We start from the raw sequence: 57,671 nt of genomic DNA on the forward strand, positions 1-57,671 counted from the left end.
CGGCGCCGGCAGGTTAGCCAGCAGCTTGCGCGCGTCGTCGGTCTTGCCCTGCTTGGCGAGCAATTGCGCGCGCGTGATCTGCGCCGGCACATATTGCTGGCTCGACGGCGAGATCTTGTTCAGCCAATCGCTCGCGGCCGCTTCGTTCTTCTGTTCGAGCGACAACTGCGCAAGGTAGATATACGCCTGGCCCGGATCGGCGCCCGGCGTTTTTTCGGCTTGCTGGGCGTACTGGGTCAGGTAGGTCTGCGCGTCGGTGAAATTCTTCTGCTGGATCTTGATCAGCGCGAGCGCCATGAGCGGCGTCAGCTCGTTCGCGTTGTTCTTGTGCATGATCTCGAACTGCTTTTGCGCGTCGTCCAGACGGTCGCTCGCGAGATACATCTGCGCGAGCGCGAGACGCGCGTCGTGCGATTTCGGATTCTGCTGCACGTACTTTTCGAGCGATGCGATGCCTTCCTTGCGCTCCTCCGGGCCCATTTGCGACAGCATCAGCGCTGCCGGCAAATAGTCGGGCTTGAGCGTGAGCGCCTGTTCGAGCGACTTGCGCGCGCCCGGCGCGTCGTCCGACACGAGCTGCTGGCGTGCGATGGCTAGTTGCGCTTCGGGCCGGTTCATGTCGTTCTTGAGCAGATCCTGCAGCACATGCAGGCCGCCAATCCGGTTCGGGCCGCGCGAGAGCAGCAATTGCAGCGCCAGAATCGCGCTGCCGCGATTGTCGGCAGGCACCCGTGCGAGTTCGCGCGCGAGGATCGGCGCTGCGTCGTCAGGTTTGCCGGACAGCACGAGCAGCGATGCGTCGAGTTGCGCGGCGCGCTCCGAGTTCGGCGCATACTGCTGCCACAATTGTGCGGCGGCCAAAGCGTCCGACGGGCTCTGCGCGGCCAGCGCGATCTCCGTGGCGCGCTGCGCCATGCGGGGATCGTGCGTGTCGCGCGCGAGCGCGAGGTAGGTCTGATAGGCGGGCGCCGGCTGGTCGCGCTGCAGCGCGACTTCGGCGGCGAGCACCTGGAATACGATCTGGCTTGTTAGCGGCACGCCAGGCAGGGACTTCTGGTCTTCCGCCGATGCCGGGCCGAGCGGGTCCGGCAGGGTGACCGAGGTGTCATCCGAGTCCGGCGAGGGGTCCTGCGCGTGCGCGGGCACGGCAGCCAGCGCCCAGACTGCGAGCGCCGCCGCACCGAGCATCCGGCGAGCGGACACGGCGTGCGGTACGCGGAATGCGCTAGCCGGGCGCTTCAAAAACAGCTTCACGAAGGACAAGTTCATGGAAATCCGTTCAATGTTTCGGACGATTGTAACGCGCTCGCTACAATACGCGCACAACCACTCACGCAAGTTGCAGACCAGTTAGACATGCCAGAGTTGCCAGAAGTTGAGGTTACCCGACGGGGAATCGAACCGTATGTGTCCGGGCGCAAGGTTGAGCGCGTGGATGTGCGTACGCCCGCATTGCGCTGGCCGATTCCGGCCGACCTTGCGAAAACCTTGCGCGGCCACGTCGTGCGCAAGGTCGAGCGGCGCGGCAAGTACCTGTTGTTCGAGATCGACGCGGGCTGGTTCATCGTGCATCTTGGCATGACTGGGACGCTGCGGGTGCTGCGCCACGTGCCGCATCCGCCGGCCGCGGCGAAACACGATCACATCGACTGGATTTTCGACGAGTTCATTTTGCGCTATCGCGATCCGCGGCGCTTCGGCGCGGTGCTGTGGCACCCGCGCGAAGCCGGCGACGTGCTCGAGCATCCCTTGCTCGCCAGCCTCGGCGTCGAACCGTTTTCGCCGGCGTTCTCGGGCGCGCTGATGCACCGGCTCACTCGCGGGCGCAAGGTCTCGGTGAAGCAGGCGCTGCTGGCCGGTGAAATCGTGGTCGGTGTGGGCAATATCTACGCATCGGAGAGCCTGTTTCGCGCCGGCATCCGGCCGACTACCGCGGCGGGGCGCGTCTCGCTCGTGCGCTACGAACTGCTGGCGGACGCCGTGCGCGTGACGCTCGCCGCCGCCATCGAGAAGGGCGGCAGCACGCTGCGCGATTTCGTCGGCAGCAATGGCGAAAGCGGTTACTTCCAGCTCGACTATTTCGTCTATGATCGCGCCGGGCTGCCATGCCGCGTGTGTGGAACGCCGATCAAACAGATCGTGCAGGGGCAGCGTTCAACGTATTTCTGTCCCACCTGTCAGCGCTAAATCGTCAATGCCTTCTCGCTTAACTCCGCGTTCAACCTCGTCCGCCGCGCCTCAGGCGCCTGCTTTTTCGGTCATGTCTGATTTTTCCACACGTCTGATCGCGTGGCAGCGTCAGCATGGCCGGCATGATTTGCCGTGGCAGAACACGCGTGATCCGTATCGCATCTGGTTGTCGGAAATCATGCTGCAGCAGACGCAGGTGTCGACGGTGATTCCGTACTACGCGAAATTTCTCGCGCGTTTTCCGACCGTTGCCGCGCTCGCCGCCGCACCGTCCGACGACGTGATGGCGTTGTGGGCCGGCCTTGGCTATTACACCCGTGCTCGCAATCTGCATCGCTGCGCGCAAGTCGTGGTCGAGCAGCATGGCGGCGCGTTTCCGGCATCGGTCGAGGAACTGGCGGAATTGCCGGGCATCGGCCGGTCGACGGCGGCGGCGATCGCGTCGTTCGCGTTCGGCGCGCGCGCGACGATTCTCGACGGCAACGTGAAGCGCGTGCTCGCGCGCGTGTTCGGCGTCGAAGGTTTCCCGGGCGAAAAGAAGGTCGAAAACGCGATGTGGACGCTGGCGGAGTCACTGCTCCCGTCGAACGCATCGGACGCCGACGTCAGCGCTTACACGCAAGGCTTGATGGATCTCGGCGCAACGCTGTGCGTGCGTGGCAAGCCCGACTGCCTGCGCTGCCCGTTCGCCGCCGACTGCGTCGCCAACGTGACGGGACGTCAGCGCGTACTGCCCACGGCGCGTCCGAAGAAGACCGTGCCGACGCGCCGCACCTGGATGCTGGTGCTACGCGACGGCAATGCGGTGATGCTGGAGAAGCGCCCGCCGTCCGGTATCTGGGGCGGCTTGTGGAGCCTGCCCGAAGCCGCCGACGAAGCCGCGCTCGCCGAGCGTGCGCGCGCCTTCGGTGGCGACGGTGCGGTCTCGCCGCTTGCACCGCTCACGCATGTGTTCACGCATTTCAAGCTGGACATAGAGCCGCGGCTCGCGGAACTGGATCGTGGCGTGGGCGCCTTAGCCGCGCTGGGCGACGCCGACACCGCATGGGTCGCGCTCAGCGATCTCGATTCGTTCGGTGTGCCCGCGCCGGTGCGCAAACTGCTGGACGGTTTGCAGGGCTCGCTGATCTGATCAATCCGGCCGGGGCGCGGCCGCCGTCATCGTCACAGCAGTTGATGCTGCTGCATGTAGTGATGAACCACGTCGATTCGCGCGCCGGCGTCCTGCAATTCCATCAGCTTCTGGCGAGCACGCAGCGCAATCGGCAGCACTTCCGCTAGACGGTTCGACACCCATGACGGATCTTCGAGCCTGAACGGTTCCGCGAACGGCAAGCTTTCCGGATCCCGTTCGCGGATCGTCGCGATGATCCGTTCGAGCACCTCCGAGCATGCGCCGAATTTGGCCAGTTGGTCGTTGCCTTCGAGCGGCATGTCTTCGCCGAGCGGTTCCGCCATGCCGACCAGCAAACCACTCGACTCGACCCGATGTGACAGCAGGCGAAAACGCCGCGTGCCGCGTGCGCGAATCAGCAGCATGCCGAAGGCTTCGACATCGCACTCGTCGATTTCGGCGAGACAGCCGATTGCTTCGGGCACCGAAGGCTCTTCTGCGCGCGCCACCTCCGCGCCACTCTTCAGCAGGCACACGCCGAACGGCGTTTTCTCACGCAGACAGTCGCGGGCCATGTCGAGGTAGCGCGCTTCGAAAATCTTCAGCGGCAGCAGTCCGTCGGGAAACAGCACCGTATGCAGCGGAAACAGCGGCACATCGGCAAGCACAGTAGAAGAAGACATGGCGCAACGCTTCGAGTTGAGGCCGCGCGATGCGGCCGGTTAAGCCACTAACTTCGATGATTCGCCGGCTTCGACCGGCGCATCGCGGTGCCGCACAATGACATTCGCCGACGATGCGAGACGCGCGGCGAGCGTCTCCGCAATGAACACCGAACGGTGCTGGCCACCCGTGCAACCGATCGCGACGGTCAGATAACTGCGGTTGTCGTCGCGGAAATGCGGGAGCCACTTGGCGAGAAATTTTTCGATGTCGTCGATCATTTCATGCACGACCGGCAAGGCATCGAGAAAATCGATCACCGGTTTGTCGAGGCCCGTGAGCGGCCGCAATTCATGATCGTAGTACGGGTTCGGCAAGGTGCGGACATCGAACACGAAATCGGCGTCGAGCGGCACACCGCGCTTGAAACCGAACGACTCGAACATCAGCACGAGCCCCGAATCTTTCTGCTCGATGAAGCGCTTGACCCACGCGCGCAGCACGTTCGCGCGCAGATTGCTGGTGTCGATCTGATGGCCGAATTCGGCCAGCCCCGCCACGAGTTCACGTTCGCGTTCGATCGCTTCGGCGAGCGACGTGAGCAAGCCGACGTCGGCGTCGTGAGAGGTGGAACCGGACAGCGGATGGCGGCGGCGCGTTTCGGAGAAGCGTTGAATCAGCGACTGCGTGCTTGCGTTGAGGAACAGGACACGCACGTCGTGGGCACGCGACAGGTCGCGGATCATCGCGGGCATTTCGTCGAGCGAGGCGCTCGAACGCGCGTCGATCGCGACCGCGAGGCGGTCTTGCCCGTCCTCGGCGAGGTAGGAAGCCAGTTGCGGCAGGAAGCGCGGCGGCAGGTTGTCGACGCAGTAGTAGCCTGCGTCTTCAAGCGCGTTCAGGGCAACTGATTTGCCGGAGCCGGATATACCGGTGATCAGGATTATGCGCATGGAGTCGTCAAAACCGTACAGTTCATCATAGCATCTGGTCCCCGTGCGTGTACCCGCGGCCTGCCGTTGGCTGCGGGCGCGGCATGGTTTTGCGGACTCAGATCAGTTTGCCGGGAAACTGGCTGTCGGGGTCTTGCATCGCCAGACGCTGGCGATCCATGAAGTCGCGTAGCGTGTCGATGCCACGCAGTTGCAGGATCGTATTGCGCACGGCGGCTTCGACCAGCACGGCGAGATTTCGCCCGGCAGCCACCTGAATCGTGACTTTGCTGATCGGCAGGCCGAGCACGTCGACGGTCTGGCTTTCCAGCGGCAGCCGCTGGAATTCGCCATCAGGACGGCGGACCAGCTGCACGATCAGCTTGAGTTTCATTTTCCGGCGTACCGCGGTTTCGCCGAAAATCGTCTTGATATCGAGCAGGCCCAAGCCGCGCACTTCCAGCAGATTTTGCAGCAGCGGCGGACAACGCCCTTCGACGAAGTCGGGACCGAGGCGCACGAAGTCCACCGCGTCGTCGGCCACGAGGCCGTGGCCGCGGCTGATCAGTTCCAGCCCGAGTTCGCTCTTGCCGAGACCCGAGTCGCCGGTGAGCAGCACGCCCATGCCGAGGATGTCGAGAAACACGCCGTGCAGCGTGGCGCGCGGCGCGAGAATGCGCGACATGTAGAGACGCAGGCTGTCGATCACCGCGGCCGCGGACATCGGCGTGGTGAATAGCGGCGTGGACGAGCGCGTGCAGCGCAGGACCAGTTCCGGCGGCGCGGCGACGCCGCCCGCCACCACCAGAAACGGCGGTTCCAACGCGATCAGCTCGGCCATGTGGCGCGAGCGGTCTTCGTCGGTTTGGCGTTTGTAGTAGTCGATTTCGGCGTCGCCGAGCACCTGGATCCGGTTCGGGTGGATCAGGTTCAAGTGACCGACGAGGTCGGCGCTCGACGTGGCATTGGCGACCGATTCCGAAGAAAAGCCGCGCTCCCAGCCTTCATGCCCCGTCAGCCAGCTGAGCTTCAGCATGGCGGCGTTATCGTCGAAAATGCTTTGGGCGTTGATGCTGGACGTATCCATGAGTCAGTGACTCCAGTGTGGGCCGCTTGCCGGACAAAGCAACGGCCGCGCTAGCGCGGGCCGCTTACCTTGTCAGACGGTATCCGCACGCGGGCGGATCACCGGCGTGCGGATAACCGCCGATACATCAAGGTTGCCACTGAGTGAGCAGGCGATGCAATGATTCGCGGTCTTCTTCCGTGTGCAGGCGCTCGCGGGCTTCGCGATCGGACAGCAACTGGGCGATTTCCGAAAGGATTTCGAGGTGCTGTTGAGTGGCCTGTTCGGGCACGAGCAGGAAGATAAGCAGCGAGACCGGCTGACCGTCGGGCGATTCGAAGGGGATGGGTTCGGCAAGACGGACGAACGCGGCGAGCGGCTGCTTCAAGCCTTTGATCCGGCCATGCGGAATCGCCACGCCTTCACCAAGGCCAGTCGATCCGAGGCGCTCGCGCGCGAACAGATTGTCAGTGACCGTGCTACGGGCGATGCCGTTCTGGTTCTCGAAGATCAGGCCCGCTTGCTCGAACACGCGTTTCTTGCTGGTGACCGATAGTCCGACGACGACGTTCTCGAGGGGAAGAAATTTGGCTAAACGATTCATGTTGACAGGCGAAAACGTGGCCTGGGTTCTCCTCGCTGGGGCGTTTGAGTGGCGTTCCATTCGTTTGATGCTCACGGCGACGTGCGTTGGAGTCCGAAAGCGCAGGACTCCGGCCGACCGACTTCCCCTTGAGCTTACCTGACCCCGATGGTAACCGGAACATTATAGAACAGGGTAGCCACGGATGGTGCGGCGCGCCATCAATGCGTATTGAGTTCATTTTGAAGCGCCGGCACCTGGTGCGACGCCGCGCGAGAAGCGGTGTCCGGAAACAAAAAACCGCCCGGTTCCGGGCGGTTTCGCTGGTGAGAGAAAACGAAGATCTAACGAAGAAAACCCTCTAATTTCCCCTATTGCGGCGGCACATCTAGTTGCGGCGCCGGTTGATACTTGATCGCCTCATGCGCATGGCCTTGCAGGCGGTCCTTATGGCGGATGACTTGCCGGTCAAGCTTGTCGATCATCAGATCGATCGCAGCGTACAGGTCGCTGTCACAGCTCTCGACAAAGATGTCCTTGCCCTTGAGATGCAGGTTGATTTCAACCTTTTGACGCTTTTCCTTTTCCTTGTGGTTGTCGACCGAGAGGACCACACTGCCGTCGATTACCTGATCGAAATGTCTTAGCACCCTATCCAGTTTGGTGATCACGTATTCGCGCAACGCAGGCGTTACTTCGAGGTGGTGTCCACTGATCTGCAGATTCATAGTGCTTCTCCAAGCTAATGGCCGCTTGGTCCGCACGATGACGAAGGTCCGGTCGATCTGTCGGCTTGCCTGAGTCGCCCCCCGGTGACTGACTTCTGGCAGGTCGCATCGGCCGGCCTGTCCGCCAACTGCGGAGCGGCCGGTAAATGCCCGCCACGGAAGGCGACGGGCTACAGAGACTTGCGCAGGTTGACTGCCGGGATCTTGAGCGCTTCGCGATACTTCGCAACGGTACGCCGTGCGACCACGAAGCCCTGTTCCGCCAGCAGTTCGGCTATGCGACTGTCTGAAAGAGGAGATTTCGGGTTTTCCGCTCCTATCAGTTGCTTGATGAGCGCGCGGATCGCCGTTGACGACGCCGCGCCGCCCGTGTCAGTCGAAACGTGTGATCCGAAGAAGTACTTAAATTCAAGCGTCCCGAATGGGGTCAGCATGTATTTACCGGTTGTCACACGCGAGACAGTTGACTCGTGTAGGCCCAGCGTATCAGCAATTTCCCGCAAAACCAAGGGGCGCATGGCAATTTCGCCATGCACAAAAAAGCTCTTTTGACGCTCGACAATAGCCTGCGCCACGCGGAGGATGGTCTCGAAACGCTGCTGGATATTTTTGATCAGCCAGCGCGCTTCCTGCAGTTGCTGGCGCAACGAACCACTGCCCGGATCGCCCCGGTTATTGCGCAGAATATTCGCGTACAGATGGTTAATACGCAGCTTCGGCACCACTTCCGGATTCAGCTCGGCCTGCCAGCCCTGTGCCGTTTTGCGCACCATGATGTCCGGCACGACGTAGTCCGCTTCGGCCTTGCCGTAGGCGGCGCCCGGAAACGGCTCGAGCGAGCGGATCAGCACATGCGCATCGCGCAGATCGTCGTCGTTGGCCTTCAGATGCTTGCGCAGACGCGTGAAATCGCGCGCCGCGAGCAGTTCCAGATGGTGGGCGACGATGTCGAGCGCGAGCGTGCGCGTGGGCGATCCATCGAGCCGCAACAATTGCAGCTTGAGACATTCCGACGCGGAGCGCGCGCCGACCCCGGCCGGGTCGAAGCTATGCAGCAGCGCAAGCGCGGCGTTCATTTCGTCGAGGTCGACTTCGAGCTCTTCGGGCAGATCGGCCAGCACTTCTTCGAGCGTGGCGGCCAGGTAGCCGTCGTCGTCGAGCGATTCGATCAGGAAGGTGATCAGCGCCCGGTCGCGCTGGCCCGCCTGGGTGACGCGCAATTGCGCCATCAGGTGGTCGCGCAGCGAGGTGCTCGATTCGTGGATTTGCAGCGGCGGCAGATCGTCGTCGTCGGAGGCGTTGCCGGAGCGGCCGTAGTCGTCGAGATTCCATTGCGACGCGTCGCCGTTACCGTCGCCGGCTAGCCCGTTGTATTCGTCCACGCCCTGCGGCTCGCCGTTCTCGGCGCGCTCGCTGCTGCTGGACGAGGACGACGTATTGCCGCCCATCTGGTCGGGTGGCGCGGAAGAGTTGGGCGCCTGCGCGATCAGCGAGCCGTCGGCCGCCACGCGCAACGGGCTCGCGATCCAGTCGTCCTCGTTTTCGAGGAGCGGATTCTGCGAGATCGCCATTGCGACTTCCTGCTGCAATTCGAGCGTAGACAACTGAAGCAGCCGGATGGACTGCTGCAGTTGCGGCGTCAGCGCAAGATGCTGCGATAGGCGGAGTTGGAGGCTGGCTTTCATGGCAAGTTGAGATTCATTGTAGAGAGTTTGCCACGACCGCGATACCTTGCGACATTCGCAATTACGCGTGCGCCTGTTTTTAGGCGGCGATGGGCGCGAGACGGCCCAGGTCAAAAAACCGGGTGTGCGGTTGCCGCATAGGGGCCGGCGGGTGCGCGCTCGCACTGCCGGGAATCCCTCATGCGCTTACATGCGGAAGTGCTCGCCCAGATAGACGCGCCGCACGCTTTCGTTTTCGATGATGTCGCTGGGCGCGCCGGCGGCCAGCACGCTGCCGTCGCTGATGATATAGGCGTGATCGCAGATGCCGAGCGTTTCACGCACGTTGTGGTCGGTGATCAGCACGCCGATATTGCGCTGCTTCAGAAATTTAACGATCTTCTGAATTTCCAGCACGGCGATCGGGTCGACGCCGGCGAACGGTTCGTCGAGCAGAATAAAGCTCGGATTGGTGGCCAATGCCCGGGCGATTTCAACCCGGCGGCGCTCGCCGCCCGACAGCGACAGTGCCGGATTCTCGCGCAAGTGCGCAATCTGCAGTTCGTCGAGCAAGGCTTCCGTGCGGCTCGTGATGGTGTCCTTGCTGAGCCGCTTGCCGTTATCTTCGTGCTGCAATTCCAGCACCGCACGAATGTTTTCCTCGACGCTGAGCTTGCGGAACACCGAAGCTTCCTGCGGCAGATACGACAAACCGAGCGAAGCACGCTTGTGGATCGGCAGCAGGCTGATCGACTTGCCGTCCAGATCGATTTCACCGGCGTCGAGCGGCACGAGGCCGACGATCATATAGAACGAGGTGGTCTTGCCCGCGCCGTTGGGGCCGAGCAGACCGACCACTTCGCCGCTTTTCACGTCGAGCGATACGTCTTTGACGACCGTGCGCGAACCGTAACGCTTCTTCAGGTTGCGCACCACCAGCGAACTGCTGGTGCCGGCCGGCTTGCGATTGGGGAGGGACGCTGAGGTGCTCACTGGTTCGGCGCTCCGGGAATCGTCGTGGACGGCGCGAGCGTGGCCGACGCGCCGTTCAGCGGCGCGGCGCCGCCGTTGCGCGGCGACAGCATGGCGCGCACGCGGCCAGTCGGGTTGCCCGGGCCGGCGACGTCCTTGCCTGCCTTCGCGGTGTAGAAGTCGTTCTGGCCGTCATACGTAATGACGCTGCCGTGCACCTGGTCAATCACCGTGGAGAGGCCTTGCAGGCGCTTCACGGTGGCGTTGGTGGTGAGCGTGGTCAGATCCTGCTTGCCGTCGTAGTCGATCCGGATGGCCGTGCCTTCGATGTATTCGTCGAGGCCTTCGCGTTTCTGGCGGAAATACGACAGATTGCCGCCGCTCGAGGTGCCGGTGGCGTACTGATAGCCCTGCGGGTCTTGCGTCACTTCGACACGGTCGGCCTTGATCACGATCGTGCCTTTGGTGGCGACCACATGGCCGGTAAAGATGTTGACCTGCTTGAGGTCGTCGTAAGTCATGTTGTCCGCTTCGATGTTCAGCGGCTTGTCCTTGTCGGCACGATCCGCGTGCGCGAGCGGCGCGAAGCCGGCGAGCGGCAACGCGACGATCAGCGCAGCGAGTCCGGCGCGGCACGCGGACAGGGTGCGCGTGCGGCCGGTATCAAAACGGGGGAACGATTCGTTCATGCAGTCACGCCTGGAATGGATTACCCGGGTTGCTTGGGCGAGCTGCCGCCTGCTTCGGACGGGGCGATGTTGCCTTTCACGTTGCCGAACAGCTGCATCACCCGGGTGACGTTGTTGTAGTTCATGCCGCTGGCAGTCATCACCGACATGCCGCGCTGAAGTTTAACCGGCTTTTCAGTCTCGATCACATCGTCGTTGACCAGCACCCTAAAATGCTGCGAATCCGCTTGCATCTGCGGATCTCCGTAGCCGGGCGCCCGCACGATGCGCGCGTTGTCGTACAGATCGACGATGGACGCGTCGCCGTTCACCTTACCGGTATCGCCGGTTGCGGTGACGATCGGCTTGCCCGGCTGGAATGCGCGCATGGCCGGTTTGACCAGGTCGCTCAGTTCGTCGTCTTCGTAATGGATCAGCGACTGGGCGGTCAGCCGGTATTGCGTCGAGCCCGACTGATCGAGTTCGGACACCGAGAAGTTGTCGGCGAAGTAGTCCGGCGTGTGTTCCTTGGGACGCACCACGCCTTCGTTCTGCCGGGGCAGGGTGGCTTGCAGCAGCCACCACGTGATACCGGCGAGCGCGGCCATGGCGACCAGCGGAATCAGTGACGTCAGGCGAAACTGGTTCATCCGACGAGGCCCCGCTGTTCGCCGCTACAGGCAGCCGCGAGCAGCGCGTCGTATTTGTTCTGAGCGCGCAACAGCGTATCGACGACTTCGCGCGCCGCACCGTGGCCGCCGCGTGCTTCGCTGACCCAATGGGCACGCGCAATCACTTCTGGATGCGAATTGGCCGGCGCCGCTGCGAAGCCGACCTTCAGCATCACGCCGAGATCGACCCAGTCGTCGCCCATGTAGCCGCATTCTTCCGCACTGAAACCGGTTTGTTGCAAAAGGTCGGTGAACGCCTGCGGTTTGTCCTGCACGCCCTGATAGACGTGGCTGATATTCAGTTCCTTCACGCGCGCCGCCACGATGCCCGACTTGCGGCCGGTGATGATCGCCGTTTCGATGCCGGCCTGGCGCAGCAGCTTCATGCCGTGGCCGTCCATCGAGTTGAAGCCCTTCATCGTGTCGCCTTCCGCCGTGAATAGCAGACCGCCGTCGGTCAACACGCCGTCCACGTCGAAAATCATCAGCTTGACGCGGCTTGCGCGTTCGGTCGCGGTGGGAGGAGCGATGGCCATCAGATCACCTTCTTCGAGAACAGGTCGTGCATGTTGAGTGCGCCGATCAGCTTGCCTGCTTCGTCGACGACCAGCATCTGATTGATGCGGTGGCGCTCCATCAGTTCCACGGCTTCGACCGCGAGTTGATCCGGACCGATGGTGCGCGGGCCGGCGGTCATGACCGAGGCGATCGACAGTTCGCGGAAATCGCCGTCGCGTTCGAGCACGCGGCGCAAGTCGCCGTCGGTGAAGATGCCGGTCACGCGGTCGTCCTGATCGACGATCGCAGTCATGCCCATACGCTTGGCGGTCAATTGAAACAGCGCGTCGCGCACGGTGGCGTCGGGCGTGACCTTCGGCACCTGGTCGCCGGTGCGCATCACGTCACGCACATAAGTGAGCAGGCGCCGGCCGAGCGCGCCGCCCGGATGCGAGCGCGCGAAGTCGTCGCGGCCGAAGCCACGCGCGTCGAGGACCGCGACTGCAAGAGCATCGCCGAGCGCGAGCGCGGCGGTGGTGCTGGCGGTGGGCGCAAGATTCATCGGGCAGGCTTCTTTCGACACACCGGAATTCAGGTGCACGTCGGCCAGTTGTGCGAGACTCGATGACGGACGGCCTGTCATCGCGATCAGCTTCGCGCCGAGCCGCTTGATGAGCGGCAGGATCGCCACGAGTTCTTCGGTTTCACCGGAATTGGACAGCGCGAGGAACACGTCGTCGGCGGTGACCATGCCGAGGTCGCCATGACTGGCTTCCGCGGGATGCACGAAGAACGCCGGCGTGCCCGTGCTGGCGAGCGTGGCCGCGAGCTTGCGGGCCACATGGCCGGATTTGCCGATGCCGGAAACGACCACGCGCCCACGGCAACCCAGGATGAAGTCGACCGCCCCGACGAAACCATCGTCGAGTTGATCGCGAAGCGCGCGCACGGCGTCCGCTTCGATGTCGAGCACGTCGCGAGCGAGCGCGAGTGCCCGGTCGCCATTGATTTTCGCTATCATTCGCGAAGTATAGCAAAGGCGCCTGTTCGCCGCGCCGGGCCTGCTGTGCCAAGCCGCTGCCTTTATTGCTGCCTTTACCGGCCCCTCAACCTTGTCGCGCGGCGTTTTGCGTGCGCGGTTCCGCTGACGAACGAGGACGCTTTGCCGATGCGTTTTTGCCGATGATTTCCCCCCTCGAAATGACGCTGTTCCTGCTGCTGGCATCGGTAGCGGGCGTGGTGCTGTTTCGTTTTCTGAATCTTCCGCCGATGCTCGGCTATCTGACGGTGGGCATCGTCGTCGGTCCGCATGCGTTCGGTCTGATTCCCGACTCGGCGGGCGCGCAGAACCTCGCCGAGTTCGGCGTGGTGTTCCTGATGTTTTCGATCGGGCTGGAGTTTTCGCTCGCCAAGCTGCGCTCCATGCGCCGGCTCGTGTTCGGCCTCGGCCTGTTGCAGGTGATCGGCACGATCGCGGTGGCGGTCTCGCTCGGCTTCGTGCTGGAGCGCTGGGTGCACATCAGGTGGCAAGCGAGCGTGGCGCTGGGCGGCGCACTCGCCATGTCGTCGACGGCGATCGTCAGCAAGATGCTGGCGGAGCGGCTCGAGATCGAGACCGAGCATGGCCGCAATATCTTCGGCGTGCTGCTGTTTCAGGATCTGGCGGTGGTGCCGCTGCTCATCATCATCGCTGCGCTGGGCGGCAACTCCGAAGATCTCGTCAGCTCGCTCGGCGTGGCGGCCATCAAGATCGTCGTGGCGCTGTCGCTGCTATTGATCGTGGGCCAGCGCTTCATGACGCGCTGGTTCAACGTAGTGGCGCGCCGCCGTTCGCAGGAACTGTTCATTCTCAATCTGTTGCTGGTGACGCTCGGGTGCGCGTTCATCACGGACAAGTTCGGTTTGTCGCTCGCGCTCGGCGCGTTCATCGCCGGCATGTTGATCGCGGAGACGCCGTACCGGCATCAGGTGGAAGAGGACATCAAGCCGTTTCGCGACGTGCTGCTCGGGCTCTTCTTCATCACCACCGGCATGCTGCTCAATCCGCGCGTGATCTGGGAGCATCCGCTGATCGTGCTCGGTTTCCTGGTCGGCCCGATCCTGCTGAAGGCGATCATGGTGACGGGCCTCTCGCGCCTGTTCGGCGCGTCGCCGGGCGTCGCGATGCGCACCGGTATCGGCCTCGCGCAAGCGGGCGAGTTCGGCTTCGTGCTGCTGAATCTGATTCTCGACAAGCATCTCGTCGACGCCACCATGCTGCAGGCGATTCTCGCGGCCATGCTGCTGTCGATGCTGGCCGCACCGTTCATGATCCAGAACGCGGACCGGATCGTGCTGCGGCTGTCGTCGACTGAATGGATGATGCAGTCGTTGCAGATGACGCGCATCGCCACACAGAGCCTGAAGCAAAGCGGCCACGTGATCATTTGCGGCTACGGCCGGGCCGGGCAGAATCTGGCGCGCATGCTGGAGCACGAAGGTTTGTCGTACGTCGCGCTCGACCTGGATCCCGACCGTGTCGCGGCGGCCGCGGCGGCGGGCGAGTCGGTCGTGTTCGGCGATGCCGGGCGGCGCGAGTCGCTGCTCGCAGCCGGTATCCATCGCGCGGCCACGATTGCGATTACTTATGCGAATACGCCGTCGGCATTGCGCGTGTTGCACAACATCCACGAGCTGGAACCTACGCTGCCGGTCATCGTTCGTACCGTCGACGACGCCGATCTGGAAAAGCTGCTGGCCGCGGGCGCGACCGAGGTGATTCCGGAAATCGTCGAAGGCAGTCTGATGCTCGCCTCGCACACGCTCGTGGTGATGGGCGTGCCGATGCGGCGCGTGGTGCGCCGGGTCGAGGAAATGCGCGATGAACGCTACGCGCTGCTGCGCGGCTATTTCCACGGCGCCGACGACGTGGACGACGACGACGGCCACGAACAGGTGCGGCTACAATCGGTGCCGGTCGACGAAAACGCGGACGCGGTGGGCCGTACGCTCGCGGAACTCGGTCTGTTCGACGTGGGCGTCGAAGTGACGGCGATTCGGCGGCACGGGATCCGCGGCGTCGAGCCGGACCCGTCCACCAAGCTGCGCGCGAGCGACATCGTGGTGCTGCGCGGTCTGCCCGAACAGTTGGCGGAGGCCGAGGAACGGCTCTCGAAGCACCGGCGCGCGGGCGCCGCCGCGGCCTGACGCCTGCGCCCGGCCAGGCGCGCGCCTTGCGGGCTGCGCTGGTTTAGTTTTTCATCGGACCTGTCGAGGTCCATCCGGAGACATCATGTCCAACGCGCTCGCGAGCGCGCCGCTCGATGCGGCCGATTACATCAAAAGCCACATTCGCACGGTGCCCGACTGGCCGCAGCCGGGCGTGCAGTTTCGCGATATCACGCCGCTCCTGCAGGAGCCGAAGTCATTGCGCGTGCTGATCGATCTGTTCGTGCAGCGTTATATCGATGCCAAGCTCGACTACATTGCCGGGCTGGACGCGCGTGGTTTCATCATCGGGCCGATTCTCGCGTATGAGCTGAACCTCGGCTTCATTCCGATCCGCAAGGCGGGCAAACTGCCCTACAAGCGGGTCGCGCAATCGTATGAGCTTGAATACGGCACCGCGACCGTCGAGATTCATGAGGACGCCTGCAAGCCGGGCGACCGCGTCGTGATCATCGACGATCTGATCGCCACCGGCGGCACGATGATGGCCGGCAAGATTCTGCTCGAGCGCCTCGGCGCGGTCGTGGTGGAAGGCGCGGCGATTATCGATCTGCCGGAACTCGGCGGCTCGAAGCTGCTGCGCGAGGGCGGCCTCGCGCTGTATACGGTGACTGGATTCGACGGTCACTGATCACTCGCAGCCAAGCCGCTGTGAACTTCTTTCTGGTCACAAGAAGGTAAGAACGATGCCCAACTTCCTGCTGTTTCTCGCCACCTCGATTGCTATCACCATGGCGCCTGGCCCGGACAATTTGCAAGTGCTTGCGCGCGGTATCTCGCAGGGCCGCGCGGCGGGACTCGTCGCGGCGCTCGGCTTTGCGGCCGGCATCACGTTTCATACGACGCTGGCCGCGCTCGGCGTGGCCGCGTTGCTGCGCTCTTCGCCGGTGGCCTTTGAAGTCATCAAACTTGCCGGCGCCGCGTATCTGATCTGGATCGGCATCAAGGCGCTGCGCAGCCAGGGTCTCGCGACGGCGCACGAGCGCGCGCCGCAGCCGTTGATGGCGGTGTTTCGCCAGAGCGTGCTCGGCAATCTGCTGAATCCGAAGGTGACGTTGTTCTTCGTCGTGTTCCTGCCGCAGTTCGTGCAGCCGCACGGCGCGCAAAGCGTCACGCTGCAGATGCTCGAACTCGGCGTGCTGTTCATGTTGCAGACGGTGGTGGTGTTCTCGCTGTTCGGCGTGTGCGCGGGGATGATCGGCGGTTGGCTGAAACGCCGGCCGCGCGTGGGCGTGTGGCTCGATCGCCTCGCCGGTGCCACGTTCATCGCAATCGGGATTCGCGTGGCGTTGCGTGATTGATTGGGTCGATAAGGCACTACTCGATCAACCACAAAGGCCGCGAACAGCTTGGAGCTTCAAATGACTTTGCCTTGCATCACCGCCGCGCGCCGTTTCGACGTGCAGGCGCATGTGCCGTTCTGGATCGACGCCGAACAGGTCGGCTGGATCCGCGCAAGCGATGTGCCGCTGCTCGCGCGCTGGCCCGATGTGTTCGACATCGACCGCGCCCGCGTGACGCTGGCGCCCGCATTCAATACCGTCGATTTGCGCAGCGCCGCGCTCGGTTCCGTGATCGGCGCGCTCGCCGCCGAAGGCCGCATTCCGGGCTGGCGCAACGAGACCTACGCGATCCGCAATGCGTTCGATGCGCCGCCGCTCGCGTATATCGAACGCGCGGCGTCGCGCTTCTTCGGCACGATGACCTACGCGGTGCATCTGAACGGCGTCGTAGAATACGCAGATGGCGCGCCGCAATTGTGGATCGCGCGCCGCAGCGACACCAAGGCAACCGACCCGGGCATGCTCGACAATGTCGTCGCAGGCGGGATCGGCTGGGGTTTCGGCATCGAGGCGACGATCATCAAGGAGTGCTGGGAAGAAGCCGGCATTCCCGAAGAGATCGCCGCCCGCGCTGTAGCGGGCCGCACCGCGCATGTGCTGCAATCGTTGCCGGAAGGCACGCAGGCCGAACAGATTTTCATCTACGACCTCGCGCTGCCGGCCGATTTCGCGCCGCGCAATCAGGACGGCGAAGTGGGCGAACACCGGCTCGCGCGCATCGACGAAGCGGCGCGCTGGATCGAGGCGGGCGCGATGACCGTCGATGCGAGCCTGGCCACGCTGGATTGCCTGCTGCGCCGCCGCTGGATCGATGAGGACGCGTGCGCCGGCATCGAGGCCTTGTTCCTGCCGCCGGTATTTGCCTGAGCGCCGCATCGGTGCGCGCGCAACGACCATGCCGAAACACGCTGCACCGAACCAGACACACCGAACAAACCACGCATTGAAGAAGGGAGTCACCCAGGTCATGTCGACCGATCACAGCTTTATCCTCAAACTGTCGTGCGCCGACCGGCCCGGCATCGTTCACGCCGTGTCGGGCTTTCTGTTCGAGCGTGGCAGCAACATTCTCGACTCCGCGCAGTTCGGCGACAGCCGCACCGGCGAGTTCTTCATGCGCGTGCATTTCCAGCAGGTGGGCGGCGATCCGGGTCTGGAGGCGCTGCGCACGTCGTTCTCGGCGCTCGCCGAGCAGTTCGGCATGCGCTGGGAGTTGCACGATGCGTCGGTGAAGCCGCGCGTGGTGATCATGGTGTCGAAGATCGGCCATTGCCTGAACGATCTGCTGTTCCGCTACCGCACCGGCCAGTTGGGTATCGAGATTCCGGCGATCATCTCGAACCACAAGGAGTTCTACCAGCTCGCCGCCAGCTATGACATTCCGTTCCATCATTTCCCGCTGCTGGGCGCCACGCCCGACGCGAAGGCCGCGCAGGAAGCGCGCGTGCTCGAAGTGATCGACGAACATCAGGCCGACCTGGTGGTGCTCGCGCGCTACATGCAGATTCTGTCGCCGAAGCTGTGCGAAGCGCTGGCTGGCCGCGCGATCAACATTCACCACTCGTTCCTGCCGAGCTTCAAGGGCGCGAAGCCGTATTACCAGGCGTTCGACCGTGGCGTGAAGCTGATCGGCGCGACCGCCCATTACGTGACGACGGATCTCGACGAAGGTCCGATCATCGAACAGGAAGTGGAGCGCGTCGACCACAGCATGACGCCGGAGCAGCTCACGGCGATCGGCCGCGACGTCGAATGCGTGACGCTGGCGCGTGCGGTGAAGTGGCACGTGGAGCATCGCGTCGTGTTGAACGGCAGCAAGACGGTGGTATTTCGTTAAGAGCCGGTGCTAGCAGGCTTGCAGTAGAAGGCGGTGGCCGGATGATTCCGGCGCCGCCTTTTCTTTTGCCGGGGACTAGGAGCGCGCGGCGGATCCGCCCGCGTCGCGCGCCACATTGGCGTTTTGCGCCGAACGGCGGCGCGCGTTCAGCTTCTTCAGCCAGATCAGCAGCCCCGTCGCGCTCAGCACAGCGACCGCGATGCCGACCGCGCTGATCAGAATCCGTCCGCCGAGACCGAGGATGCGTCCCGAATGCAGCGGGAATTGCACCTGCACGAAGATGTCGCCTGCCGTGCCCTTGCCGGGAATCTGCGCGTCGAGTTGCTTGCCGGTGGCCGCGTCCCAATACATCCACGGATTGCCGAGGCCGAAGTCGCCGTGATCGTTGCCCGTCGCGTAGAAACCGACGCCGTATGCATGCAGGAATTCCGCGTAGTAAATACCGCCAGGCGCGACGCTGAGGTTGCGCGCCTTGCCGGCCTGTTCGGCCAGTTGCACGATGCGCTCGCGGCTCAACACCGTATCGCCCGGTTGCGGGGCGCGCAGGATTTCAGGGTTGTTGATCGGATCCGGCGTGAGCTTGGAGAACATCGACACGATCGGACGCACCACCGGTGCTGACAGATTCATCGACACCGACGTCAGTGCGACGATCATCAGCAGACCCCAGATCCACACGCCGCCTGAGCGGTGCAAATCGAATGTGAGCGCATAGCCGCCACGCCCGAGGCGGAACGCGAACGACTTGCGCCACGCCTTGACGCTTGGAAACGACAGCCACAGCGCGATCACGGTGTCAAACAGCCAGATGATGCCGACGATCCCCATCAACCACGTGCCGATATCGACGCCGCCCGTGAACGGCAACTGCAGCGTGTAGTGGAGCTTGTAGATGAACGGGATCAGATTGAGCCGCGCGAGCGAGACGACGCCCCATTCGCGGCGTCCCTGGATCTCGCCGGTGGCGGGGTCGACGGCGATCTGATTGAAATCGAGTGGGTAGGGCTTCTGCGTGGCCGGGTTGGTCCGCGGCAGCACCATCATTTGCAGCGTGTGGCCAGGCTCGGCCGCCAGCGGCAGATACGTCACCTGGAGACGCGGATCGGCGGCTTCCACGCGACGCGCCAATTCCAGGCCCGACAGCGCCGGGCCGGCGGTGCGGGATTTGAAGAAGGACGGGTTCAGCGCCGCATCGAGCTCATGGTCCCACGCGATGATCGCGCCAGTCAGACCGGCGACGAACAGAAACAGCGCCGTGGCGACACCGAACCAGCGGTGCAGACGGACGAGCTGGCGCCTCATGCGCGAGCCGTCGCGACGGAGCAGGACTTTGAAAGGGGTGTCACGACAGAGACTTGGCGTAAATGGGAATTGTTCGCATCTTAAGGAATCATGCCACGCGCCGCAAGTTTGTCGTAAGTGTGGCGTGGCATCGCAACAGCCGCCTGCCTGCGCGTGCCCCCGAGAGCCACGACCAGCAAGGGCTTTAGCTGGGATGGATGCACCATGTGCGACAAAATGTCGCATCTCAAAGCTTACAATTCGCATAATTCTTCGGCATCATCGCGGCCTTGTCGAATGGGAATCATTCTCATTTGGTGGCGAAAATCAGTAATTGCGGGATCTGGCGATGAACGTAAGAAACGGGGTAGAAGAGCCGAAGAAAAAACTGACGATGCGGCCGCTGCATTTGGCGGTGTGCCTGGCGTTGGCAACGAGTCACGCGGCATGGGCACAGCAGGCGTCGGGCCTGGCAGCGTCGACGGATAGCAGCGAAAAAGCGCTGCCGGCCGTCAAGGTGACGGCGGTGCAAGACACCGGGCAGCATCTGAAGGAAGACGTGAGCAGCGGCGCGCTCGGCACGCGTTCGCAATTTGACACGCCGTTCTCGACCACCGTGATCACGAGCGAAGAACTGCAGGATCGCCAGCCGTCCAAGCTCGGCGACGTGTTTGCCACCGACGCCTCCGTCTCCGATAACGGCAACGCCTACAACGCATGGGCCACCTATCTGACGGTGCGCGGCATGCAGCTCGACTGGCAGTCAGGCTTCAAGATCGACGGCATGCCGTTTAACAGCTACGGCGTCACGATGCCGTACGAGCAGCTCGAGAGAGTGGAGTTGCTCAAGGGGCTGACCGGTTTCATGTACGGCTTCGGCGCGCCGGGCGGCGTGGTCAACTACGTGACGAAAAAGCCGCCGGTCTCGACGACGCCCATGCGCAGCGTCGACATCGGCTATTACACCGACGGCGTGTGGACCGAGCATGCGGATCTCGGCGGCCGGGTCGGTCCGAACGGCATGTTCGGCTATCGCCTGAACGCCACGCACGAAGAAGGCAAGACCTATAACGACGGCAACGTGCGGCGCGACTCGGTGTCGGTCGCGCTCGACGCGCGCATCACGCGCGACCTCAAGGCCACGTTTGGCGCGCTGTATCAGGAGCGCCATTCGAGTGGCATCACCGGCGCGATCTCGACGGCGGAATATCCGGGCACCGTCTTGCCGCCTACGATGAGCGGCGGCACCAGCAACCTCTCCGGTCCCGACCAGCATCTGAATACAAACGTCCAGCTCTACACTGCGGGTGTGCAGTACAACCTGAGCCCGGATTGGACGCTCAACGCGACCTACAGCTACAGCAAAAGCTCGCGCGATCGCAACGAGAGTACCTATTACCTGCAGAACAGCGCCGGCGATTACACGGACAGCCGCTTCGCCGGCAAGGAAGGGCATCAGTTGAGCTTGTGGCAGGTGTCGGCGGAAGGCAGTGTGAAGACGGGGCCGTTGCAGCACCAGCTTGTGATCGGCGCGGCGTATCAGCGTCAAACGAACGACTACGGCGCGAACAGTTTCTTCGGCCAGATCGGTACCGGCAACCTCTACCAGCCGAACACCAACACCTTCTACAGCGCATCGAACTACTACACCTACCGCGACAGCGACATCACGCAAAAAGCGTTGTTCGCGAACGATACGATCCAGTTGACGCAGCGCTGGTCGGTACTCGGCGGCGTGCGCTACACGAATTACGAGCAGCACGGCTACTCGACTACCGGCGCGACCACGTCGACCTATAGTCAGAACGGCGTCGTGACGCCGACGGTGGCGCTGATGTTCAAGCTCGCCCCGAGTACGACGCTGTACACGAGCTACGTGGAGTCGCTGGAAGCGGGCACCGTGGTGGGCGACACCTACGCGAACCGCGGTGAGCTCCTCAAGCCGTTGCGCAGCAAGCAGTACGAAGTCGGGATCAAGAGCGAACATGAGCGCTGGAGCGCGACGGCCGCGCTGTTCCGCATCGAACGCGGCTCGGCCTACGCGAACAGCGCGAACGTCTACACGCAGGACGGCGAGTCGATCTTCCAGGGCGTGGAGTTCGGCGGCGACATTCGTCTGGGCGCAAGCTGGAACGTCGGCGGCGACCTCATGTGGATCAACACGAAGTATGAGAAGGGCGCGGCCAATAACGGCAACCGCGTGGCCGGAGCGCCGCAGTTCGTAGTGGCGGGCCATGCGACGTACTCGGTGCCGTATGTCCCGGGGCTGCGCATCGGCGCCGACGCAAAGTTCACGGGCAATACCAACGTGCGTCCGTCCGGCAATCTGGATACGTCGGGCTACATGCTGGTCAATCTCGGCGCGAGCTATGCGACGCGTATAGGCGGCTACGATGTGACGTTCCGCGCGGCGATCGACAACCTCCTCAATCGCCGCTACTGGGAGTACCAATATGCGGACTATGTGACGCCGGGCGATCCGCGCACGTTGTCACTGAACGCGCGCATCGACTTCTAAGCATGAAAAAAGCGGCACCGAGGTGCCGCTTTTCCGTTCCTGCCTATCTGCTTTCGGGCCGCTCGCCGCAGCCTCAAACCAGCCGCAAGTAAATCAATTCGCGCTTGATGTACGCATAAAAAATCGGCGCCGCGATCACGCCGGGAAGACCGAACGCGGCTTCCATGATGAGCATGGCGATCAGCAATTCCCACGCGCGCGCCTCGATCTGTCCGCCGACGATGCGCGCGTTCAGGAAGTACTCGAGCTTGTGAATCAGGATCAGGAACACGAGCGACATGACCGCCGCCGGAAAGCTCACCGAGAGTGCCACCGCGACGATGATCGTGTTCGAGATCAGATTGCCGATCACCGGCAGCAAACCGACGATGAACGTGACCAGCACCAGCGTCTTCGACAACGGCAGCGTGTCGTGGAAGATCGGCAAAATCACCAGCAGGAAGATGCCGGTGAAGACCGCGTTGATCGCGGAGATCTTCACCTGGGCGAACACGATGCGGCGAAACGCATCGGCGAAACGTGTCACGCGTGTGACGAACGCCGTGGACAGCGGCAGCCGCTGCATATGCTTTTGCGCGCCGACCGCGATGATCGCGCCGATGATCATGCCGATCAGGATATGCGTGAAAGCGCGCGCCGCGGTCTTGCCGCTTTGCTGCAGCATGTTGGCGTGCGTCTGCATCAGCTCCGCCGCCTTGGTCTTCATCTGTTCGGTGTCGACCGGCAGATAGTTGGCGACGAATTGCGGAATCCGGCCGCGCGCCTGGTCGATCAGCTGCATGGCCTGGTCGAGCAGCTTCTGCACGCTCGGCACGTCGTTCTCGAAATGCTCGATGATGCCGAGCGTGAGCCCCGTCAGCGCGCCCACGATTATCGTGGCCAGGAACACCACCGCGAGCCAGCGCGCCCGCTTGCTCGACATGTGGCGCTCGATGCGCGGCGCGATCGTGTGGACCAGTTGGAACACCAGCAGCCCGGCGAGCAACGCGCCGAGCAGCCGAAGTTCGATGACCGCCCACATGCCGAACAGCATCACGATATAACTGCCAATTTCGACCGCCGACAGCTTCGGCAGGCTCATGTCGCTCGTCAGCCTGACCGGGCGTGGGCGTAGGTCCTGCACTTGCCCGTCGTCGCGCGCCTGATTCCGCTTGGCCATGGCTTATTCCGTCTCCAACCTGAGTTGTGCAGCGTTACTTTTTACTGGCCGCGCGTTTCAGCAGAGGCGCCAGGTACTTACCGGTAAAACTTGCCTTTGACTTCGCCACCTGCTCCGGCGTGCCCTGAGCGATGATCTGCCCGCCGCCGGCTCCGCCTTCCGGACCGAGATCGATGACCCAGTCCGCAGTCTTTATTACATCGAGATTATGCTCGATGATCACGACGGTATTACCCTGGTCGCGTAATCGATGAATCACTTCGAGCAACAGGGCGATGTCATGAAAATGTAGGCCGGTGGTCGGCTCGTCAAGTATGTATAGCGTGCGACCCGTGTCACGCTTGCTCAGTTCCAAAGATAGTTTGACGCGCTGTGCCTCGCCGCCCGACAGGGTAGTGGCCGACTGGCCCAGCCGGATATACCCCAGGCCCACGTCCAGCAAGGTTTTCAGCTTGCGCGCGACGACCGGCACCGGCTTGAAGAACTCATAGGCGTTCTCCACCGTCATGTCGAGTACTTCGCTGATGTTCTTGCCTTTGTACTGCACGTCGAGCGTTTCGCGGTTGTAGCGCTTGCCGTGACAGACGTCGCACGGCACGTACACGTCCGGCAAAAAGTGCATCTCGACCTTCAGTACGCCGTCGCCCTGGCAGGATTCGCAGCGGCCGCCCTTCACGTTGAACGAGAAGCGGCCGGCTTCGTAGCCGCGCTCTTTCGCCGCGGGTACGCCCGCGAACAGCTCGCGGATCGGCGTGAAGAGGCCCGTGTAGGTGGCGGGGTTCGAGCGCGGAGTGCGGCCGATCGGCGACTGGTCGACGTTGATGACCTTGTCGAAGTGCTCGAGGCCCTCGATCGATTCGTACGGCGCCGGCTCCGTAGCCGAGCCGTACAGGTGATGCGCGACCGCGTGATACAGCGTGTCGTTGATGAGCGTGGACTTGCCCGAACCGGACACGCCGGTCACGCAGGTGAGCAGGCCGACCGGCAGATCCAGCGAGACATGCTGCAGATTGTTGCCATACGCCTCGACGATCCGCAGACGCCGCTCGTCCGGGTCCTTGCGTTCGTCCGGGAACTCGATGTTGCGCGCGCCGGACATGTACTGCCCGGTCATCGACGCCGCGTTCGCCTGCACCTGTTTGGGCGTGCCCTCGGCGATCACCATGCCGCCGTGTTCGCCCGCGCCCGGCCCCATGTCGACCACGTAGTCGGCCATGCGGATCATGTCTTCGTCGTGTTCGACGACGATCACCGAATTGCCGAGGTCGCGCAGATGCTTGAGCGTGGCGATCAGCCGGTCGTTGTCGCGCTGATGCAGTCCGATGGACGGCTCGTCGAGCACGTACATCACGCCGGTCAGCCCCGAGCCGATCTGCGAGGCGAGACGAATGCGCTGCGCCTCGCCGCCAGACAGCGTTTCCGCGCTGCGTTCGAGTGACAGATAGTCCAGCCCGACGTTATTCAGGAACATCAGCCGCGCGACGATTTCCTTGACCACCTTGTCGGCGATCTCGCGCTTCGAGCCTTCCAGGCGCAGCGTCTGGAAATAACCGAGCGCGTCGCGCAGCGGCCAGCCGCTGATTTCGAAGATGCCGCGCGCGTCGCCGTCCGTGCCGATCCGCACAAAGCGCGCTTCGCGGCGCAGACGCGTGCCGGCGCAGGCCGGGCAGGGCTGGTTGTTCTGATACTTGGCGAGTTCTTCGCGCACCGCGACCGAATCGGTCTCGCGGTAACGCCGCTCCAGATTCGGGATGATCCCTTCGAACACATGCTCGCGCACCGAAGTGCGGCCACGTTCGTTGATGTACGAGAACGGGATCTCCTGCTTGCCCGAACCGAACAGCAGGATCTTGCGGACCTTCTCCGGCAAGTCTTCGACGGCAGTGTCGATGTCGAACTCGTAGAACGCCGCGAGACTCTGCAGCATCTGGAAGTAGAACTGATTGCGCCGATCCCAGCCCTTCACCGCGCCGGCCGCGAGCGACAGCGACGGATGCGCGACCACCCGCTTCGGATCGAAGAAGGTGATCTGACCGAGGCCGTCGCATTCCGGGCACGCGCCCATCGGATTGTTGAACGAGAAGAGGCGCGGTTCCAGTTCCTGCAGCGAGTACGAGCAGATCGGGCAGGCGAACTTCGAGCTGAATAGCTTCTCCTTGTCCGTATCCATTTCGAGCGCGATGGCTCGGCCGTCGGCGAGCCGCAGCGCCGTTTCGAACGATTCGGCAAGACGCTGCTTCATGTCGGGGCGCACTTTCAGGCGGTCCACGACCACGTCGATGGTGTGCTTGTCGTTCTTCTTCAGCTTCGGCAGCGAATCGACTTCATAGATCTTTGCGACGCCTTCATTGGCGGTGCCACCGCCCGAGCGCACGCGGAAGCGGATAAAGCCTTGCGCCTGCATTTCCTCGAACAGTTCGACGTGCTCGCCCTTGCGGTTCGCCACGACGGGCGCGAGGATCATCAGCTTGGTTTCTTCCGGCAGCGCGAGCGCCGCGTCGACCATCTGCGAGACGCTTTGCGCTTCCAGCGGAATTTCGTGATCCGGACAGTACGGCGTGCCGACGCGCGCGAACAATAGCCGCAGATAGTCGTGAATCTCGGTGACGGTGCCGACCGTGGAGCGCGGATTGTGCGAGGTCGCCTTCTGTTCGATCGAGATTGCCGGCGACAGGCCTTCGATCAGATCGACGTCCGGTTTCTCCATCAATTGCAGGAACTGGCGTGCGTACGCGGAGAGACTTTCGACGTAGCGCCGTTGTCCTTCCGCATAAAGCGTGTCGAACGCCAGCGACGATTTGCCCGAGCCTGAAAGGCCCGTGATGACAACGAGCTTGTGACGGGGTAAATCGAGGTTGACGTTCTTCAGGTTGTGGGTGCGAGCCCCACGAATACGGATTTGTTCCACGGATTTATTCCATGAACTGGCGGAAAGAGGAAGAGGCTAAACCTGCTACTATAACGACTTTTCAAGACCGCCGTTACGGCTTCCTGACAGCCTGAAGAGGCGTTGAGGCGTGCTGTAAGGCAGCGGTCCAGCGCCGCGGGGAAGAGGTCTAACTGGGGCCATTTTCCGCGAGTACAAGGCAACGCGAGGCACCGCGAGGCGCCAACGGGAGTGCAGTCGGCTCAAAAGCCGCGCCGCCTGCGGGCCCGCCGTCTTGCGATAAGCCGCGCGGTCGTGGCCGCTCCGCTGCTGTGCCCGCCCGCGGTATGCCGCCCAGCTCAATCAAAGAACGCTCCCGATGTCCAATCCGTCCGCTACCTCCACACGCATGAGCGCGCCTGAACTGCGCGCGACCGTGTCGCTTGCCGCGATCTTCGCGCTGCGCATGCTCGGACTCTTCATGATCATGCCGGTGTTCTCGATCTACGCGAAGACCATCCCCGGCGGCGACAACGTGCTGCTGGTGGGAATCGCGCTCGGCGCGTACGGCGTGACACAGTCCATGCTGTACATCTTTTACGGCTGGGTCTCCGACAAGATCGGCCGCAAACCGGTCATTGCGACCGGTCTGCTGATTTTCGCGCTCGGCAGTTTCGTGGCGGCGGGCGCGCACGACATGACGTGGATCATCGTCGGGCGGGTGATTCAGGGCATGGGCGCGGTGTCGTCGGCGGTGATCGCGTTTATCGCCGACCTGACCGCCGAGGAACATCGCACCAAGGCGATGGCAATGGTGGGCGGCAGCATCGGCGTGTCGTTCGCGGTGGCGATTGTCGGTGCGCCGATCGTGTTTCAGTGGGTCGGCATGAGCGGCCTGTTCACGCTGGTCGGCATCTTCTCGATTCTGGCGATCGGCGTGGTGCTGTGGATCGTTCCCGATGCGCCGAAGCCGGTGCACGTACGCGCGCCTTTCGCCGAAGTGCTGCACAACGTCGAACTGCTGCGGTTGAACTTCGGCGTGCTCGTGCTGCATGCCACGCAAACCGCGTTGTTCCTCGTCGTGCCGCGTATTCTCGAAGCCGGCGGCTTGCCGGTCGCGTCGCACTGGAAGGTGTATTTGCCGGTCATGGGCCTCTCGTTCGTGATGATGGTGCCGGCGATCATCGCCGCCGAAAAGCGCGGCCGAATGAAAATCGTGCTGCTTTCTGCGATTGCTCTTATCCTGATCGGACAGTTGTTATTGGGCGTCGCTCCGCATACGATTCTGAGTGTGGCGGCGATCCTTTTTGTGTACTTTTTGGGCTTCAATATTCTTGAGGCTTCGCAGCCTTCGCTGGTGTCGAAACTGGCGCCCGGCACCCGCAAGGGCGCGGCTGCCGGCGTGTACAACACCACGCAATCGATCGGTCTTGCGCTGGGTGGCGTGGTCGGCGGTTGGCTGCTGAAAGTCGATGGTCAGAGCGCTGTGTTCTTCACTTGTTCGGGGCTCGTCTTTTGCTGGCTTATAATCGCCGCAAAGATGAAACAGCCGCCGCGCAAAGCGTAATACGGCGCATCCCGAACTTACCCAGAACTCACCCGGCGGCGGGCAGAGGCGCAGTTCCGGTCTCGGGCCTGCCAGCCCTGAAACGCGAAAACGTGTATTGCCGCGCCGCCCGTAACGGAATCAACAGGAGAAACTCATGGCATCCGTGAACAAGGTCATTCTCGTCGGCAATCTCGGAGCCGATCCGGAAGTCCGTTATCTTCCGAGCGGCGACGCAGTGGCGAACATCCGCCTTGCAACGACGGATCGGTACAAGGACAAGACGTCCGGCGAAATGAAGGAAGCGACCGAATGGCACCGCGTGTCGTTCTTCGGCCGCCTCGCGGAAATCGTGTCCGAATATCTGAAGAAGGGCTCGTCGGTGTATCTGGAAGGGCGCATCCGCACCCGTAAGTGGCAGGCGCAAGACGGCACCGACCGTTACTCGACGGAAATCGTCGCCGAACAGATGCAAATGCTGGGCGGCCGCGGCGGCTCGATGGGCGGCGGTGGTGACGAAGGCGGCTACAGCCGCGGCGAGCCGTCGGAGCGTAGCGGCGGCGGTGGTGGTGGCGGCCGCGCAGTGTCGGGCGGCGGTGCGCGTGGCGGCAGCGGCGGTGGTGGCGGCGCAAGCCGTCCGAGCGCGCCGGCTGGCGGCGGCTTTGATGAGATGGATGACGATATTCCGTTCTAAATCACCCGCACTCGCACCGAATCGATGCAAAAAACCCCGCCGGCGTCAGAGCCGGGCGGGGTTTTTTATTAGCGTGTCGATCAGTCAACTCAGACGTGGACACGTCGCGCCCGTGACCACCTGTCAGGGATAAACCTGGTCACGAGTCCTGGCGTGCCTCAGCGGCCCATTTGCCGCCCATCACCCACCTTCCCGACAATACCGCCTTGACATTCACCCATCGGACGACAATACTCAAATCATACTTTGTACGGACAAAGTAACAAATGCAGATAAATCACTCGAAACAGGAGACGGGCATGGAGTCCGACGTCGCAGTCAAAAACCGCATTCGCGCCAGCTACGGCCGCTACCTCGAAGATTTTCAGGTGGGCGACATCTACGAACACCGGCCTGGGCGCACTATTACCGAAGCCGACAACATCCACTTCTCGTTGCTGACGATGAACTTTCATCCGATGCACTGCGACGCCGCCTACGCCGCCCAAAGCGAGTTCGGCCGCCTGCTTGTCAACAGCGGTCTGACGGTTGCCGTGGTGCTGGGCCTGTCGGTGAACGACGTCAGCGGCAAGGCGATCGCCAACCTCGGCTGGAAAGAGATTCGTCTGACGGGCCCGGTGTTTTGCGGCGATACGATCTATGCGGAATCGGAAGTGCTGGAAAAGCGTGAGTCGAAGTCGCGTCCGGGGCAGGGCATCGTCACCGTGCAAACCCGCGCGTTCAAGCAGGACGGCACGCCGATCATGGATTTCGTGCGCAGCGCTCTGGTGCCGGCACGCGGGCACGGCGTCGGCGATTGATTGACGCGTTGTGCGGCGTGAACCGCCGCATGTTCGGGTCGAAAGCCCGCACAGTCTGAGAACGACAAGCAGCAAGACAGCGCACACCTGCCAGCAAGAGCAGCCAGCGCGCGAATTCCGGCGGCGCCCGAACAGGCGTCGCGATGCGGCGAGCGTCAGCGCGGCCGCATGCACACCAAGGAGACAAAGGTGGCTATCGGTATCGTCAATTCGGGCGCGCGACTTGATCGCCTGCCTATCGCGTCCTTTCACTGGAAGGTTCTCGGGCTCATCAGCGCGGGCGCCTTTCTCGACGCCTTCGACATCTATCTCGCCGCCGGTGCGCTCGGCGCGATGGTGAAAGCGGGCTTCTCGGATCTGAAGCTGAACGCGCTTTTCATCTCGGTGACCTTTCTCGGCATGCTGATCGGCGCGGGCTTTGCCGGCTATCTCGGCGACCGCTTCGGCCGCCGCTCGTCGTACCAGACCAACCTGCTGATCTTCGGCCTCGCGTCGATTGCCGCGTGCTTCGTGCCGAACATGATGTGGCTGATCGTATTGCGGCTGATCATGGGCGTCGGCCTCGGCGCCGAACTGGTGGTCGCGGCGGGCACCCTGTGCGAGTTCATCCCGCCCGCGTCGCGCGGACGCTGGACCGCTCTGCTCGCGCTCATCATCAATTCCGGTTTGCTGGTATCGACGGCGGTCGGTTACGTCGTGATTCCGCATCTGGGCTGGCGCTACATGTTCGCGATTGCCGGCGTTGGCGCGATCATCGTGTGGGTGCTGCGGCACCGGATGCCCGAGTCGCCGCGCTGGCTCGAATCGGTTGGGCGCAGCGAAGAAGCCGAGGCCACCGTCTCCGCTATCGAGCACGAGGTTCAGCGTCAGAAAGGTCCATTGCCGCCGGTCGAGCGCACCGAAAGTCTCGAAGTGCCGAAAGCGCCGTTCTCCGCATTGTTTTCGCATGCCATGCTCGGCCGCACATTGGTGGCCATTCTCACTGCGGTCGCCGTGAATATTTCGGTGTACGGCTTTGTTGCATGGCTGCCGACCTTCTTCGTCAAGGAAGGGCTCACCATCGTGCAATCGCTAGGCTTCACGACGCTGATGGCGTTCGGCGCGCCGGGCGGCGCACTGGTCGGCTTCTTCTGCGCGGACCGCATCGGTCGGGCGCGTGGTCTTGTGATCTTCGCGATCGCCACGATCGTGGTCGGCTTCATCTATCCGAACATGCATGCGGGCTGGGCGATCAGCAGCGTCGGCTTCGTGTTGATCACCTGCATCTATACGGTCACCACGCTCGGTCTCTTTGCCTACATTCCCGAACTTTTTCCGACCGAACTGCGCCTGCGCGGCACCGGTACGGCGGGTGTGTGTGGCCGCGCTGCCTCGATGACCACGCCGTATCTCGCGGTGCTGCTCTACAACTCGTTCGGCGTGTCCGGCGTGCTGGCCATGGTGAGCAGCGTTCTCGCGTTGCTGGTGTTCGGGATTCTGCTGCTGCGTGTGGAAACCAACCAGCATGCGCTCGAGCGGATCTCGCCGAGCCTCGACACCAGCTCCGATCCGCTACCCGCTACCCAGCAAGGTTAAATCCCATGACTTCACTCGATTTCCCCGTCACGCTGTCCGATCAGTACGCGCGCTTCGGCTTGGGCTTGCAATTGCGCGACGTGCCGCGCGCGGTGCAGACGCGCGCCAAGCATCTGATTCTCGACGCTGTCGGCATTGCGTTCGCGTCGCGTGGTTATCCGTATGCGGATGTCTCGCTCGCCGCCTTCTCCGAGCTCGGCAGCGGTGCCTCGCCGGTAATCGGCTACGGCCGGCGGCTCGCCTTGCGCGATTCCGCGATGATGAACGGCGTGCTGATTCATGGACTCGACTTCGACGACACGCACTCACGCGGCGTCATTCACTCGACCACCAGCGCATTGCCCTGCGTGCTCGCACTCGCCGACCGCGACGGGCTGAGTGGCGCGGACTTGCTGGCCGCCTACATCGTCGCAATGGAAGTGTCGACGCGCGTGGCATCGGCGGCGAAGGGCGGATTCCACGACGCCGGGTTTCATCCGACGGGTCTGGTCGGCGCGTTCGGCTGCGCGGTCGCCGCATCGCGTCTGCTGCAACTCGACGAAGCCCGCGTGGCGCACGCGCAAGGCATCGTGCTGTCGATGGCGGCCGGCAGCCTCGAATTCCTCGAAGACGGCGCGTGGACCAAGCGCGCTCATCCCGGCTTCGCGGCTGCGTCGGCTATCACTGCCGCGACGCTCGCGAAACACGGCTTCACCGGCCCGCGCCTGGCCTACGAAGGACGCTTCGGTCTCTACGCAAGCCACCTCGGCAAACCGCTCGACGCAGCCGATCGTGAACTCGCCACAGAAGGCCTCGGCAGCACCTGGCAAATCGACGAAGTCGCGATCAAACCGTTACCGGCCTGCCACTTCACGCATGCAGTCGCCGACGCGGCGATTGCGCTGCATCGCGAGCATCGCTTCTCGGCAGAAAAGCTCGACTCGATCAAACGCGTGATCGCCAAAGTGCCGCGCGGCACAGTGGAAATCGTGTGCGAACCGGTCGATGCGAAGCGCAAACCGGTCACCGCCTATGACGCGCAATTCAGCGTGCCGTACATCGTCGCGACCGCGTTGCTCAAAGGCCGCTTCACGCTCGACGAGCTCGAACCGGTCGCACTCGCCGATCCGGCGGTTTTGGCGCTCGCCAAAAAAGTCGACTACGAAATCGACCCCGACACGACATTCCCGCGCCACTACACCGGCGAAGTCGTGGTGGAACGCAGCGACGGCTCGCGTGTCGCGCATCGCGAGGCGATCAATCGCGGCTGCGCGGACCGGCCCGTCAGCAACGACGACATCGTCGCCAAGTTTTACGCCAACGCGCAGCGCAGCGTTTCGCGCAGTGCCGCCGAACAGATCGCCCAGGCCGTATTGCAACTCGACGAACGGCCGGCCCGCTCGCTCGCCGACACGCTTGCCGGACACACCGCATCCTAAGGACGTCATCATGACTGCAACAGAACTCGACACGCTGGAAAACGATCAACTGATTCTCGACTCGCTGGACCGCTTTCTCGAAACCGAGGTGCGTCCTTACGTCCACAAGTTCGATCACGACGATATCTACCCGGCGGAGATCGTCGAGAAGATGAAGGAGATGGGCTTGTTCGGCTGCATCATCGATCCCGAGTATGGCGGGCTGGGTCTGTCGACGCGGACCTATGCGCAGATCATCGCGCGCATCTCGCGAGTGTGGATGTCGGTGAGCGGCATCATCAATTCGCATCTGATTCTCGCGATGCTGGTGCAACGCAACGGCACGCCCGAGCAGAAAAGCAAATATCTGCCGAAGTTCGCGACCGGCGAGTGGCGTGGCGGCATCGGCCTCACCGAGCCCGATTGCGGTACCGATCTGCAGGCCATTCGCACAACGGCCAAACGCGTTGGCGACGAGTACGTGGTGAACGGCAACAAGACGTGGATCACCAACAGCAAGCACGGCAACACGCTGGCACTGCTGGTGAAGACGGATACGACGGCGCAACCGCGTCATCGCGGGATGAGTTTGTTACTGGTGCAGAAAGGGCCGGGATTCGAGGTCAGCCGCCAGCTCGAAAAGCTCGGCTATAAAGGCATCGATACCTGTGAGTTGTCGTTCAACGACTATCACGTGTCCACCGATGCGCTGATTGGCGGCGTGGAAGGCCGCGGCCTGCAGCAGATACTCGGCGGCCTCGAACTCGGCCGTATCAATGTCGCGGCGCGCGGCGTCGGCGTCGCGCAAGCCGCGCTCGATGAATCCGTCAGCTATTCGCAGCAACGCAAAACCTTCGGCAAGCCGATTTGCGAGCACCAGGCGATTCAGTTGAAGCTCGGCGAAATGGCGACGCGCGTCGAAGCAGGCCGTTTGCTGGTCGACGCCGCTGCGCAGAAGTACGACCGCGGCGAGCGCTGCGATATGGAAGCGGGCATGGCGAAATACTTCGCAACTGAAGCCGCGCTGGAAAACAGCATTGAGGCCATGCGCATTCACGGCGCCTACGGCTATTCGAAGGAATACAACGTCGAGCGCCTGTATCGCGACGCGCCGCTTCTCACGATCGGTGAAGGCACCAACGAGATGCAACGCATCATCATCGCCAAGCAATTGATCGAACGGAGCCCGATATGAGTCTGCCTCTTTCCGGCGTGCGCGTGCTCGCCATCGAACAATATGGCGCCGGGCCTTTCGCCACCCAGCATCTCGCGGACCTCGGCGCGGAGATCATCAAGATCGAGCATCCGAGCAATGGCGGCGATGTCGGCCGCGCGGTCGGCCCGTATTTCTTCGGCGAGGGCGATAGCCACTTCTTCGAAGCGTTCAATCGCAACAAATGCAGTCTCACGCTCGACCTGAAGAAGCCCGAAGCGCGCGCGGTGTTGCTGGACCTCGTCGCGAAGAGCGACGCCGTGTTCAACAATCTGCGCGGCGATCTGCCGGCAAAACTCGGGCTCACTTACGCGCAACTTTGCGAGGCGAATCCGAAGATCGTGTGCGGGCATCTGTCCGCATACGGACGCAGCGGCAGCCGCGCGGCATGGCCAGGCTACGACTATCTGATGCAGGCCGAGGCGGGTTATCTGTCCGTTACCGGCGAGCCTGACAGCCCGCCAGCGCGCTTCGGTCTGTCGATCATCGATCTGATGACCGGCACGACCGCCGCGATGGCGCTGCTCGCCGGCCTCGTCGATGCGAAGACGTCGGGCAAAGGGCGCGATATCGACGTGAGTCTCTTCGACGTCGCGCTGCATAACCTCGCCTATGTCGCGACGTGGTATCTGAATGGCGGCGTGGTGACGGGGCGCGAGAACCGCTCGTCGCATCCGTCGCTCACGCCGAGCCAGTTGTACAAGACACAGGACGGCTGGATCTTCCTGATGTGCAACAAGGAAAAATTCTGGGGCGTGCTCGCCGAAGTGATCGACAAACCGTCGTGGGTGACCGATCCGCGCTTTTGCAACTTCCAGGCGCGTCTTGCGAATCGCGAACTGGTGCAGACCGAACTCGACGCGGTGCTTTCGACGGCGACCACGGCGCAATGGCTCGAACGCTTCGGCGGCCGCGTGCCGGCCGCGCCGGTGTTCAACGTCAAGGAGGCGCTGGAGAATCCCTTCGTCGCTGAACGTGAATGCGTGGTGGATGCCGAGCATCCGCGCTTCGGCAAGGTGCGCGGCGTGGCCGCGCCGGTGCGGATCGACGAGCCTCTGCCGACGCGTGCCGCGCCGGATCTCGGGCAGGACACGCAGCGTCTGCTCGACGAACTGGGCTACGGCGCGGAAAGGATCGCTATGCTGAGGGAGGCGGGTGTGGTGCAATAAGGCCGGGCGGGCGACCGTCCGCCCTTTCACTTTTTTGCACATCCAGATGGCCACGACAGTCCTTGGGCAACAGCCGCGCTACATGCAACTGGCACAGACGCTCCTGAACGAGATTCAGGGCGGACAGTTTCCCATCGGCACGTTGCTGCCGACCGAGTTCGAACTCTGCGAGCAGTTCGGCGCGAGCCGCTTCACCGTCCGGCAGGCGATCAAGCAACTCGAACAGCGCGGCCTGGTGGACCGGCGGCCCGGCATCGGCACCCGCGTGAAAGCCACGCAGAGCGAGACGGCGTACCGTCAGGTGATGGAGCGCCTGAGCGATCTGCACCGTTATACGACCGACACGGAATTGGAGATCGCGTCGACGCAGACTGTCGAGATCGACGACCCGGATCTGATCGAGCGGCTCGGCGCAAAGCCAGGCGAAACCTGGCTGCTGGCCGAGGGCATTCGCCTGTCGCCTGAGAGTGTCGAACCGATCTGCCACACCGAGGTGTATATCCACCCCGCGTTTCGCTCGTTGACGGGCCTGAGCGGCCGGACGCACGTGCCGATCTACACGATGATCGAAAAGCAGTTCGGCGAGCAGATCACCGAAGTGCAGCAGGAAATCCGCGCGGTCGCGCTGCCGGCGAAGCTGGCGCAGCGTTTGAACGCGAAGCCGCGTTCGCCCGCGCTGTGGTTGTGCCGCCGCTATCTGAACCGGCGCGCGCAGGTGGTCGAGTTGACGATCAGCGTGCATCCGGCGGATCGCTACAGTTATTCCGAAACGTTTCAACGCGACTGGCACGCGAACTAGCAGCATCGCGACGCGTGCCGTTCAGGAGAACAACATGGACGCACGCAGTTATCTATTCGTGCCGGGCGACCGCCCCGAGCGCTTCACCAAGGCGCTCGACAGCGGCGCCGACGCGGTGGTGATCGATCTCGAAGACGCGGTCGCGCCGGCGGCCAAGCAAGCCGCGCGCGAGGGCCTGCAACGCTGGCTGTCGACGGCGGACCTGACGCGGCTGATCGTCCGCGTCAATGCGGTGGGCACGCCGTGGCATGCCGACGACGTGGACATGGTGCGCGCGTCCGGCGTTTCTACGTTGATGCTGCCGAAGTCGGACAGCGCGCAGCAACTCGCCGATGTCGCCGCGCGGCTGCCATCGCAGATACGAATCGTCGCGCTTATCGAAACCGTCGCCGGCGTGGTGGCGATGCGAGAGATTGCCAGCGCGCCGTCGGTCATGCGGCTCGCCTTCGGCACGGTGGATTTTTGCGGCGATGCCGGCATCGAAGGACTCGGCGTCGAACTGGATTACGTCCGCTCGCAGATGGTGATCGAATCGCGCTATGCGGGCCTGTCCGCCCCGATCGACGGTGTGACGCTGGAGCTCGACGATCTCGCGCGCCTGACCGGGCATGTGGCCACTGCGCGGCGCTTCGGCTTCGGCGGCAAGCTGTGCATTCACCCGCGACAGGTGGACCCGGTCAACAGCGGCTTCGCACCAAGTGAGGACGAGCGGCGCTGGGCGTCGCGTGTTTTGGCGGCTTCACGCGAGCATCCGGAAGGGGCGTTCGCGGTGGATGGCAAACTGGTCGACCGGCCGGTCATCGAACGGGCGCGGCGGATCGCGGAGTTCGACGCGCTCATGCCGTGACGCACGCGCGACGCTCACCGCCTCAAATGATCCAACGTGTCTCTCATCGGCGCACTGGAAATGACAATTGGCCCCGTAAACGGCGTATCCAGATCGACAATGACATAGATCGCCGAAGCAATCGACACCGCGCCCAGCGAAATCGTGACCAGCGCCAGCGCATTGCGCGGCGCGATCAAGCCGAAACTCAGAAAGATCACGCCCAGCCAGAACGTCAATGTCGTGAGGAAAGGCTGGGAAATCGAACTGTGCGCTTCCTCGATGAGCTTCCACCGCGCATCCACGACGCGGCGATATTGCTTCAACCCGTCGTCGAGCGCGCGCTGTTGTAACGGGTCGCGCGCCCGCAGTGTCCGCAACTCTCGGCCCACGGCGGTCAGCATGTCGCCGAGCCGCACGCTCTCCAGTTTCTGCGAGTTGTCCTGTGATCCTATGTCTTTCGGATAGTCGCCGCCCGGCGGCGTTTCGGCTGGCCACGTCGATGCAATTGCCGCCGCGGTGTACTGGCTCAACAACTGACGGGCCGGCTCGGTATCCGTGCCGTATTCGCGCAGAGTCGTGTCGAACTCGATCAGGTCGGCCGCGTAGGTGCGCAAATCATTCGAGGCGGTGTCGAAGCTGGATTTCGCGGACGCCGTCATCAAGCCGAGTACCAGCGCGGCGAACGTCACCAGCATGCCGATCACCAGTTGGATCAACTGCACCGTCTCGTGCGCCTTGTGCTCCTCGGGCAGGAGGGGGCGTACCCACACACCGACTCCGGTCACGGCGAGCAGGAGAACGAAAACCACCAGCGCCGAGCCTATTTCCGACATCGCCATGCTCCATAGACACATTCCCGCCACTTTCCATCAAGCGCCGCTCGCCGAGAACCCGGGTAGTCCCGCAACGCCCAGTGCGAATCGCCCTTCATATGCGCCTGTATGTTGATGCAGCGCAAGCACATGCGCCATCGACCATAAAGTTTTTCGTTATTGCGCCGTAGTCCTTATATGTGGCGTTCGCTTAAATTAAACAAGAGTTGCGGACCTGGCCGGCTCGGCTTGGGCGCAGCACGCGTGGCCGAGGTTTTTACTGAACATTCGGTCAGGCAGCCCAACGGAGACAAGCCCGATGTTGAAAAATCTGTCGATTCGCACCTGCCTTACCCTGATGATCGTCTTCTTCGGCGTCGTGCTGCTGTTCGGCGCCGCCGCTGGCTTGCTGTCGCTGCGCTCGAGCAACGCCTCGCTGCAGCAGATGTACACCGTCGATACGCCGGCCGTCGCCGACCTCGAAGGCAGCGCCGGACAGTTGCTGCGCCTGCGTCTCGCGCTGGCCACCTACGCATCGCTCGTCGACCTGAACGATCAGGACGGCGCGAACGCGGTGCTCAAGCGCTTTGATCAGTACCAGAAAGCTTCCAACGACCGTCTTGCCCACTATGTGAGCCGCGCGAGTACGGACGCTGATGAACAGCGCCTCATCAAGGACATGCAGGACAAGCGCGACACCTTCCTGCATGAAGGCGTCGATCCGGCGCTCGCCGCGCTCAAGTCCGGCGACAAGACGACCTTCCAGCAATGGCAGGCGCACAAGCTGCCGTCGCTCTACAGCGCGTACGAAAAGGCGATGCTCACGCTCGAACAGTTGCAACTCGATCACGGCGCGCAACGCTATCAGGACGCGCAGGATCTGTTCTATGCGATCTGCATTGCGGTGGCGATCGGCATCGTCGCGTCGCTGCTGGGTGCGTGGATCGGCCGCGCGGCGCTGGTGCGCGCGATCGTCCGTCCGGTCGACGCCACCATCGAGCAGTTTCAGCGCATCGCCAACGGCGACCTGACCGGGCAGATCGTCGTGGCCACCAATAACGAAATGGGCCGTCTCGCGGCTGCGTTGCGCAAGATGCAGGAATCGCTGATCACGACGGTGAATTCGGTGCGTCAAGGCACGGAATCCATCGATACCGGCGTGAGCGAGATTGCCGCGGGCAACACCGATCTGTCGCAACGTACCGAGGAACAGGCCGCGTCGCTCGAGGAAACGGCGGCGAGCATCGAACAGCTCACCTCGACGGTCAAGCAGACGGCGGACAACGCGAAGCAGGCCAGCTCGCTCGCGCAGGGCGCATCCACGCTGGCCGCGCAAGGCGGTGATCTCACCGAGCAGGTGGTGGGCACGATGCATGGCATCGTCGATGACTCGCGGCGGATTGCCGACATTGTCGGCGTGATCGAAGGGATCGCGTTTCAGACCAACATTCTGGCGCTGAACGCCGCCGTCGAAGCCGCGCGTGCAGGCGAGCAGGGACGCGGCTTCGCGGTGGTGGCGAGCGAGGTGCGCTCGCTCGCGCAACGCAGCGCGGCGGCGGCGAAGGAGATCAAGGGTTTGATCGACGAATCGACGGCTCGCGTGCAGGCCGGGTCGCAACTGGTTCAACGCTCGGGCTCGACGATGACCGAGATCGTCGATGCGATTGCGCGAGTGAGTTCGATCATGGGCGAGATCGCGGCGGCCGCAACCGAACAGAGCACGGGCATCGATCAGGTCAATCTCGCGGTCGCCCAGATGGACGAGGTGACGCAGCAGAATGCCGCGCTGGTGGAACAGGCCGCGGCGGCCGCGAGTTCGCTGGAAGAGCAGGCGCGGCGGCTGACGTCCGCGGTGTCGGTGTTCCAGACCGGGAGCGGAGCGGCGTCGTCTTCCTCTGCATTCGCCGGGCGGCGTGGTGGTTCGATCGCCGCACCGAAGACGGCCGATGCAAGCGGGTTTGCAACGGCTTGATATCGGCGGTTGTTATGCACGGCGGCGCGCTGACTCTTCGGGACAAACGGCGCCGCGCAGACATAGAGGCCGTTACTGCATGGCCGCATAGTATTTGGCGACGCTGTCGATTTCGGCCGGCGTCATTTGCCGCGCCACGTTGCGCATCTGTTCATTGATGTCGTTATGCCGTGCGCCGGAAGCAAAGGCGCGCATCTGCGCGGCGAGATAAATCGACGACTGTCCGCCCAACCACGGCGCCGCTCCCTTGCGATCGAGTTGTCCGTGACATGCAGCACAAGGCGCGATATTGCGCTGCGGATCGCCCTGCATGGCAAGCTTCACCGCATTCGCATCCGGTCCCACGCCGGTGGGCAGGGTCTCCGCCGCGGGCGCTCTCGGCAGCGACGCGTAATAAGCCGCCAGATCGTGCAAATCCTGATCACTGCGCGCGGCGATGATCGGTTGCATGATCGCGTTCTGACGCACGCCGTTCTGGTAGTCGCGCAACTCTTTGTAGACCACATCGGCATATTGCCCGGCCAACGCGGGCGCCGTTACCTGCACCGTGCCGAGCACGCCGTGACACATCGAGCAATTCTGTGTCGCGATCGTCGCGCCGCGGCCGATCGAGTTCGCGTCGGCCCGCACGCGCCGCAACGGCGGCAAGACCACGACGTCGCTAGGCGCCGGGCCGGAGAGATTGGCGCCGCCGTACCAGCTCGACGGCGCACCCGCGGCGCTGCAGATCGTCGCCCATAAGCCGCGATCGCCGAACGACTTGCTTGCCGACGGCAGCCAGATGAAGCCGATCAGTATTCCCACGATGGCAATCGCGATCGTGCCGCCCACGCTTACCGTGAACCAGGGGTTGCGCAAGCTGAAGACGCGTTCCTGATTCATCGTTGCGCTCCAACGACGACTGCCGGCACAGAGGTCTGCGGCAATCTGAGCAACTGCACGATCGGCACACTGTAGTTGACGACCGTGAGTCCGATCATCAACGCCACCCACAAACCGAAGCTATTGAGCGCGGCCGGCACGCGCTCCACCGGTTGCGCCGCGCTCGCAAAACGGAAGACTTGCTGCTGAACCACCGGGCCAAATTGCGACTTCGCAAGGATGTAGATGAACAGCACGCCGGACACCACGAGGATCAATCCGCCGACCGCCGACATGCCGACCCAGAACGCTTGCGACTGCAAGCCGAGAGCGTTGTAATCGTAATAGGCCATGCGGCGCGGCGCACCGAGCAACCCGACGTAGTGCCACGGCAGCGTCACCACCATCATGCCGACGAACCACAGCCACAGTTGCGTGCGCACCAGCTTTACCGACACGATCGCGCGTCCGGTCAGTTGCGGCCACAGTTCATAAGCGATCGCGAAATACATGATGACGATCGCGCCACCGAAGATCAGATGGAAGTGCCCGGTCACCCACTGCGTGTTGTGCACGGTCGAGTTCAACTGATAGCTCATGTTGATCAACCCGCCCGCGCCGCCCAGACCGAGCATCACGAACGAAAACGCGATCACGAGCATCATCGGGTTTTGCCAGGGCAGGGCGGTCAGCCAGCCGAATGCACCCTTGCCGCCGCGCAGTCTGCCGGCGATTTCAACCGACGCGCAAATCGTGAACACCGTCAGCAGCGTGGGCACCGACACCATGCCGGTGAACACGGCATGCAGGAACTTGAAACCGGAGCCGACCTGCGGATCGGCGAACAGGTGGTGGATGCCGATCGGCATTGCGAAGACGAGGAACAGGATGAACGACACGCGCGCCATCGAATCGCTATACAGCCGTCCGCCAATCGCGCGCGGCACCAGCGTGTAGTAGGCGATATACGCGGGAATCAGCCAGAAGTAGACGATCGCGTGCAGCGTCCATGAGAACAGGATGCGCGAGAGGCCGGCGTCGATGGTATTGGTGAGGCCGAACGCGACCGGCAGAATCTGGAACAGGATTTCCAGCGCCGCGCCGACGGCCGTCCATGCCCACAGATACGCGCCCGCCACGTTGGCGAACATCGCGAGCGGCACCGGCTTGCCGGGATTGGCGCGCTTCCAGATGCGCAGGTTCACATGCATCAGCGCGACCCAGATCCACGAGCCGACCACCACCAGCACCACGCCGAGGTAATAGAACGGGCTACCGATCATCGGCGGATAGAAGGTGTAGAGCACCGAGGCTTTGCCGAGCGCCACCGGCACCATCGCCATCACCGCGCCGACCGCCAGCATGATGAACGCGGCCCATGCCCATTTGAGACCCACGAGGCGCTGCGCGAGCGCCAGCTCGACGATCGCGTAGCCGAAGCCCATCGACACCAGCGTGGGCATCACGTAGGCCATCACCGAACCGTGCGCGGTGACCGAGCGATAGTACAGCTCGGGGTCGCCGACCCACGGCACGAGCGGGCTGCGCACCAGCATCTGCCAGGCGCCGAGCAGCAGCGCGATCAGAAACGCAATGAAGGCGAGCCAGAAATGCGCGAGAACGAGTCGCTTAGCGTGAAACACAGCTCAGCCTCCGTGATTGTCGGGCCTGCTCGAAGAAGGTGGCTTTGTCGATGACTTTCACGTGCGCCCACATGGTCTGATGGCCGAAGCCGCAGAACTCGTGGCACGGCATGGTGTGATCGGCGGGCGTGTCGAAGCGCGTGTTGAGCGTGGCGACATAACCGGGCACGACCATCGTGTTGATGTTGGTGTCGGTGACGAGCAGGCCGTGCACGACATCGGCACTCGTGGTGCGGATCGTGATCGGCGTGTCGGCGGGCACCAGCAGACATTGGGGCGTGAACGAATACTGTTGCGCGATGAAGCGCACGACCACCGAGCCATCCGGTTCGACGGCGCTGCCGAGATTGTCTTCGACGAATTCGCCGGACAGTTGCAGGCGCGACGGATCGATCGTCTCGACGCGCGAGGGCGGCATCATCGCCCAATGCAGCCCCGAGTACACGATGACCACCAGCATCAGCACGATCAGCGCGACGGCGAAGATAGCCCAGCGTCGCTCGGCGCGTAAGGCGACCGCGTGGCCGCCGCCCGGTTGATGATTCGATTCGGTCGACATAGTCAGTGAACGACGCCACGCGGCAGAAACACGACGAAGTAGAAGCCGAACCAGATCGCCATGACGATCAGCGTGGCGACGCCGGCCACGGCGATCGCGCCGTGCGGGCCGGCCGCGACGACGCGTTCCACTTCGTCATCCGTAGGCGGTGTCGCGCTGCGGGTATCGTTCGCTTCCATCTAGACGTTCTCCAGTGCGGCGCTTCAGTGCAGCGGCGCCTTGCGCAACTCGTTGACCTCGCGGGATGTCACGGGCTGGCCGTGATTGCCCCACGCAGTGCGGATATAGGTGACCACGGCAGCGGCGTCGGTATCGTTCAGTTCCTGGCCGAAAGGCGGCATGCCGTACGGTTCCGGATTGCGCACGGTGCCTGGCGGGAATCCGCCGTTCAGCACAATGCGGATCGGATTGACCGCGGAGTCCATTTCGATCGACTGGTTGCCGGCGAGCGGCGGGTAATGCTGCAACTTGCCTTCGCCTTTGTCGCCGTGGCAGAGAGCGCACTTGTCGGCGTAAATCTTTTCGCCGAGCGCGAACACGTTGGTGTTGGTCGGCGACGACGGCCCCGACTTGCGGCCGCTCTTGTCTGGCAAGGTCTTGAGATAAACGGCCATCGCCTTGACGTCTTCTTCCGTCATGTACTGCAGGCTGTGATACGTGACTTCGGCCATCGGGCCATACACGGCGCCGCGATCGGAAATGCCTGCTTGCAGCAGATCGACGATGTCCTTGATGCTCCAGTCGCCGAGGCCGCCGTCCTTGTCCGAGGTCAGCGACGGCGCGTACCAGTTCTGCACCGGAATCAGCCCACCCGCGAACTGTTCGCTCTGCGACGAGCCGCCCAGCATGTTGATCTTGGTGTGGCACATCGTGCAGTGACCGAGTCCTTCGACCAGATACGCGCCGCGGTTCCATTCGACCGATTTGGTCGGGTCGGGCTGAAACTCGCCCTCGCGGAAATACAGCGTGCGCCAGCCGTATAGCAGCTTGCGCTGATTGAACGGGAAGCGCAGCGTATGCTTGTGGTTCGGCACGCGTACCGGCGCGACCGTCTTCAGATAGGCGAAGATCGCATCCGAGTCTTCGCGCGTGACCTTGGTGTATTGCGCGATCGGCATCGCAGGGTAGATCAGCGTGCCGTCCGGCGTGCGGCCGGTGCGCATCATCTTGAAGAACGCGTCCTGGCTCCAGGTGCCGATGCCGTACTGTGCGTCGGGTGTGATATTCGGCGAGTACAGCGTGCCGAACGGCGTTTCCATCGCGAGGCCGCCGGCGAACAGTTTGCCGCGCGGCGCGGTATGGCACGCGACGCAGTCGCCGGCGCGCGCCAGATACTCGCCGCGCTTGACGATGTCGGGGCGCGTGTCGGCGTTGCCGCCTGGAGCGGCTGCTGGGCTGGTTTCGGCGGCGCGTGCTTCGGCGATCAGCGGTATAGGCGATGCGCGCAGAAGCGCGGCACTGCCGGCTACGATCAGGCCACCAAGCAACAGACTGGATACGAGCGACGCCGGCGCGCAACGGCGCTTCATCACGGCAATCAAAGCGGCGCGAAAAGTGCCCGGAGAGCGAAGTGTCGGCTTCATTGCGGTTGGCTCCCGCAGGCGAGAGGCAGCCGCTCCGCGGACGCCGGTGCGGGCCGCGGATCGGCCGGACGTGGCTGGCGCGCGAGCCAGCTCGACACCGCGGTGATGTCCTTGTCGGTCAGTTTGACCGCGATCGAATGCATGCAGTCCGGCGCGAGCGCGTGCCGCGTGCCCGAGCGCCAGGTGCCCATCTGCCCGGCGATATAACTCGCGTGCAGACCGAGCAGGCCGGGAATGCCCGGCTGCGTGCCGGTCATGCGCGCGCCATGGCACGCAATGCACGCCGGTATCTTGCGGGCCGGGTCGCCCTGTGTGACGAGGCGCTGTCCGGCGGCGAGCACGGCGGGCGCGACGTCGCTGTGATCGGCGTTGGGGTAGGGCGGTTGCAGATCGGCGAAATACTGGCTGATCTTGCGGAGATAGTCGTCAGGCAGGAAGGCGAGCAGATAACCCATTGGCGGATAGGTGCGGCCGCCGTCACGGAACGCGGTCAACTGATTGAACAGGTAGTCGGCCGGTTTGCCGGCAATGCGCGGGAAGTAATCGTTGTTCAGGCCCTGGCCTTGCACGCCATGACACGAGGTGCAGGCGCGCACGCGCTCGTCCATGGCCGAGGGCATGGCGCTAGACGCGTCGGTGGCGGCGAACGCCACGCCGCTCCACACGACGTAAAGCACAAATAGAATCGACGATCCGATAGTTCGACGATGCACGCCAGGCCTCGATTAGGGAACGTTCTTTGTTCTCGATTATCTCTCGCGCATTTGCACGTGGATTCGCTTATGAAGCCGACGGATGACGCATGTCAACTCTGCCGGTTTTTCTCGTATAACGACTGCAAGAACAGCAAATCGAAACGGACTTATTCTGGATGGCGAGTGGTGATTCGCTACGGCGATGCGATTGCTTTATAAAAACAATGATCTGCCTGAATGCGCCGGTGGGTGGCGGCTTTCGGGCTGCGGGAATTAACGCTTGAAACGTTCAGCAGCGTGTACGAGGTTGCAGGAATTTAGTCGACGCGTCAATAGCAAACAAAAGCTCATTCGACGGGACACCTGATCATGATAGGCGTCGACCAGGGGGCTTTCAACATTTCCAGTGTGAATCGTCTCGCGGCCCGACGCTATCGCGCGAATGTGATCGTTTGATGATGAGTCGCGGGCTTCAGCGAGACGGCGTGAGCCCATCATCCGTGAGTCAACTGAAGAGCCGCATCAAGGCCGTGCGAGCGTTGCTGACAAGTTCGGTTTCGCCGATTCGCCCGGGCAGCAGATGAAACTCCACGGCGGGCAACGCGGGCAAACCCACGCTTGCCGGACAGGCCACGACCCCGCCGCCAATCGACGATTCGTTCAGGCAGGAAATGCCGAGCCCGGCCTTCAACGCGAGTTGCAAGCCGGCGACGCCGGACGCGGAGTGCGACACCACATACGGCACCTTGTGCTCGTCCAGTAGCTTTACGACGAAGCGCTGCAACTGGCAACTCGACGGCAGCAATACGAGTGGATAGGGCGTGGCCGGCCGTGGACCTGAATCGGCCGCGCTGACCCACAGCAGTTTCTCGCGGCGCACAACCGTGCTTTGCGCGCCGGTGCGCCGGCTCGCGGCGCGCGTGTGGTCGGTGACGATCCGAAGCGAGAGACCGATGTCGAACGACGCATCGTCGCCCGCATTGCTGTCGATCACCGCACTCGGCTGCACGGTGACGTGCAGCTTCAGGCGTGGATGCTGTTCCGAGAACGTTTTGAGAATGCGCGCGATGTCGTGCGGACGGTAGTAGTCCGTGATGGCGATGCGCAACTCGCCGTCGAGCGAGCGGCCTTGCAGGTCTTCGAACGCGGCTTCGCTCATCGCGATGATACGGCGCGCGTGGTCGAGCAGCCGGCTGCCGGCGGGCGTGGCGCTCACGCCCTGCTTGCTGCGGATGAAGAGCGGCTGGCCGGCGCGTTCCTCGAGTTTCTTCAACTGTTCGCTGACCGAGGACTGCGACAGGAACACGCGCTCCGCGCCCGCCGAGACGCTGCCCGATTCGGCGACGGCGACGAAGGTCCGCAACTGCGTCAGGTCAAATCCGCGTTGGCTCATGATTCGTTATATCCGATGGAAGTCATCTGAATTTCCGGCTTTTCCGATGGAAGCCTCAGCCGTAGGATACCCCCAGATTCTTTGCGGAGGGTGTCATGGGAAGCGAATCAATTATGGCTGTGGGGTTATCTGGCGGTCGAACGGCAAGTCATCGATGGAAGGTGCTGGGCGTCGGGTTTGCCGCCAACGCGAGCTTTTCGGCAGCGTTTTCGGGGATTCCGACGACGGCGGTCTTCTTGCGCTCCGGCTATCACCTGGGCAATGACGGACTGGGTCTCGTACTCGGCATGCTTGGCCTCGGCATCGCGGTCAGCGAATTGCCATGGGGGCTGCTGACCGACCGCTGGGGCGACCGGCGCGTCTTGCTGCTCGGACTGCTTTCTACTGCGGCTGCGCTGGCCGGGTTGGCGCTATTCGTCGTGCCGTCCGGTGCGCATGTGCCGAGCGTGACGATGCTCGCGCTCGGCCTGTTGCTGGTCGGACTGCTCGGCGGCAGCGTCAACGGATCGAGCGGCCGCGCGGTGATGGCCTGGTTTCGCGAGGGCGAGCGCGGGCTGGCCATGAGCATTCGCCAGACCGCGGTGCCCGCAGGCGGCGGCCTTGGCGCATTGCTGCTGCCGGTGCTCGCGTCGCGCTTGGGCTTTGCGAGCGCCTATACCGTGCTCGCGCTCGCCTGCGCGATCACGGCGGTGTTCGCGTGGCGCTGGCTGCACGAACCTTCTCATACCGAGGCGGACGGCGCGCGTGACGTCCGCGACACGGCAGCGGCGAGCGGCGTGCCCGCCAGAGTTTCGCCGTTGCGCGACATCGGCATCTGGCGCGTGGCGCTCGGCGCCGGCGCGCTATGCGTGCCGCAACTCGCCGTTGTGACGTTCGGGACCGTGTTTCTTCACGATTTCAGCCGTGCCGGTGTACTGGCGATCAGCGTGACGATGGCCGCGGTGCAAACGGGCGCCGCGATCGCACGGGTCTGGAGCGGCGGTTGGACCGACCGGCGCGGCAATCGCCGGGCTTACATGCGCGCCTGTAGTCTGGTGACGGCGGTGCTGTTCGCGTCGCTCGCACTGCTGACGGGTCTCGCCGGCATGCATCACGCGGCGATGACAGCAGTGTTCGCGCTGATGGTCGTGCTGGGCGGCGTGAGCGCGTCGGCATGGCACGGCGTGGCCTTCACGGAACTGGCCACGCTGGCAGGGACGAGCCGCGCGGGCACCGCGCTGGCGATCGGCAACACCTGTGTGTTTCTCACGCTGTTCCTGACGCCGCTGGCGATCCCGCCGCTGTTGTCGGTCGGTTCGTGGCCGATGGTGTGGGCCGTGGCCAGCGTGTGCGCATTGATCGCGTTGCCGGTGTTTCCGCGCGCGGCGCGTGAAGGCAAGGTGAGCGCGGCGTCCGCTTGCGATGCAACTTGATATGAATCACGGTGCCCGTTGCTAACTATGCTGCGGGCGCCGCGACGCGCCGCGTCGGAACTTCTGCGACGAATGGTCGAGTCGCTGAGTTTCCGCCGAAAATGCGCCGTTCGAGAAAGTCGAAAATATCCATTCCGCGTAATTATGTTTTCTATTTCTAATAGATCCGCAATGGACTATTAGTTTCTCTGCAGGATTCAGAACGCTCCGATTTTCGTGAAGTTGCGGCAGTGATTTTATGAGCGCCTTGGCACATTGAACGTTGCCGAGGGGCCGTTAAAGCATGCGCACAGTGGTTCAGATTTTTCCGCGTATGCGCATTCACTCCTACAACAAACGAGAGACAATCCCAGTGAATCTTCGAATTATCCTGGCGGACGATCATCCATTCGTTATCCTTGGCGTCCGCGCCGCGCTGGAAATGCACGCCGGCGTCGCTGTCGTCGATGAGGCGACGAATCCCGTTTCGCTGATCGAACGCCTGCAGAGCACGCCCTGCGATGTGCTCGTCACCGATCTCGCGATGCCGGAACGTTCTGGCGCGATCGCCGACGGCCTGAATCTCGTCCGACGCATCCGAATTGGCTGGCCGCAATTGCGCGTCGTGGTGATGACAACTCTGGCAAACGCCGCGATTCTTCGCGCGATTGTGTCGGACGGCGCCGTGAGCATGGTCGGCAAGGCGGAGTCGATGGACGAACTGTGGCAGGCGATCGACGCAGCTCAGCACGGTGAAACCTACTTCGGCCGTTCCATCATCGAAGCGCTGGCGCATCCGCAGGATCCCGAGTGCGAACGACCGCCGGCTCCGCGTTTAACGGGCAAACAATCTGAAGTCATCAGGCTGCTGGTAAGTGGCCAGTCGATTTCGGACATTGCGGCGGCGCTCGGCTGCGACCGCCGCACGGTCACGCGGCAAAAACGCGAAGCGATGGCCAAACTCGGTGTCGCCAACGATCCCGGTCTTTTCTCTTACGTGCGCGCTTATGGAATTCTTAATTTTGAATCGGATATCTAAGCAATTTACTGTTTGAATTGGCTGAGGTTGTTTCGGAGCGATCTTATGTTTATTCTCGCGAAAATATTTAATCATCGCGATACGAGCAGCTTGACGGAAAAATGGCGGCAATCATTCAAGGTACGGAGGAGAAATAGAAGATGCGCGACACCGCTGAGGTAAGCACCCCCGTTCGCGCGATCATCGCGGACGATCATCCGCTGGTGCTGCTGGCGATCGAAAACCTGATGAGCGGCTATCCGAATATGGAGATCGTCGGCCGTGCAGCCGACGCCACCGAGCTCTTCGCGGAAATCGATCGCGGTTCATGCGACCTGGTGCTCATGGACCTCTACATGCCGGGCGGTTCGGATGGCAGCGGACTGGAGGTCGTCAGGCAGTTCAAGACGCGCTATCCCGACATCGCGCTCGTCGTGCTCACCATGGAAACCGAGGCGGCCGAACTTCAGAAAGTCATTTCGCTCGGCGTCGAGGGACTGGTGAGCAAGCGGGACCGGATCGACCTGATTCATGTGGCCGTCATCACGGCGCTGGCACGCGAGTGCTATGTCGGGCCGGCGGTGCGCGCATTGATCGCCGACGCAACGGCGACCCAGCGGCTCGATTATGTCCGGAAGATTCTCTCGCGCCGCGAACTCGAGGTGTTCACCCAGTACGCGTCAGGGTACGGCGTGACTGAGATCGCGGCGCGTTTGGAACGCAGCGTCAAAACGATCAGCGCGCAGAAGTGCACGGCTATGCGCAAGCTCGCGCTGCACAGCGACGCCGAACTGTTTCGTTTCGCTGTCGAGTACGGCGTGATTCCTGAGGAGCGCATGCCCAAGCGGTGATGAGCCGGAGATAAGTCGGCGACGTGTCGCGCCGTCGCGCGACGAATAGAAGATGTATTGGCATCGCCCGGGGAAGCACACCGTGTGCAGGGCATACCAATCGATAAGACAACAGAAAATGAGACAGAAGATCCGCGTCATCATCGCAGACGATCACGAGTGCGTTCGCGTCGGCATCAAGCGCGTGTTGCAATGCGCGCCGCACATCGAATGTGTCGGCGAAGCGGCCGACACCCACGGACTGGCGGAATTACTCGACGCCTGCGCGTGCGACGTCGTCGTTTCCGATATCAACATGCCGGGCATTCATGGCGGCAGCAACGCCGTGTCGTTTCTGCGCCGCCTGTTGCGGGGTCCGTCGCATCCTTGCGTCGTCGTCCTCACCATGATCTGCCATGCCCACATGCTCTCCGGTCTTCTGCATATCGGCGTGGTCGGAATCGTCGATAAACGTGAGACCGTCACAGCGTTGATCGACGCGATCGGGGCCGCTTTTGCCGGGCGCGTCTATCTGTCGCAACACGCGCGTGTCGCGATGGAGGCGGCCGACACGCCGCTGCACTTGCGCGCGGGCATGCTGAGCGCGCGCGAGTGGGAAGTCTTCCAACTTTATGTCCAAGGTCTTGCCGTCCATGAAATCGCGGTGCGTTTGCAGCGCAGCGGCAAGACCATCAGTACCCAGAAACGTAGTGCGATGCGCAAGCTCGGGCTGGAAACGGAAGCTGACCTGATCGGCTATGCGCGGCAGATCGGATTGGCCTGACAGCCGGCGAGCATATCGCATTGCGCCGTCGGTAGATGATTTTGGAGAACCCAGGAATTTAGGAGTCTTCTGATTGGTTGCGGGACGTTGGCGTCTCATAGTTCTGAATTCACTGCGGCTTTATTCCGTACTCTCCTGATGAAAACAGTCATTTCGTCAAGCTGAGCGATGCCCGGGCCGAAAGAATACAGGCAGATGTCTGATGGCAATCGTGCGATGCCGTCTGCCTGGCGGACAGAACCAGGAGGCGGCATGGATGCGTTAGGTAAGCGGTTGTTGGTCGAGGGTGTCGGAACGGCGTGGCTGGTGTTCGTCGGCTGCGGCAGCATTGTGTTGAACGTCGGCGCGATCCAGCAGGCAGGCGGCGTGCTGGAGGTGGCGCTCGCGTTCGGACTCGCGCTCGCTACGGCCACTTATTGTTTCGGCGGCGTGTCCGGCGGTCATTTCAATCCGGCTGTCACTGTGGGCTTCACTGTCGCGCAACGTTTTCCGGTCAGGGATCTGCTCCCCTATATTGCCTCGCAGATTCTCGGTGCGATATTTGCAGCCGCGCTACTTCTTTACGTGGCGGGCGGCCGTCCCGGGTTCGATCTAGGCGCGAGCGAGTTCGCGGCAAATGGCTTCGGCGACCATTCTCCTGCCGACTATCAGATGCATTCAGCGCTGGCCATCGAGTTTGTGCTGTCCTTCGGTTTCGTCATGGCAAGCCTCTTAATCGCCCGCCGGCAAGACATGGCGCCGATCGCGCCGCTGGTCGTCGGCGCCTGTCTGGTGCTGGTCTATCTCGTGTCGATTCCGGTTACCAACGGCTCGGTCAATCCCGCCCGCTCCACGGCCCAGGCATTGTTCGTCGGCGATTGGGCGTTGGACCAGCTTTGGCTGTTCTGGGCTGCGCCCCTGTCAGGCGGTGTCATGGCCGGTGCGCTGTTCTCGTTTCTGCACGGCAAGGCCGACCACGGTGCCGCTACGCTCGCCGACGGGCGTGGCGAAGCTGCCTGAGTGTCGTCGGATGCCATTACCGTGTCTGCCATCGATTTCATGCCAGGTGTTGCAATGAGGCGTGCACTTGAACGCCTCTCGCTGTGTCTGCTCGCATGCTTCTTATTTGTCACCGCGCAAACAACAGCGTTTGCCCAATCGTTCGACAATCGCTCGAACACTCAGGTTGTTGCCAATTTCCCCGCTAAACTGACCGTCGGCGTTCTCTCTAATAGTTGGCTGCCGTTCGACGCTCTGCAAGACGGTCAGATCACCGGCATGAGTGTCGACTATCTGCGCGCCCTCGTCGGGCCGAACGTCGTCATCGAAGCTAAGGCGTTCCCGGCCCTGCCGCAACTGCTTGCCGCGGCATGCGCCGGAAATGTCGATCTGTTGATGAGCCTTGCCCGCACGCCCGAGCGCGAGCGGTGCTTGAGTTTTACCACGCCTTATTTCCGCTCTTCCGCGTCGGTTGTGGTGCGCCGAGACGGTACCAGTTACGGCAGTCCCGCTCAGGTGGCGGGAGCGCGTATCGCACTAGAAAAAGGTTTTGCGCTCGAGCGTGTGACACGCGAGCGCTTCCCACACGCCCAGATCACCACGTTCTCCGCGACGCGCGCCGCACTCGCGGCCGTGATCCAGGGCGACGCCGATGTTTATCTCGGCTTCACTCCCGCCGTGCAATATGCATTGTCCACCGACGAGTTTCGTGGCTTGCGAGTGGCCTTCGAGGAGAACAGCAAAACAGCGAATTTGCGGTTCGCGGTGCCCCGGCAACAGATTGCGTTGCGGGACCAGCTCGACCAGGCGCTCGCGTCGATGAACCCGGCCGACGAAGTGGCGATTCGCATGCGCTGGCTATCCGGCAACTTCGACGCGAAGCCTGTGTCCGCCGCGCCGCGTCTCGCGCTGACGCCGCAAGAGCAGGCTTGGCTTCGTTCGCTGCCGCCATTGCAGGTTGGCTTCGATAATGGCTGGCCCCCTTTCAGTTACGTCGACAGTTCCGGCCGACCGGCGGGCATTGCCGCCGACTATTTGACGTATCTGAGCCGCACTCTCGGCGTCGTGTTCAACCGCGCCCAAACCGCCGACTGGCCCGCCACGATCGAAGCTTTCCAGCGCGGCGAACTGGCGATTCTCGCCAGTGCTTCCAGCCATGATCCACGCCTCACGAAAGCGCGGCATACCAGCGCATATGAGAGCTATCCGCTGGTGATAGTCGGGCGTGAGGACGAGCCGGCGGCTCGCTCGCTGAACGATTTCGCGTCACGCCGCATCGTCGTTTCGTCGCATGTTGCCGGTTCGGTGCAGCTTGCATTCCAGCGAATTCCGGCGGACCACGTCGTGGTCGCGCCCAGTCTCGACGACGCGCTCAAGATGGTCGAGTCCGGCGAGGCGGACGTTCTGGTGGGCAACGTGGCCGCTGTGGATATCCTGCTCAAACAACGGTACGACGGCGTCCTCAAGATCCTCGGCACGGTGGGCGATTCCGATGCGCTCGACTTTGCCGTACGTCCGGACTTGAGCCCGCTCGCCGGGTTGATCGACCGTGCGTTGCTGGCTATGTCGCCCGCGGAAAAGCAGCGTATCCGGCAGAAGTGGGTCACCGGCAGTGCGCCGGAGTCGGGCATGTGGAGCGTGACCGCGGTGCGTCTGCTGCCGGTGCTGATCGGCATCGGCGTCGCGCTGCTGATCACGCTGCGCGCCTATCTGTTGCTGCAGCGAGAAGTCAGGCTGCGCAAGAGAACCGAGCGTGAACTGGAACTGCAACTGAACTTCCAGGAAACCTTGATGAAGACGGTGCCCTATCCGCTCGTCGCCAAGGACCTCGATGGCCGTTATATCGCAGTCAACGAGGCCTATGAGCAAGCCTGCGGATTGGGCCGCGAGGCGATCGTCGGACGAACCACCATGGAGGTGCGCACCTGGGGCGAGGCCAATAGCCGCATCCTGGACGACATCACACGCGAGATGCTGAACGGCGGCGAGGCCGCGCAGGTGGAGTTGCAGTTCGAGCGCGGCGCGGGCAACGTGCGGCATGGTCTTTTCTGGACCCGGATCTGCCGCGGCGGTGACGGTCAAGCGGCTTGCGTGCTCGGCACGGTGGTCGATATCACCGATATCCGGCGCGCCGAAATGCGCGCGCGCGAAACCGAGCGACGCCTCTTCGACGTAACGCGATCGCTGCCGGCGGTGGTGTTTCAACTGCGCCGCACTGCGGATGGCGTGTATTCGTTTCCATACATTGGTGGCGATACGCGCCACCTGCTGGGTGCGAAGGACGATTCGCCGAGCAGCAGCGATCACGTCAATTTCCAGCGCGTGTGCGATGAGGATAGGGCGTTCGTGCTGGCTGAGCTCGAGCGCTCAGCACACAGCGAAACGCCGGTGAACATGGAATTCCGTTTCGCCGGCAACCAGGGCATCAAGTGGGCGCGCGCCGAATTGGTACCACTTCGTGAATCGGACGGCGGCGTCGTCTGGAGCGGCTACTGGGTGGACGCCAGCGTGGAGCACGCGCGCTCCGACGAGCTTGCGCGAGCGCGCGACCTGGCCGAAGCGGCCTCGCGCGCCAAAGACGACTTCTTCGCCATGATGAGCCACGAAATCCGCACGCCAATGAATGGCGTGCTCGGTCTCGTGGAAGTGCTGGAGCGCACGCCGCTCAACGCGGACCAAGGCGAAATGCTGGGCATGATTCACGAGTCGGCGGGCGCACTGCTGCAGATCCTCGATGACTTGCTCGACTTTTCAAAAATCGAAGCGGGACGGCTGACCATCGAGGCCGAATCCATCGACATACGTGAATTGGCGGACAACGCTGTCGGCCTGTTGGCTGGGCGCGCCCATGAAAAGGGTCTCAAAGTACGCGTGGATATTGGCTCGGACGTTGCCGCCACCCTGCGCGGCGATAGCGTCCGATTGCGGCAAATTCTCTTCAACCTGCTCGGCAATGCCATCAAGTTTACGCCGCAAGGCGAGGTCGACGTGTGCGTGTCGGTCGTCGCGCAGAGCGACGGCATTCAGACGCTCGAGATGATCGTCGAGGACACCGGCATCGGCATCGCGCCGGAAGTACAGGCAAGGCTGTTCGAGCCGTTCGTGCAGGCGGAATCGTCCACTACGCGCCGGTTCGGCGGCACGGGCCTCGGCTTGACGATCTGCCGCAAGCTGATCGACCTCATGAATGGCTCGCTCACGTTGCACAGCGAACCGGGTCGCGGCACGCGCATGACCGTGCGGCTCGCCATGCCCATCGAGACCCAGCACTATTCCGTCAACGGATTGCGCGGCAAGCGCGGAATCGTGGCAACCGGCGACACGCGTATCGCCCAGGCGCTGATGCACTTCGGCGAGGCGCTCGGCCTCAAATTGCGCCGCGTCTCACCTGACGCACCGGAACTGTACGATCGCGCCGCACTGGCCGATGTGGATTTGCTGTTCGTGAATGAAGATGTGACCTTGCCCGCGGACATCAGGCCGCGCACGCGCGTCATCTGTCTGACCGAGAAGCCGAAGCCGACGGGCTACCGCATTCTCGACGACAACGTGCGCGTCAGCATCAATCCCATTTCGTGGCGCGGCCTCGGCGCCGCGTGCGCCGCCGCGATGACGGGGCTGCCGTCGGTGGCGCCGCGATCGGCAGGTATGTCGCGTACGCCCGAGGGTGCCACTTCGCCGCCGGACCGCGAGCGTGCCATCGCCAGTGGCCGGCTGATCCTCGTCGCTGAAGATCATCCGGTCAATCAGGAGTTGATCCGTCACCAGCTCGCGTTGCTCGGTTTCGCCTGCGATGTCACGAACGACGGCGCCGAGGCGTTGGCGGCGCTGGAGCACACAAGCTACGGATGTCTGATCACGGATTGCCACATGCCGAACGTGTCCGGCTACGAACTCACGCGGCGCATTCGTGAAAGCGAGGAAGGCGGTGCTTATCGCCTGCCCATTCTGGGTATCACGGCGAACACCGCGCCCGAAGACCTGAATCTGTGCCGTGACGCGGGCATGGACGACAGCCTCGTGAAGCCGACACGGCTCGCCACGCTGCGTGAATATCTGAGCCGTTGGTTCGGCGCCGACAGCGCGTGGCAAGCCGCGCCTTCGGAGGCCGTCAACACGCCGGCAGTCGCCGTACCGGATGTTCATGGCGGCGCCGAGCCGTTCGTCCCGGTCGATCTCGGGCACATGACACAGCTGTGGGGTAGTGAATCGACCGTCAAGGCGTTGCTCGACTCGTTCGTGTCGTCCGTGCGCGAGGACGTGCAGTCGCTGTCGCCGTTGCTCGAGCGCGTGGAGTCCGAGCGTATCGAGGTGGAACGCGTGCGGGAGTGGCTTCATCGCGTGGCGGGGGCGGCGAGTGTCCTGCAATATCCGCCGCTGCTCAAGGCACTTGAAGACTATCGCCGCGAAATCACGGTCAAGCCGCCGGAAGGCGTGCGCGACGACGGGATGGTTCTAATCGACAAGTGCAATGCCATGCTGGACGGAATCGAACAGCAAGCCGCGTTGCTCGTATAAAAAACCGCTCCCGCATATTTGATCGCTTCGGAACTTAAGCCGCGTGTGTGAAACGGAGCGTGACAAAAAGACGAAAAAAAACGCGGCCGAAGCCGCGTTAAAGATTTGGAGACTTCCCTCGATGAAGGAGTCACTTCTCGCAAGCAGAAGGATAACCGGGATATTGCAGTTCATTCATTACAAAATGCGCAATTAACTGTTTGAGGAAATCGATTAAAAGGTCGTCGAGGTGCTTTCGGAGCGATATCGCAAGCACGTTCGTGTGTCGGAAAAAAAGGCCGGGATCACTACGGACAACTACAAAGTGCCACGCGTTTCGGACGCCGCGAAGGCGGGTGCAGTGCGCGAAAGTGACCGACTAAAAAACGCGCGATGTCCCTGCGCTCTCCAGCAAAAACAGGTTCGCCGGATTTGCACTAGTATGTGGTGGCTTCGCGCGCGGCCGAATGTCGGTGCGGCGGTGCATCAAGTCCGGAGAAGACCATGATTGCGCTTCGAAAACTGAATCTTGCAATGATGTTGTGGGCGTTGGCGTCGGGCGTCGCCTTCGCGGATACGGTGGCGTTAAAGGCAGATCTCGAGCCTTCGAGCGAAGTGCCGCCTCGCGTGAGCCACGGGTACGGCATGTTGGACGCCACCTTCGACACGTCGACCAAATCCCTGCAATGGACGGTCACCTATGAAGGTCTGAGCGGCCCGGCAACCGCCGCGCATTTCCACGGACCCGCGCCAGTGGGCCAGAACGCCAAGATTCAGGTGCCGATCGACAAAGGCGCGCTCGCCAGCCCGATCAAAGGCTCGGCGGCGCTGACTGAACAGCAGGTGACGGATCTGATGGCAGGGCAGTGGTACTTCAACGTTCATACCGCACAGAACCCGATGGGTGAAATTCGCGGACAGGTTTTGCCGGCAAACTAGGCGAGCGGCAAGCCTTACCCGGCGGCGCGCGCCCTTTTTGAGATTAGAGGCGAGATTAGAAGCCGCCATCCACCGGCGTAGTAGCGAACGCACGTAACATGACAGGACACAATCGAAGGAGCGTGTCCCGATGAGTTGGCAAAGCGCACTCGCGTGCTGGTATCTACGCAGGCAGTTTCGGCCGGAGACCCTCAAACCACGCATCGATGTCGAGAAAGCGCGCGTGCTGACCGCCAAGCGCGTCTGGTCGCCGAGGGTGCCGGGCGGCTGGCGTCTGCGTGAGCTGTACGGCGCGGACGATATGCCCTTGCGCGGCGAGTGGATCGAGCGCGCCGACGGTGCGCCAGCTGTACACGCCGGACCGACCGTGCTGTATTGCCACGGTGGTGGGTACTACTTCTGTTCACCGCGCACCCATCGCTCGATCGTGTTCGGTCTGGCGACGCGTGCCAATGCGCCGGTTTTTTCCCTCGACTACCGTCTTGCGCCCGAGCATCGCTTTCCGGCGGCGCTCGACGACGCGACCGCGGCGTACCGTCAGTTGATCGCTGAGGGCATCGCGCCGGAGTCGATCGTAATCGCGGGCGATTCAGCGGGCGGCGGCCTAGCGCTCGCCACGCTGGTGGCGTTGCGCGACGCCGGCGATCCGATGCCGGCAGGCGGCCTGCTGTTCTCGCCATGGACCGATCTGGCCGCAACCGGCGCCAGCATCCGCACCAACGACGGTCTCGATCCGATGTTCAGCGGCTCCGCGATCGCCCTGGCGGGAAAGGTCTATCTCGGCGACACGCCGACCACCCATCCCTACGCCTCTCCGGTCTATGCCGACTTGCACGGCTTGCCGCCGCTCTTCATCATGGCAGGCAGCACCGAGGTGTTGCTCGACGACTCGCGGCGCGTGGCCGACAACGCGCGCGCGGCGGGCGTCGACTGCGAGTTCGAAGTGTGGAACAAGATGCCGCACGTCTGGCCGATCTTCGCGCCGTTCATCCCCGAAGGAAATCGCGCGCTCGACCGCGCCGCCGCCTTCGTGCGGCGTATGACGAACCGCGCCGCTCAGCCGTCGAGCGCGATGTCGATCGTCTGATAGGCGGCTTCGACCGAAGCCTGGCCGTACTGCCGTTCCAGCCGACGCACGGTGAAGTGGCCGTGCGCGACCTGCTGGAAGTGGTCGATGAAAACCGTGTTGACCATTGCGCCGAGCACCGCGCCGATCGCCGGAATCGACTTGGCGGCGATTTGCTCGCTCACTTGCACGGAGAATCGCGCGGCGATCGTGTTGAGCAGGCGCAGCAAGGCCGCGGAGCCGTGCGCGGTGAAGCCTTTGGTCGCGATTTCAGACGACGCTTTCGACACCGCCTGCGCGAGCGCGCCGCGCATGATGAAGTAGCCGAAGTCGGCGTCGTCGTCGGCGCTTGATGTGCCGCCCATGCCGAGCACCGTCAGACATTGCAGTTGCGTGTCGATCGACGTCAGATCCTCGCCCTCGCTGCGCGCGATGTCGCAGATCGAGCGGAACATCAGCGTGGTCGTGACGGGCAGTTCGACGGGCAGCGCGAATAGTCCGAATGCGCCGCCGGCCGCGCCAGTGGTCGCCACAGCGAACTTGTGCAGCAAGTTACTCGGCTTGTCGGGCACCACGAGCGGCGTCGCGCCGTCCTGCCGCCCCAGCGTGCGCAGCGCGATTGCGAGGCACTTGCGCAAGGCCAACTCCGTCGCGTCGGTGACTTTTTC

The 57,671-nt window shown here is 63.1% G+C and carries 50 protein-coding genes (2 of these 50 cut by a window edge); 26 read left to right on the top strand and 24 right to left on the bottom strand.

What is annotated here, in order from left to right; translation table 11 throughout:
* A protein-coding gene (locus PQR32_RS22265; protein ID WP_408231691.1) for a tetratricopeptide repeat protein crosses the window boundary here: on the bottom strand, positions 1-1,269 show its 5' portion. Its footprint begins 573 nt before the window's first position; the window shows 1,269 of its 1,842 coding nt (coding positions 1-1,269); it begins with the start codon at positions 1,267-1,269; its stop codon lies off the left edge, out of view.
* 87 nt (positions 1,270-1,356) lie between these two features.
* Here PQR32_RS22265 and mutM point away from each other — a divergent pair, with 87 nt between their 5' ends.
* Positions 1,357-2,187, top strand: coding sequence for a bifunctional DNA-formamidopyrimidine glycosylase/DNA-(apurinic or apyrimidinic site) lyase (mutM, locus tag PQR32_RS22270; RefSeq protein ID WP_012431652.1), 831 nt, complete (start codon positions 1,357-1,359; stop codon positions 2,185-2,187).
* A gap of 7 nt (positions 2,188-2,194) precedes the next feature.
* A complete protein-coding gene (gene mutY / locus PQR32_RS22275; RefSeq protein ID WP_408231694.1) occupies positions 2,195-3,322 on the top strand; it encodes an A/G-specific adenine glycosylase in 1,128 nt (375 codons plus the stop codon).
* Positions 3,323-3,354: 32 nt separating this feature from the next.
* Here mutY and PQR32_RS22280 read toward each other — a convergent pair whose 3' ends face one another.
* From PQR32_RS22280 to kdsD, 11 genes are all read right to left on the bottom strand, one after another.
* A complete protein-coding gene (locus tag PQR32_RS22280; protein WP_408231697.1) occupies positions 3,355-3,987 on the bottom strand; it encodes an LON peptidase substrate-binding domain-containing protein in 633 nt (210 codons plus the stop codon).
* Positions 3,988-4,026: 39 nt separating this feature from the next.
* Positions 4,027-4,920 (bottom strand): RNase adapter RapZ, encoded by an 894-nt coding sequence (rapZ, locus tag PQR32_RS22285; protein ID WP_408231700.1) that lies wholly within the window; start codon positions 4,918-4,920, stop codon positions 4,027-4,029.
* 97 nt (positions 4,921-5,017) lie between these two features.
* The gene (gene hprK / locus PQR32_RS22290) at positions 5,018-5,986 is read right to left on the bottom strand and encodes an HPr(Ser) kinase/phosphatase (protein WP_012431656.1); all 969 of its coding nucleotides are present in this window, start codon (positions 5,984-5,986) and stop codon (positions 5,018-5,020) included.
* 127 nt (positions 5,987-6,113) lie between these two features.
* Positions 6,114-6,629 (bottom strand): PTS sugar transporter subunit IIA, encoded by a 516-nt coding sequence (locus PQR32_RS22295; protein WP_012431657.1) that lies wholly within the window; start codon positions 6,627-6,629, stop codon positions 6,114-6,116.
* Positions 6,630-6,919: 290 nt separating this feature from the next.
* A complete protein-coding gene (hpf, locus tag PQR32_RS22300; protein WP_106282113.1) occupies positions 6,920-7,276 on the bottom strand; it encodes a ribosome hibernation-promoting factor, HPF/YfiA family in 357 nt (118 codons plus the stop codon).
* 170 nt (positions 7,277-7,446) lie between these two features.
* A complete protein-coding gene (locus tag PQR32_RS22305; RefSeq protein WP_408231703.1) occupies positions 7,447-8,961 on the bottom strand; it encodes an RNA polymerase factor sigma-54 in 1,515 nt (504 codons plus the stop codon).
* Positions 8,962-9,147: 186 nt separating this feature from the next.
* Positions 9,148-9,933 (bottom strand): LPS export ABC transporter ATP-binding protein, encoded by a 786-nt coding sequence (gene lptB / locus PQR32_RS22310; RefSeq protein WP_408231706.1) that lies wholly within the window; start codon positions 9,931-9,933, stop codon positions 9,148-9,150.
* The gene (gene lptA / locus PQR32_RS22315; RefSeq protein ID WP_408231709.1) at positions 9,930-10,601 is read right to left on the bottom strand and encodes a lipopolysaccharide transport periplasmic protein LptA; all 672 of its coding nucleotides are present in this window, start codon (positions 10,599-10,601) and stop codon (positions 9,930-9,932) included. The genes lptB and lptA overlap by 4 nt, the downstream gene beginning before the upstream one ends.
* Before the next feature lie 20 nt (positions 10,602-10,621).
* Positions 10,622-11,230, bottom strand: coding sequence for an LPS export ABC transporter periplasmic protein LptC (gene lptC, locus PQR32_RS22320; protein ID WP_012431662.1), 609 nt, complete (start codon positions 11,228-11,230; stop codon positions 10,622-10,624).
* Positions 11,227-11,787, bottom strand: a complete 561-nt coding sequence (locus PQR32_RS22325) for a KdsC family phosphatase (RefSeq protein WP_408231712.1) — start codon at positions 11,785-11,787, stop codon at positions 11,227-11,229. Before PQR32_RS22325 ends, lptC begins: the two co-directional genes overlap by 4 nt.
* A complete protein-coding gene (kdsD, locus tag PQR32_RS22330) occupies positions 11,787-12,770 on the bottom strand; it encodes an arabinose 5-phosphate isomerase KdsD (RefSeq protein ID WP_408231715.1) in 984 nt (327 codons plus the stop codon). Before kdsD ends, PQR32_RS22325 begins: the two co-directional genes overlap by 1 nt.
* Before the next feature lie 161 nt (positions 12,771-12,931).
* Between kdsD and PQR32_RS22335 the strand changes: the two genes are divergently transcribed.
* The 5 genes from PQR32_RS22335 (at position 12,932) to purU (ending at position 18,136) form a co-directional block, all read left to right on the top strand.
* The gene (locus PQR32_RS22335; protein WP_408231718.1) at positions 12,932-14,935 is read left to right on the top strand and encodes a monovalent cation:proton antiporter family protein; all 2,004 of its coding nucleotides are present in this window, start codon (positions 12,932-12,934) and stop codon (positions 14,933-14,935) included.
* 85 nt (positions 14,936-15,020) lie between these two features.
* A complete protein-coding gene (locus PQR32_RS22340; RefSeq protein WP_168792510.1) occupies positions 15,021-15,587 on the top strand; it encodes an adenine phosphoribosyltransferase in 567 nt (188 codons plus the stop codon).
* 55 nt (positions 15,588-15,642) lie between these two features.
* Entirely contained in the window at positions 15,643-16,257 is a 615-nt protein-coding gene (locus PQR32_RS22345; RefSeq protein WP_106302063.1) for a LysE family translocator, read from the top strand.
* Positions 16,258-16,317: 60 nt separating this feature from the next.
* Positions 16,318-17,166: an NUDIX hydrolase gene (locus PQR32_RS22350; RefSeq protein WP_408231722.1), complete on the top strand. Its 849-nt coding sequence runs from the start codon at positions 16,318-16,320 to the stop codon at positions 17,164-17,166.
* Positions 17,167-17,266: 100 nt separating this feature from the next.
* Positions 17,267-18,136 (top strand): formyltetrahydrofolate deformylase, encoded by an 870-nt coding sequence (gene purU / locus PQR32_RS22355; RefSeq protein ID WP_408231725.1) that lies wholly within the window; start codon positions 17,267-17,269, stop codon positions 18,134-18,136.
* A 75-nt stretch (positions 18,137-18,211) separates the two neighbouring features.
* Here the strand turns inward: purU and PQR32_RS22360 are convergent, their stop codons facing one another.
* Positions 18,212-19,438, bottom strand: a complete 1,227-nt coding sequence (locus tag PQR32_RS22360) for a PepSY-associated TM helix domain-containing protein (RefSeq protein ID WP_408231728.1) — start codon at positions 19,436-19,438, stop codon at positions 18,212-18,214.
* 328 nt (positions 19,439-19,766) lie between these two features.
* On the opposite strand from PQR32_RS22360, the gene PQR32_RS22365 reads away from it, so the two are divergent.
* Entirely contained in the window at positions 19,767-21,935 is a 2,169-nt protein-coding gene (locus tag PQR32_RS22365) for a TonB-dependent siderophore receptor (RefSeq protein ID WP_408231730.1), read from the top strand.
* Between the two features lie 73 nt (positions 21,936-22,008).
* On the opposite strand, the gene PQR32_RS22370 is transcribed toward PQR32_RS22365, so the two are convergent.
* Positions 22,009-23,094 carry an AI-2E family transporter gene (locus PQR32_RS22370; protein WP_408231733.1) on the bottom strand — a complete coding sequence of 362 codons (1,086 nt, stop codon included), beginning with the start codon at positions 23,092-23,094 and terminating at the stop codon, positions 22,009-22,011.
* A gap of 34 nt (positions 23,095-23,128) precedes the next feature.
* Positions 23,129-26,002, bottom strand: coding sequence for an excinuclease ABC subunit UvrA (gene uvrA, locus PQR32_RS22375; RefSeq protein WP_408231736.1), 2,874 nt, complete (start codon positions 26,000-26,002; stop codon positions 23,129-23,131).
* Between the two features lie 337 nt (positions 26,003-26,339).
* Between uvrA and PQR32_RS22380 the strand changes: the two genes are divergently transcribed.
* The 9 genes from PQR32_RS22380 (at position 26,340) to PQR32_RS22420 (ending at position 36,000) form a co-directional block, all read left to right on the top strand.
* A complete protein-coding gene (locus PQR32_RS22380; RefSeq protein ID WP_408231739.1) occupies positions 26,340-27,527 on the top strand; it encodes an MFS transporter in 1,188 nt (395 codons plus the stop codon).
* A 136-nt stretch (positions 27,528-27,663) separates the two neighbouring features.
* Positions 27,664-28,200 carry a single-stranded DNA-binding protein gene (locus tag PQR32_RS22385; protein WP_408231742.1) on the top strand — a complete coding sequence of 179 codons (537 nt, stop codon included), beginning with the start codon at positions 27,664-27,666 and terminating at the stop codon, positions 28,198-28,200.
* Between the two features lie 299 nt (positions 28,201-28,499).
* A complete protein-coding gene (locus tag PQR32_RS22390; RefSeq protein WP_168792519.1) occupies positions 28,500-29,000 on the top strand; it encodes a MaoC family dehydratase in 501 nt (166 codons plus the stop codon).
* 168 nt (positions 29,001-29,168) lie between these two features.
* Positions 29,169-30,575 (top strand): MFS transporter, encoded by a 1,407-nt coding sequence (locus PQR32_RS22395; RefSeq protein WP_408231745.1) that lies wholly within the window; start codon positions 29,169-29,171, stop codon positions 30,573-30,575.
* 5 nt (positions 30,576-30,580) lie between these two features.
* Positions 30,581-31,993 carry an MmgE/PrpD family protein gene (locus PQR32_RS22400; protein ID WP_408231748.1) on the top strand — a complete coding sequence of 471 codons (1,413 nt, stop codon included), beginning with the start codon at positions 30,581-30,583 and terminating at the stop codon, positions 31,991-31,993.
* 10 nt (positions 31,994-32,003) lie between these two features.
* On the top strand, positions 32,004-33,167 hold the full coding sequence (locus tag PQR32_RS22405; RefSeq protein WP_408231751.1) for an acyl-CoA dehydrogenase family protein: 1,164 nt from the start codon (positions 32,004-32,006) through the stop codon (positions 33,165-33,167).
* A complete protein-coding gene (locus tag PQR32_RS22410) occupies positions 33,164-34,354 on the top strand; it encodes a CaiB/BaiF CoA transferase family protein (RefSeq protein WP_408231754.1) in 1,191 nt (396 codons plus the stop codon). The genes PQR32_RS22405 and PQR32_RS22410 overlap by 4 nt, the downstream gene beginning before the upstream one ends.
* 46 nt (positions 34,355-34,400) lie before the next feature.
* On the top strand, positions 34,401-35,153 hold the full coding sequence (locus PQR32_RS22415) for a GntR family transcriptional regulator (RefSeq protein ID WP_106302037.1): 753 nt from the start codon (positions 34,401-34,403) through the stop codon (positions 35,151-35,153).
* A gap of 34 nt (positions 35,154-35,187) precedes the next feature.
* On the top strand, positions 35,188-36,000 hold the full coding sequence (locus PQR32_RS22420) for an HpcH/HpaI aldolase/citrate lyase family protein (protein ID WP_408231757.1): 813 nt from the start codon (positions 35,188-35,190) through the stop codon (positions 35,998-36,000).
* Between the two features lie 14 nt (positions 36,001-36,014).
* Here PQR32_RS22420 and PQR32_RS22425 read toward each other — a convergent pair whose 3' ends face one another.
* Positions 36,015-36,815, bottom strand: coding sequence for a bestrophin-like domain (locus PQR32_RS22425; RefSeq protein WP_408231760.1), 801 nt, complete (start codon positions 36,813-36,815; stop codon positions 36,015-36,017).
* A gap of 298 nt (positions 36,816-37,113) precedes the next feature.
* Here PQR32_RS22425 and PQR32_RS22430 point away from each other — a divergent pair, with 298 nt between their 5' ends.
* Positions 37,114-38,766 (top strand): methyl-accepting chemotaxis protein, encoded by a 1,653-nt coding sequence (locus PQR32_RS22430; RefSeq protein ID WP_408231763.1) that lies wholly within the window; start codon positions 37,114-37,116, stop codon positions 38,764-38,766.
* 72 nt (positions 38,767-38,838) lie between these two features.
* Here the strand turns inward: PQR32_RS22430 and PQR32_RS22435 are convergent, their stop codons facing one another.
* The 7 genes from PQR32_RS22435 to PQR32_RS22465 all read right to left on the bottom strand — a co-directional run bounded on the left by PQR32_RS22435 (position 38,839) and on the right by PQR32_RS22465 (position 45,500).
* Positions 38,839-39,648 (bottom strand): c-type cytochrome, encoded by an 810-nt coding sequence (locus PQR32_RS22435; protein WP_408231766.1) that lies wholly within the window; start codon positions 39,646-39,648, stop codon positions 38,839-38,841.
* Positions 39,645-41,270: a b(o/a)3-type cytochrome-c oxidase subunit 1 gene (locus PQR32_RS22440; protein ID WP_408231769.1), complete on the bottom strand. Its 1,626-nt coding sequence runs from the start codon at positions 41,268-41,270 to the stop codon at positions 39,645-39,647. Before PQR32_RS22440 ends, PQR32_RS22435 begins: the two co-directional genes overlap by 4 nt.
* The gene (locus tag PQR32_RS22445; RefSeq protein WP_408231772.1) at positions 41,257-41,829 is read right to left on the bottom strand and encodes a cupredoxin domain-containing protein; all 573 of its coding nucleotides are present in this window, start codon (positions 41,827-41,829) and stop codon (positions 41,257-41,259) included. The genes PQR32_RS22440 and PQR32_RS22445 overlap by 14 nt, the downstream gene beginning before the upstream one ends.
* 2 nt (positions 41,830-41,831) lie before the next feature.
* Positions 41,832-42,008, bottom strand: a complete 177-nt coding sequence (locus tag PQR32_RS22450) for a hypothetical protein (protein ID WP_165923876.1) — start codon at positions 42,006-42,008, stop codon at positions 41,832-41,834.
* A gap of 24 nt (positions 42,009-42,032) precedes the next feature.
* On the bottom strand, positions 42,033-43,412 hold the full coding sequence (locus tag PQR32_RS22455) for a c-type cytochrome (protein WP_408231775.1): 1,380 nt from the start codon (positions 43,410-43,412) through the stop codon (positions 42,033-42,035).
* Positions 43,409-44,125 (bottom strand): c-type cytochrome, encoded by a 717-nt coding sequence (locus tag PQR32_RS22460; RefSeq protein WP_408231778.1) that lies wholly within the window; start codon positions 44,123-44,125, stop codon positions 43,409-43,411. Before PQR32_RS22460 ends, PQR32_RS22455 begins: the two co-directional genes overlap by 4 nt.
* A 487-nt stretch (positions 44,126-44,612) precedes the next feature.
* A complete protein-coding gene (locus tag PQR32_RS22465; RefSeq protein ID WP_408231781.1) occupies positions 44,613-45,500 on the bottom strand; it encodes a LysR family transcriptional regulator in 888 nt (295 codons plus the stop codon).
* A gap of 95 nt (positions 45,501-45,595) precedes the next feature.
* On the opposite strand from PQR32_RS22465, the gene PQR32_RS22470 reads away from it, so the two are divergent.
* The 8 genes from PQR32_RS22470 to PQR32_RS22505 all read left to right on the top strand — a co-directional run bounded on the left by PQR32_RS22470 (position 45,596) and on the right by PQR32_RS22505 (position 57,024).
* Positions 45,596-46,912 carry an MFS transporter gene (locus PQR32_RS22470; protein ID WP_408231784.1) on the top strand — a complete coding sequence of 439 codons (1,317 nt, stop codon included), beginning with the start codon at positions 45,596-45,598 and terminating at the stop codon, positions 46,910-46,912.
* A gap of 313 nt (positions 46,913-47,225) precedes the next feature.
* Complete coding sequence (locus tag PQR32_RS22475) at positions 47,226-47,930, top strand: response regulator (protein WP_408231839.1); 705 nt, start codon at positions 47,226-47,228, stop codon at positions 47,928-47,930.
* Positions 47,931-48,070: 140 nt separating this feature from the next.
* The gene (locus PQR32_RS22480; protein WP_408231787.1) at positions 48,071-48,760 is read left to right on the top strand and encodes a response regulator; all 690 of its coding nucleotides are present in this window, start codon (positions 48,071-48,073) and stop codon (positions 48,758-48,760) included.
* Between the two features lie 118 nt (positions 48,761-48,878).
* Entirely contained in the window at positions 48,879-49,523 is a 645-nt protein-coding gene (locus PQR32_RS22485) for a response regulator (protein ID WP_408231790.1), read from the top strand.
* 252 nt (positions 49,524-49,775) lie between these two features.
* Complete coding sequence (aqpZ, locus tag PQR32_RS22490) at positions 49,776-50,522, top strand: aquaporin Z (RefSeq protein WP_408231793.1); 747 nt, start codon at positions 49,776-49,778, stop codon at positions 50,520-50,522.
* A gap of 54 nt (positions 50,523-50,576) precedes the next feature.
* Positions 50,577-55,019 (top strand): ATP-binding protein, encoded by a 4,443-nt coding sequence (locus PQR32_RS22495; RefSeq protein WP_408231796.1) that lies wholly within the window; start codon positions 50,577-50,579, stop codon positions 55,017-55,019.
* A 483-nt stretch (positions 55,020-55,502) separates the two neighbouring features.
* Positions 55,503-55,937, top strand: a complete 435-nt coding sequence (locus PQR32_RS22500; protein WP_408231799.1) for a CHRD domain-containing protein — start codon at positions 55,503-55,505, stop codon at positions 55,935-55,937.
* A 130-nt stretch (positions 55,938-56,067) separates the two neighbouring features.
* Positions 56,068-57,024 carry an alpha/beta hydrolase gene (locus PQR32_RS22505; protein ID WP_408231802.1) on the top strand — a complete coding sequence of 319 codons (957 nt, stop codon included), beginning with the start codon at positions 56,068-56,070 and terminating at the stop codon, positions 57,022-57,024.
* On the opposite strand, the gene PQR32_RS22510 is transcribed toward PQR32_RS22505, so the two are convergent.
* Positions 56,994-57,671: the 3' portion of an EcsC family protein gene (locus PQR32_RS22510; RefSeq protein WP_408231805.1), read on the bottom strand. Its footprint extends 165 nt past the window's final position; 678 of the gene's 843 nt are visible here — the last part of the coding sequence; its start codon lies off the right edge, out of view; it ends in the stop codon at positions 56,994-56,996. The two genes, PQR32_RS22505 and PQR32_RS22510, sit on opposite strands and share 31 nt — an antisense overlap.

The organism is Paraburkholderia dipogonis, assembly GCF_046027395.1.
Taxonomy (GTDB): domain Bacteria; phylum Pseudomonadota; class Gammaproteobacteria; order Burkholderiales; family Burkholderiaceae; genus Paraburkholderia; species Paraburkholderia dipogonis_A.

Bases quoted from the DNA above. Each gene is read 5' to 3' on its own strand.
- mutM (WP_012431652.1), top strand. From the start codon at position 1,357: ATGCCAGAGTTGCCAGAAGTTGAGGTTACCCGACGGGGAATCGAACCG.
- mutY (WP_408231694.1), top strand. From the start codon at position 2,195: ATGCCTTCTCGCTTAACTCCGCGTTCAACCTCGTCCGCCGCGCCTCAG.
- PQR32_RS22280 (WP_408231697.1), bottom strand. From the start codon at position 3,987: ATGTCTTCTTCTACTGTGCTTGCCGATGTGCCGCTGTTTCCGCTGCAT.
- rapZ (WP_408231700.1), bottom strand. From the start codon at position 4,920: ATGCGCATAATCCTGATCACCGGTATATCCGGCTCCGGCAAATCAGTT.
- hprK (WP_012431656.1), bottom strand. From the start codon at position 5,986: ATGGATACGTCCAGCATCAACGCCCAAAGCATTTTCGACGATAACGCC.
- PQR32_RS22295 (WP_012431657.1), bottom strand. From the start codon at position 6,629: ATGGAACGCCACTCAAACGCCCCAGCGAGGAGAACCCAGGCCACGTTT.
- hpf (WP_106282113.1), bottom strand. From the start codon at position 7,276: ATGAATCTGCAGATCAGTGGACACCACCTCGAAGTAACGCCTGCGTTG.
- PQR32_RS22305 (WP_408231703.1), bottom strand. From the start codon at position 8,961: ATGAAAGCCAGCCTCCAACTCCGCCTATCGCAGCATCTTGCGCTGACG.
- lptA (WP_408231709.1), bottom strand. From the start codon at position 10,601: ATGAACGAATCGTTCCCCCGTTTTGATACCGGCCGCACGCGCACCCTG.
- lptC (WP_012431662.1), bottom strand. From the start codon at position 11,230: ATGAACCAGTTTCGCCTGACGTCACTGATTCCGCTGGTCGCCATGGCC.
- PQR32_RS22325 (WP_408231712.1), bottom strand. From the start codon at position 11,787: ATGGCCATCGCTCCTCCCACCGCGACCGAACGCGCAAGCCGCGTCAAG.
- kdsD (WP_408231715.1), bottom strand. From the start codon at position 12,770: ATGATAGCGAAAATCAATGGCGACCGGGCACTCGCGCTCGCTCGCGAC.
- PQR32_RS22335 (WP_408231718.1), top strand. From the start codon at position 12,932: ATGATTTCCCCCCTCGAAATGACGCTGTTCCTGCTGCTGGCATCGGTA.
- PQR32_RS22340 (WP_168792510.1), top strand. From the start codon at position 15,021: ATGTCCAACGCGCTCGCGAGCGCGCCGCTCGATGCGGCCGATTACATC.
- PQR32_RS22345 (WP_106302063.1), top strand. From the start codon at position 15,643: ATGCCCAACTTCCTGCTGTTTCTCGCCACCTCGATTGCTATCACCATG.
- PQR32_RS22350 (WP_408231722.1), top strand. From the start codon at position 16,318: ATGACTTTGCCTTGCATCACCGCCGCGCGCCGTTTCGACGTGCAGGCG.
- purU (WP_408231725.1), top strand. From the start codon at position 17,267: ATGTCGACCGATCACAGCTTTATCCTCAAACTGTCGTGCGCCGACCGG.
- PQR32_RS22360 (WP_408231728.1), bottom strand. From the start codon at position 19,438: ATGAGGCGCCAGCTCGTCCGTCTGCACCGCTGGTTCGGTGTCGCCACG.
- PQR32_RS22365 (WP_408231730.1), top strand. From the start codon at position 19,767: ATGAACGTAAGAAACGGGGTAGAAGAGCCGAAGAAAAAACTGACGATG.
- PQR32_RS22370 (WP_408231733.1), bottom strand. From the start codon at position 23,094: ATGGCCAAGCGGAATCAGGCGCGCGACGACGGGCAAGTGCAGGACCTA.
- PQR32_RS22380 (WP_408231739.1), top strand. From the start codon at position 26,340: ATGTCCAATCCGTCCGCTACCTCCACACGCATGAGCGCGCCTGAACTG.
- PQR32_RS22385 (WP_408231742.1), top strand. From the start codon at position 27,664: ATGGCATCCGTGAACAAGGTCATTCTCGTCGGCAATCTCGGAGCCGAT.
- PQR32_RS22390 (WP_168792519.1), top strand. From the start codon at position 28,500: ATGGAGTCCGACGTCGCAGTCAAAAACCGCATTCGCGCCAGCTACGGC.
- PQR32_RS22395 (WP_408231745.1), top strand. From the start codon at position 29,169: ATGCACACCAAGGAGACAAAGGTGGCTATCGGTATCGTCAATTCGGGC.
- PQR32_RS22400 (WP_408231748.1), top strand. From the start codon at position 30,581: ATGACTTCACTCGATTTCCCCGTCACGCTGTCCGATCAGTACGCGCGC.
- PQR32_RS22405 (WP_408231751.1), top strand. From the start codon at position 32,004: ATGACTGCAACAGAACTCGACACGCTGGAAAACGATCAACTGATTCTC.
- PQR32_RS22410 (WP_408231754.1), top strand. From the start codon at position 33,164: ATGAGTCTGCCTCTTTCCGGCGTGCGCGTGCTCGCCATCGAACAATAT.
- PQR32_RS22415 (WP_106302037.1), top strand. From the start codon at position 34,401: ATGGCCACGACAGTCCTTGGGCAACAGCCGCGCTACATGCAACTGGCA.
- PQR32_RS22420 (WP_408231757.1), top strand. From the start codon at position 35,188: ATGGACGCACGCAGTTATCTATTCGTGCCGGGCGACCGCCCCGAGCGC.
- PQR32_RS22425 (WP_408231760.1), bottom strand. From the start codon at position 36,815: ATGTCGGAAATAGGCTCGGCGCTGGTGGTTTTCGTTCTCCTGCTCGCC.
- PQR32_RS22430 (WP_408231763.1), top strand. From the start codon at position 37,114: ATGTTGAAAAATCTGTCGATTCGCACCTGCCTTACCCTGATGATCGTC.
- PQR32_RS22435 (WP_408231766.1), bottom strand. From the start codon at position 39,648: ATGAATCAGGAACGCGTCTTCAGCTTGCGCAACCCCTGGTTCACGGTA.
- PQR32_RS22445 (WP_408231772.1), bottom strand. From the start codon at position 41,829: ATGTCGACCGAATCGAATCATCAACCGGGCGGCGGCCACGCGGTCGCC.
- PQR32_RS22450 (WP_165923876.1), bottom strand. From the start codon at position 42,008: ATGGAAGCGAACGATACCCGCAGCGCGACACCGCCTACGGATGACGAA.
- PQR32_RS22455 (WP_408231775.1), bottom strand. From the start codon at position 43,412: ATGAAGCCGACACTTCGCTCTCCGGGCACTTTTCGCGCCGCTTTGATT.
- PQR32_RS22465 (WP_408231781.1), bottom strand. From the start codon at position 45,500: ATGAGCCAACGCGGATTTGACCTGACGCAGTTGCGGACCTTCGTCGCC.
- PQR32_RS22470 (WP_408231784.1), top strand. From the start codon at position 45,596: ATGGGAAGCGAATCAATTATGGCTGTGGGGTTATCTGGCGGTCGAACG.
- PQR32_RS22475 (WP_408231839.1), top strand. From the start codon at position 47,226: ATGCGCATTCACTCCTACAACAAACGAGAGACAATCCCAGTGAATCTT.
- PQR32_RS22480 (WP_408231787.1), top strand. From the start codon at position 48,071: ATGCGCGACACCGCTGAGGTAAGCACCCCCGTTCGCGCGATCATCGCG.
- PQR32_RS22485 (WP_408231790.1), top strand. From the start codon at position 48,879: ATGAGACAGAAGATCCGCGTCATCATCGCAGACGATCACGAGTGCGTT.
- aqpZ (WP_408231793.1), top strand. From the start codon at position 49,776: ATGGATGCGTTAGGTAAGCGGTTGTTGGTCGAGGGTGTCGGAACGGCG.
- PQR32_RS22495 (WP_408231796.1), top strand. From the start codon at position 50,577: ATGAGGCGTGCACTTGAACGCCTCTCGCTGTGTCTGCTCGCATGCTTC.
- PQR32_RS22500 (WP_408231799.1), top strand. From the start codon at position 55,503: ATGATTGCGCTTCGAAAACTGAATCTTGCAATGATGTTGTGGGCGTTG.
- PQR32_RS22505 (WP_408231802.1), top strand. From the start codon at position 56,068: ATGAGTTGGCAAAGCGCACTCGCGTGCTGGTATCTACGCAGGCAGTTT.